Genomic DNA, 56,710 nt, shown 5'->3' on the forward strand with positions numbered 1-56,710 from the left:
GCCAAGCTGAAAGGCCTTCCCGCCCGCACGCTGGACGGCACGGACGTATCGCTGATGCTCAATGCGGGCCTCGATCTGGACCTCGACATGCTCGAGCAGGCGGGCGCTGACGGAGTCGGCCTGTTCCGCACGGAATTCCAGTTCCTCGTGTCGGAATCGCTGCCGCGCCTGGAAGACCAGATATCGCTCTACAAGCGTGTACTGGACCGTGCGGCCGGCCGGCCGGTGGTCTTTCGCACACTGGATCTGGGCGGTGACAAGGTCCTGCCGGCGCTGAGCCAGTTGCGGGAAGAAAATCCGGCGTTGGGCTGGCGGTCGATCCGCTTCGCGCTCGATCACAAGGGCCTGTTTCGCCGGCAGTTGAGGGCGCTGGTGCGGGCCTCCGGCGAGCGCCCGCTGACCGTCATGTTCCCGATGGTGACCATTCCGGAAGAGTACCGCGCGGCCAAAGCGCTGCTCATGGAAGAAATTGCCTGGAGCGCAAAAAAGACCGGCAAGCAGCCCTCGAGGCTGGAAGTCGGCGTGATGCTGGAAACCCCTGCGCTGGGCTTTGCGATGCAGGACCTCGGCCCGGAGGTCGATTTCCTCTCGGTCGGCACCAACGATCTGCTACAGTTCTTCTTCGCTGCGGACCGGATGACCCCGTCGGTCAGCGAACGCTATGACCTCGTTGACCCCGCGGCGCTGCGGTACCTGAAAATGGTCGCGGAGATCTGCAAGGCGCACAAGATCCGCTTGTCGGTCTGCGGAGAGGCCACAGCGTCGCCCCCTGTTGCGCTGTGTTTTGCGGCGCTCGGCTATACCAGCCTCTCAATGGCGGCCTCGGCGATCGGCCCGGTCAAACAGGCGCTCCGGAAAGTGGACCTCAATGCGTTCCGCAAGGGTCTTTTCGAGCGGATGGACAAACCGAACGGATCGTTCCGTAACCAAGTGTTAGCACTTGCGGCCGAGCATGGCATCGACACTGCTGACAGTTGAAGCGTGTTGCGGCAGCAGATACACGGCCCTACGTTGTATTGGACCGGATCTTGCCCCGATTTCATTTGGTGGCTGATTTGGTCAATGAGATTGGTAGACAATGGCACAAAACGTATCGCCAGAGCCGGAAAACACAGCAAAACCCGGAGAAGAAGATCGGGTGGAAGATAACGGAACGAACCGTTCTAACGTGATGCCGATATCGCCCGTGGCGGCCCGGCAGCTGGATGCGCACGAGCGCCGCCAGCGCGCAGACGAGATTTTCCGGTCCGGACAGTATGAGGGCGAAGAGCTCCGCATGGGGCAGGTGCTGCGCCGCGTCCGCGAATCGCTGGGCCTCGATCTGGCCGAAATCGCCAGGATCTCGCGCATCCGCGAGAATTTCCTGATGGCGATCGAGCGGATGGAGCTGCAGACCATCGCGAAGGGCTATCTCGTGCCCTACCTGATCGCCTATTCGAAGTACTTGGGCCTGCCCGAGCAGGATGTCGTCCAGCGTTACACGCGCGAGTGCGGCGCGGTCGACGAGGTAAAGACTTCGGCGCCAGTGCCGAAAATCGGCCAGATCAAGAAGAATTCCAGCAATGTGCCGCTGATCGCGGCGATTGGCGGCGCGTTGGTCGTGTTCCTTGCCGGCGTGGTGACCGCAGTGGTCCTGATGAACAAAGGCCCGGAAGAAGTCGTTTCGCCGACGGTTGTGGCCGTCAGCGGGGCCCGCGACAGCCTATTCGCCGATACCGATGCCGCCACGGCGGTGCCGACCGACCTGCCGCTGGAAATCGTGGCGGTCCGTCAGGGCTGGCTGGAAATTCGTGGATCGGATGGCACCATCTTCCTCAGCCGCACGATGGCAGAGGGCGAGAACTATTTCCCGCGCCTGAAAGCCGGTTGGACCGTTTCGGCCCGCAATGGCGGTGCCTTCGAGTGGCGCGTGGGAGACCTGTCGGTGGGCCCGCTTGGCCCCGAAGGCGCCCAGGTGTTCTCGGTGAGCGTGGATGATCAGTTGGTGCATGCCGCCGAAGTGGTTGCGCAGGCCGCTGCAGAAGTGCCTCCGGTTGCCGCTAACGGCAACGCGGCTCAGTAGTCGCCCCGCCCCAGACCCTTTACCTGCAGCGCGCGCAGCGCCACATGAGGGGCTGACAGGAAGCCCGAAAAGGCGCTGAATAAGCCCATGAGCCACAATCCAATCCGTCCCTGGCGCAATATCGAGCGCCGAAAGTCCCGCCAGATCCGTGTGGGCAACGTGCTGGTCGGCGGTGATGCGCCGATCGCCGTGCAGACCATGACCAATACGCCGACCGAGGATGCGGATGCGACCATCCAGCAGATCCTGCGCGCGGCCGAAGCGGGCGTCGATATCGTGCGCGTCTCTTGCCCGACCGAAGAGTCGACCGCCGCCATGCGCGCCATCTGCAAGGCCAGCCCGGTGCCGATCGTGGCGGACATCCATTTCCACTACAAGCGCGGGATCGAAGCGGCAGAAGCGGGTGCAGCGTGCCTGCGGATCAATCCCGGCAATATCGGATCGCATGCACGCGTGAAGGAAGTCGTCGCCGCCGCACGTGCCAATGGCTGTTCGATGCGCATCGGCGTCAATGGCGGCAGCCTGGAGCGGCACTTGCTGGAGAAATACGGGGAGCCGTGTCCGGACGCGATGGTGGAAAGCGCGCTGGACCATGCGCGCATTCTAGATGATCTGGGCTTCCACGATTACAAGATCTCGGTGAAAGCCTCGGACATGTTCCTCACCGTGGCAGCGTACCAGCTGCTGGCGGAGGCGACCGATGCGCCACTGCACCTCGGTATCACCGAGGCGGGCGGTCTGCGCACGGGGACGGTGAAGTCCTCTATCGGCATGGGCGCACTGCTCTGGGCCGGCATCGGCGATACGATCCGCGTGTCGCTCTCGGCCGATCCTGTCGAAGAAGTGAAAGTCGGCTACGAGATGCTGAAATCTCTCGGCCTGCGAACCCGGGGCGTCAACATCGTCGCGTGCCCGAGCTGCGCACGTCAGGGCTTTGACGTAATCTCTACTGTTGAGATTCTTGAAAAGCGGCTCGCGCATATTTCCGAACCGATCTCGTTGTCGATCATCGGCTGCGTGGTGAACGGTCCCGGTGAAGCGGCGCTGACCGATCTCGGATTCACGGGCGGCGGCAAGGAAAGCGGCAAGATGTTCGTGGCCGGACGGCCGGATCACAATGTTTCGAATGCTGATATGGTCGAACACATCGTGAAACTGGTCGAGGAGAAGGCCGCGAAGATGAAAGCCCAACGCGACGCCGAGCAGGTGCCAGCGGAGTAGGGTCAGGCGGGCCCGCAGGTGCTGATCGGAACGAGCGCGGCTGCGGCGTCATAGAGGTCCTGGCTGGGCGCGAGGCGGCGGACCAGGGCGAGCGCTTCGGGATCCTTCACGCGCACAACCGTTTCTCCTTCAGCGGCAGTAACGGTCTGGTCCGTCAAGGCGACCACGACGGTCAGCTTGCCAGGCGCGTCAGGCTGGCGTGCGTCCAGAGAACCGGCATAGATATTGTCCGTATGCGCATCAAAGATGGATAGAGAGCCATATTCGGGCCAGGTCGGAACAGACAGGGTCACCGATCCGCCGCTGAGGTCGATCAAGCAGATGGCATAGGCGAGGTCGGGTGCCGGACGCACGATAGTCTGGGTTTGCGGAGTGACGCGTGGGCTCATTTGCCAACTATGGGTCGGCAGGCCTGCGTCGAGAAAACGGCTGCGGGCCTTGCCCATGATATAGCCGGGCAGGGCATTCAGCACTGTAAAATGGACGGCCACCAAACCGGCGACAAAACCCGTTGTGCCGATCACCGGGAAACGCATCAGCCAGCCTCCCCGCAGCTGATCTTCTCGATGCCGGGCGGGCTGAGCGTGCCAATCGGGTTTTCGATCAGGGCGGCTTCCGGTTTGTAGAGGCGCAGCGTCAGGTCGAACGAACCGGCCGCGCGGCTGGAGACCCAGCCGCCCTCCGCTGGGATGGGCGACACGGTGAAGGACCAGGCGGTCGGGTCTCCGGCGGCGACCGCGTCAGTCAGGTCATAGGACAGGGCATTGTCGGTATTGTCAGGCAAATAGCTCTCGTCATTGTAAAGTGTGACCGACCACCATTGTGCGGGCAGGGCGCCGCCGACGACCTTGTAGGTGCAGGCGTCGGTGAGGCGATCGCCGTCATCGTCGGTGTTGCGGGTGAAATAGACGGCTTCGGTTTTGGTCAGCGCCAGAAGGCCGTGTCGGGCAACGCGGGCGCGGGTCCAGGGATTGGCGGCGGCGGAGCCGATGGTCCAGTCACTGACCCAGTCCTTCACATCGATATTGCCGCTGAGGTTTACGCTGGAGCCCACGATTCCGGCAGCGGCCAGCGCGCTGCCGAGGCCCACCAAGGCGCCGAGGATCAATCCAACAAGAGCACTGACTATCTTCATTCGAACACGGTATCGTGACGGGACACGGACGCAAGCCGGCTTGAAACCTGCTGGGCGCTGGCAGCGGATATTGCTAGCAAGGGCGTCGCAGAGCATCGGTCGGAGCGCACTATGATCTTACGAATATTGCGGTGGGCGGGCCTGACATTTCTGGCGGCTCTGACCCTGCTGGTCGCGTCAAGCTGTACGATGCTCGGGCTGAATTATGCCAGTCTGGAGACCGCGAACAAGGCGTCGCCGATGCCGCCTCTGGATTTTGCGCGCCTGCAGACTCCCGATGGCCGCGCCGAGGCAATGCAGATGCTGGAAGACACGCTGTACGGTCCCTGGCCGGTCGGGCTGCCCGTCAGCACGGGCGTCTGGCGGATGATCAATCCCGACTATCTGGACGGCAAGGGCACGCTGGAGGAGCTGGACATCACGATCGGCCAGGGGCCGGGTGCGCGCCTGTTTCATCTGGTGGCCGCATTTCCAAAAGCGGCCGCACACAACCCGGTGGTCATCAGCCAGACCTTCAGCTCGAACTGCGCCACTTTTCCGGGCGAGGCTGTGACCAGCCAAGACGGTGATCCGTGTACGGCGGGCGACAACGGTCCGATGGTCACCTTCCTGGTGACCCATATGTTCGGCGAATACATCTCCGAGGCGCCGGTTGATCGCTTCTTCGATGCGGGCCTCGTCTATGCCAGTTTTCATGCGGGCGACTTCATCCCTGACAGCGAGGCGCTGGCCCCGAAGGCGCTCGCCGGACTTGGCGCGGAAGTGAACCCCACGAGCGCGCTCATGGCCTGGGCGTACGCATATTCCGCGGTCATCGATGCCTTCGAGCATGATCCGCGGGTCGATATCCACCAGACGTCCGTGATGGGACATTCCCGGCATGGCAAGGCCGCGCTGCTCGCCACCATCTGGGATCCGCGTATCGAGGCCGTGGTAGCGCATCAATCAGGATTTGCAGGCTCAGCGCTGTCGCGTTCGCAGACCGGTGAAACACTGGCGCGCATGGCGAAAAGCTACCCGCACTGGCTGGCGCCGGATGCTGGCAAGTATGCGGCCAATCCGTACCTGCTGCCGTTTGACCAGCACCTGCTGCTGGCGCTCATTGCGCCGCGCCGGCTGTTCCTCGGCAATGGCCGACGGGATGTGTGGTCGGATCCGAATTCGAGTTTCAGGGCCGCGAAGGCCGCAAGTGCGATGTGGGAGGTTGATGGAACGCCCGGGCTCGAACAGGACAGCATGCGGACCTTCGATTCTGCAGACGGCATCGTCTGGTGGCTGCGCCCGGGCGGCCACAGCATCGTCGATGAGGACATCGAGGCGTTCATCGCTTTCCTGAAAGCACGCCCCACACCTTCCGCAGCGTCACCGCCAGCCGAGTTGCCAACAGTAGCGGCACCCGGATAGACCTTCCCGAAACAATCAGTTGGGAGGCTGAACCATGTCCGTCGAAATCGAATTCCTGAAGCCTGTCCTGGCGCTGGTCCTGTGGACCTGCGTGATGTGGATCTGGATGTATGCGCTGCGGTTGCCAGCCTTTTCGAAAGCCGGGATCAACCCGGATGACGCCCGCCACCCCGGGACGTATGGCGACAAGCTGCCGGCGCACGTCCGGTCGGCGGCCGACAACTACAACCATCTGCACGAGCAGCCGACGATCTTCTACGCCCTGATGTTCTTCATGGCATTGACCGGCGGGGCCGATTCGACCGCGACCCTGGTTGCCTGGATCTATGTCGCCCTGCGGGTGGTGCACTCGTTCGTGCAGATCGTGATCGGCAAGGTGCTGCTGCGTTTCCTCGTCTTTACGGCCGGCACATTCTGCCTGTTCTTCCTGGCCGGACGCGAGGCGCTGCGCGTCTTCGCCGGCTAAGGCTTCCAACCAGTGTGAAACCGGATTAAAGGGCGGCGCATGGCCTCCCTCTCCCTAACACGCCTCCAGCAGGTGATCGACCGGTACGAGGAGGTCGAGGCCCGAATGGGCGCGACCTCCGACTCCAAAGAGATCATTACCCTGTCCAAGGAACATTCCGAACTCCGCCCTGTGGTGGAGAAGGCCCGCGAGCTGTTGGCTGCGCGCCGCGGCCTGAAGGACGCCGAGGCGCTGGCCTCTGCCGGCGACCCCGAGATGGCCGAACTCGCCCGGATGGAGATCGGGGAGCTCAAGGACCAGCTGCCTGCCCTCGAACAGGCGATGCAGATCCTGCTGCTGCCCAAAGACGTCGACGATACAGCGAACGTGGTGCTCGAAGTGCGGGCAGGGACGGGCGGTGACGAAGCGGCCCTGTTCGCCGGGGACCTTTTCCGGATGTACCTGCGCTATGCTCAGCTCATGGGCTGGAAGGTCGAGATCGTCGATGCCTCGGAAGGCGAGGCGGGTGGCTACAAGGAAATCATCGCGAACGTTTCAGGCGACGGCGTATTCGGCCGCATGAAATGGGAGAGCGGCGTGCACCGGGTACAGCGGGTGCCGGCGACTGAAACGCAAGGACGGATCCACACTTCGGCTGCGACGGTCGCCGTGCTGCCGGCGCCTGAGAATATCGAGATCGACGTCCGGCCCGAAGATATCCGTATCGATACAATGCGCGCTTCGGGCGCAGGCGGGCAGCACGTCAACAAAACCGACTCGGCCGTGCGCATCACCCACTTTGCCAGCGGTATCGTGGTGACGAGTTCTGAAAAGTCCCAGCACGTCAATCGCGAGAAGGCGATGGATCAGCTGAAGATCCGCCTCTACGAGAAGATGCGTCAGGAGCGCGACTCCGCGCGCGCCGAAGCCCGCGCCACGATGGTCGGCACGGGCGACCGCAGCCAGAAGGTGCGTACTTACAACTATCCGGAGAACCGGGTGACAGATCACCGGATCGGCCTGACGCTGTATTCGCTCGACCGGATCATCGCCGGCGACAAGCTGAACGACGTGATCGAAGCTCTGATCACGGAAGACCAGGCCCGCAAGCTTGCGGCGATGGAGGCCGGCGCTTGACGGCGCCCACCTATGATGAACTGGTCCAGTCTGCTGCGGCCCGGCTCGGCGAAGCAGGCATCCCGGAGGCGCGGGCGAATGCGATGTTGCTGATGCTGGCAGCGTTCGCTGATACACGCGCAGCGCTCATTTCGGCCGGTAACCAGCCCGTTCCGCTCGCCGTGGAGGCGGCGTATGAGACCGCGTTGTCGCGCCGGCTGAAGCGGGAGCCGCTGCAGCACATTATCGGCTCGACGGGGTTCTATGGGCTTGAATTCATCACCGATGCCCGCGCCCTCGTTCCGCGCCCGGACAGCGAATTGATCGTCGAAACGGCACTCGATCTGTTACCCGCCGGCAAGCCTGCCATCGTCGCTGATCTCGGTACCGGTACGGGCTGCTTGCTCGCGGCAATTCTCTCTAGTCGGCCCCTCGCGACCGGCACGGGCGTTGATGCCAGTGCCGATGCGGTCAGCCTCGCAGAGGAGAATTTCAATCGGCTCGGGTTGGCAGGCCGGGCACAGGTGTTCGCGGGCAGCTGGGCGGATTGGCCGGGCTGGGGCGAGGCTGACCTTATTGTGTCCAACCCGCCCTACATCGCCACGGATGTCATCGCCACACTCGCGCCGGAGGTGAGGGATCATGACCCCGCACTCGCGTTGGATGGGGGAGCGGACGGCCTGGCGGCCTACCGGGACATCATTGCGCGCGCCCGGACGGGAATGAAGCGCGGCGCGCCGCTTATCCTCGAGATCGGGCACGACCAGCGCGAGGCCGTGTTGCGCCTGCTGAGGGAGGCCGGCTTTGCCGAATTGGGACACCGCGCCGATCTGGGCGGCAATGATCGCTGTGTATGGGGCCATGCAGGCTGATTTTCCGCTTGTTGGCCTGACCGTTACACAGTAGAACAAATCAGCGAGGGGCAGTCTGCCGGACAGGCAGATAATGAACGCTGCCTTCGTTCAGGTTCGGTGGAATACGGTTACGGCCAATCCCAGAACCTGCCTGCAAGCAAAATGACCATTCGAATTTGGCTTGCCGGTGACCGCTGGTTTACGAACACAGGACAAGATCTTTATGAAACGCTCACGCGGTCGCAACAGGCGCCCAGGCGGAAATCAACAAAACGCCTTCAACAATCCGAACCGCCACTTTGAAAGCGTCGGCCCGGATGTGAAGATCCGTGGATCGGCTCAGCAAGTCCTCGAGAAGTACCAACAGTATGCCCGTGACGCCCACACCAGCGGCGACCGTGTGCTGTCGGAGGCCTACTTCCAGTATGCGGAACACTATCAGCGTATCGTCGCCAAGCAGAACGAAGCGCGCAACCAGCAGCAGGGCGGTCAGCAGCAGAACCGGAATGGCAACAGCAGCGGAAATGGCCCGCGCGACGACCGGGATCCGCGTGGCGGCCAGGACCGCGACCCCCGTGGCGGAGCCAATGAAGAGACCGCGCAGTCCGACGAGGATCAGGGCGAAGCTGAAGTGGTGACCGCCGCTTCTGCGCATCGCGGCGAAGACGAAGACTCCGATGCCCTGCGCGTGATCGATGCCGATGACGAACGCGAGGAAGCCCAGTCGAGCGAAGCAGCACCTTCCGAAGGCCGCGGCGATAAGGGCCGGCGTGGGCGCAAGCCTTACCGGCCGCGTGAAGAAGGTTCGGCCCGTGAAGAACGCGCCCCGCGCGAAGACCGTCCGGCCCGCGAACCGCGCGCGCCGCGCGAACCGGTGGAAGCCGCATCGGAGACAGACGGCGTGATGAAAACGCTGGCCCGGGGCCGCCGCAAGCCGGCGCCGGAAGAGGGCACACCGGCCGAGACGACCGACTAGGTATTTCTACTGTGACCAGATGCCAGCGCCCCGTCCTCACCGGCGGGGCGTTTCATTTGCGCAATGACGCTTGCGCCGGGCGTGCCGGCTTCCCAAATCCCCTTCAACCGGGTGCGTCGCCGCTGAGCGGGGCGCGCCTTCCATTCCGAGACTCTGCCTTTTCAAAGGGGATGAACCGTCATGAATATCGAACAGTACACAGAGCGTGCGCGCAGCCTGATCCAAACCGCGCAAACCCAGGCCCTGGCGGGCGGACATCAGGTCCTGACGCCCGCCCATGTTCTCAAGGCCTTGTTTGACGACCGCGACCAGCTGGCCGTGAATCTGACCCGCGCAAGCGGCGGACGGCCGGAACTGGCCGTCCAGGCAGTTGATACGGCGCTGAACAAATTGCCGAAAGTCTCAGGCGCCGGGGCAGGCGGGCTCCGCCTCGAGCAGGCCGGTGCGAAACTTTTCCAGGACGCCGAAGCCAGTGCCAAGAAGGCTGGCGACGCGTTTGTCACGGTCGAACGACTGCTGTTGGCGATTGCAGCGCTCGCCGGTGATCCGGCGGCTGAAGCGCTGAAAACGGCGGGCGTGACCGTGAAAGGCCTCGAAGCGGCGATTGCCCAGCTTCGCCAGGGCCGGACGGCAGACAGCCAGAATGCCGAAGAAGGCTATGAGGCACTGAAAAAATATGCCCGTGACCTGACCAAGGATGCGCGCGAAGGCAAGCTTGATCCGGTGATCGGCCGGGACGAGGAAATCCGCCGCGCGATCCAGGTCCTTTCACGCCGTTCAAAGAACAACCCGGTCCTCATCGGTGAGCCGGGCGTCGGCAAGACGGCCATCGCCGAAGGCCTTGCGCTGCGCATCGTGAACGGCGACGTGCCCGAAAGCCTGAAGGGCAAACGCCTCCTTGCGCTTGACATGGGCGCGCTGATTGCCGGCGCGAAGTTCCGCGGTGAGTTCGAGGAACGCCTTAAGGCCGTGCTCACGGAAGTGACGCAGGCGGAAGGCGGCGTGATCCTGTTCATTGACGAGATGCACACACTGGTCGGCGCCGGCAAGTCGGAAGGCGCGATGGATGCATCGAACCTGCTGAAACCGGCTCTTGCGCGCGGCGAGTTGCATTGTATCGGCGCGACTACGCTCGACGAATACCGCAAGCATGTTGAGAGCGACCCCGCGCTCGCGCGCCGCTTCATGGCGGTGTTCGTGGATGAGCCGACCGTCGAAGATACGATCTCGATCCTCCGAGGCCTGAAGGGCCGGTATGAGGCGCACCACGGCGTGCGCGTTTCGGATGCGGCCATTGTGTCGGCCGCCAATCTGTCGAACCGCTACATCACGGATAGGTTCCTGCCTGACAAGGCCATCGACCTGATGGACGAAGCGGCCGCGCGGCTGCGCATGCAGGTCGACTCCAAGCCGGAAGAGCTCGACGAAATCGACCGGCGCCTGATGCAGCTGCGGATCGAGGCCGAGGCACTCAAGAAGGAGAAGGACCCTGCATCCCAGGATCGCCTGAAGACCCTCGAAGTTGAGATCGGCGAACTTGATACGCGTTCGGACGAACTGACGACGGCCTGGAGTGCAGAGAAGGAAAAGCTGAAAGGCGCGGCCTCTGCGAAAGAGCGGCTCGATCGGGCTTATTCCGACATGGCGGAAGCCCAGCGCCAGGGCGACCTCGCGAAGGCGTCCGAGCTGAAATTCTCCACGATCCCGGCGCTGGAAAAGCTGATTGCCGAAGTGGAAGGCAAAGGCGACGCCGAAGGCGGCCTCGTTTCCGAAGTCGTCAGGCCTGAGCATATCGCTGCTGTCGTTTCCAAGTGGACCGGGATCCCGGTCGACAAGATGATGGAAGGCGAGCGCGAAAAGCTGTTGCGCATGGAAGAGTCGCTGCGCGGACGCGTGGTGGGTCAGGAGGATGCGCTGCTCGCCGTCTCGAACGCCGTACGCCGGGCGCGTGCCGGCCTGCAGGATCCGAACCGCCCGATTGGCTCGTTCCTGTTCGTCGGTCCGACGGGTGTGGGCAAGACCGAGCTTACCAAAGCGCTCGCCGAATTCATGTTCGACGATGAAACGGCGGTGCTGCGTCTCGACATGTCGGAATATTCCGAGAAGCACTCGGTGGCCCGTCTGATCGGCGCGCCGCCCGGCTATGTCGGCTATGACGAAGGCGGCGCGTTGACTGAGGCGGTTCGCCGGCGCCCCTACCAGGTCGTGCTGTTCGACGAAGTCGAGAAGGCGCACCCGGACCTTTTCAACACGCTGCTCCAGGTGCTGGATGATGGCCGCCTCACGGATGGCCAGGGCCGGACTGTGGACTTCAAGAACACGATCATCATCATGACCTCGAACCTCGGCGCTGATGCGCTGGCCAGCGGGGAAGAGGGTGAAGTGTCCGGAGAAGCGCGCGATCATGTGATGTCGGCAATCCGTCGGCACTTCCGGCCGGAGTTCATCAACCGGATTGACGAGATCGTGTTCTTCAAACGGCTTGGCCGCGGCGAGATCGATCATATCGTCGATATCCAGATGGGCCGTCTTGAAGGCCTGCTCCGTGAGCGGAAGATGAAGCTGGATCTCAGCCTCGCAGCCCGCAACTGGCTGGCCGCGCGTGGCTATGATCCGGTCTATGGCGCACGTCCGTTGAAGCGGGTGATCCAGAAGGAGCTTCAGGATCCGCTTGCGCGACTGCTGTTGGAAGGCCGCATCCTCGACGGCGAGACGATCCATGTCGGCGTCGAGGGCGATGCGCTTTCGATCAATGGCGTGCCCAACAGTTTTGCCAAAGGCAAGACTGCGTTCAACTGATCTTTACGGCGCTGTGGGCCGTTTCGCATTGAGGCTGGCTGTCAGGGCAGGTGGCACAGCCTCAAGCGGATCGGCCCCGCGCGCCGCGTCGATCAGGTCGCGCTGCGCCTTGAAGGCAGCCAGCACCTTGGCGTCTTTCGAAAGATCACGTCCCGTCGGCAGGTCCAGCGTCATCGGATTGGCGTAAGCACCGTTGCGCAGCACTTCGAAATGGAGATGGGCGCCGGTGCTCGAACCGGTCGAGCCGACATATCCGATTGTGTCACCGCGCATGACGGTGCGGCCGGGCGTCAGTCCTTCTGCAAACGCGGACATGTGCGCATAGACGGTCTCAAAGCCGCGCTCGTGCTGTATGCGGACGAACCAGCCATAGCCGTCACCATAGCGCATATCCGTGATCAAGCCGGACCCGGCGGCGCGGATCGGTGTGCCGACCGGCGCGCGGAAGTCGACGCCCGTATGCAGCAGCATATCGCCGGTAATGGGGTGAATGCGGTTGCCGAAGCGGGAGCTGATCTCGGCGCCGCGTACGGGTTCCCGGCTCAGGAATTCATCGCCGGCCACACCGTTGCGATTGAAGAATTCAGGCAAGCCGGAATCGTCCGGCGTGAAGCGATACCAGCTGCCGGCCGCCTTCTCGCCATTGAAGGCTGCGAAGACGAGATCGCCCGCCTCTAGGAAATTGCCGCGCTCGTCAGCGATCATTTCGATGACCACGTCGAAGCGTTCGCCCTTGTGGCCGCCTTTGGCGAGTTCGGGTTCTTCCGGAAACAGGCTGGCAAAGGTTTCGGCTTGGGCGCGGGTGCCGCCACCGTCGTGGATGGCATCTGCGAGGTTCGTGTCGATCACGCCTGAGATGCGATGCAGGGCGATCGAGGTTTTGGCCGAAAGCACGCTGGCGAAGAAGGTGCCGTCGTCACGCCGGGTCGCGGAGAGGGTGGTTTTGGGATCAATCCGGACGCTGACGCCTGTGAGCAAGGGGGTGCCGTCTTCCCTGCTGTCGTCGAAGTAGGCCACGAACGGCGAACCAGGACGCAGGCGGGCGCCGCGGGTCGGCGCGGATTCGCGCAAGGCAGTTGCGGCGGCGGCCGCATCGGTCGCGCTTGCGCCCAGCACCTCAAGCGCATCGGCGGTCGCGACGTTGGCGGTGATCCGGCCCGTCCGGGCGGACGTTGCGGTTTCAGGTGCTTCCATACGGAAGTCGGTGGCACCGAATCCAACACCGGGAATCGGGGGAGGCTGGTCGGCGCGCACCATCAGGAACAGACCCGTCATCACGCCGATCACCGCAAAGGCCGCGATACGCTCAAGCCAACGGTAGGGCGACTCGAGTCGTCGCACGGTGGCGGGTGTCTGCGGCTTGGCGCGCGTCATGCGTTAACCTCGTGCGTCGAAGATCAGGCCTTCAAGCACGGGAAGAGCAAGAACGGGGCCACATTCCCTTTTCCGGCGACTTTACAAGGCGGTTTCGCTTAACAGGCGCGATGTCAGGGCGTCGGCGAGGGGCCTGTCTCGCTGGGCGCGGAGACGAGGGAGGCCGTCAGGAGCGAGCCGTCCGGATTGGCCCTGAGGGCATCGACCTGGGCCTTGTAGGCCATGAATTCGGCCAGCATCGCCGGCTCGAGCGTCAGTTTGCGTCCGTTGGGCAGTTTCAGTGACATCACGTTCACCGGTTCGCCTTTGACATAGACTTCATAGTGCAGGTGCGGGCCAGTCGAGGCACCGGTCGAGCCGACATAGCCGATCACGTCCCCCTGTTTCACCTTTTTGCCGGCCTTGATGCCCTTGGCATAGCGGGAGAGGTGGGCGTAGGCGGTCTGGTAGCCGCCGGAATGCTTGATCTTGATGTAGTTGCCGTAGCCGCCATAGCGGCTGGCGCGCTCGACCGTGCCGTTACCGGCCGCATAGACAGGTGTGCCGGTGGGCGCCGCAAAGTCGGTGCCCTTGTGCAGTTTTGTATAGCCCGAAATCGGATGCTTGCGCTTGCCGAAACCGGAGGAGATCCGGGCGCCGTTGATCGGCGTCTTCATCAGGAACTTCGTCGCGCTCTCGCCATTCTCGTCATAGTAATCGGCGACGTCATCATCCGACGGGGTGAAGTGGTAGAAACCGCGCTTCAGCGCCTTTCCGTTCAAGGCCGCGTAGAGCACTTCGCCATTGCGCACGGGGTTCCCGCGCTCGTCGTAGAACGTCTCGAACAGAATCTCGAACCGGTCTCCCGGATAGATTTCACGCTGGAAGTCGATGTCGTAGGCAAAGGCGCTGGCGAAATCGACGACCTGCTGGTCTTCTGCGCCGAGGGCCAGGGCGGCGGCATAGATCGAGGTTTCGATCTCGGCTTCGACGCGTTTGTAGCCCGGCGTCAGCTTGGCGTAGAGCGGTGTGGCGGACCAGCCATTCTGGGCGTTGCGCGTGATCAGGAGGCTGCGATCGGTATCGGCGCGCACCGAAACGGCAGTCAGCACGCCATTGTCAAAATAGGCTTCAGCTTCCGTCTTGCCGGGCCGGAGGCGTCGGCTGTCCAGTACATCGCTGCCGGTCAGCGTATGGAGGGCGGCGCCCGCATCGCCCGGCGCGGCGCCAAGGCGCATCAACAGGCCGGTCAGGGTTTCGTTGCGTTCCAGACGTCCTTCGACATGTTGCAACGGCACTGCATCTTCGACATCCAGGGCGTTCACGAGGCGCGCAGCGAGCGGAAGCGGCACGGCAGCATCGGCCGTCTGCTCGAAGGGTACGGTCGAACGGCCCGCCATGACCAATCCGGCAATTGCCGAAACGCTGCCCAGCACACCCAGGACAATCAGGCTTTTGATGCCCTGGGAAAGACCGGTTTTCGGGCGGTCTGGGAGTTCGGTCGGCTCAGTGGTCTCGTAGGGAGTCACAGATTGTGTATCCTGTCGTTCTGACGCCCCCCGGCCCTGAGGCTGGCACGCCAACTGCACGCTGCCCATGCTCTCGCTTCCCGCTTAAGGATTCAAGAAATCTCGGCGTGAGACTTAGATGCCAAGTTAGGACTTTATGTCGTAGGAAAAGCAAGAAGCAAGCCGGTCGATCCAGTGAATCCAGCAGAAGCCCCAGAACAGGGTTCGCCTGAGGGCCCCGCGCCGACGCCGCGCGGCGGGCGCATCTGGTATGTGCTGTCCGGGTTTGTCGTTGTTTTTCTTGGTGGTTCGCTGCTCCTCTGGTTCCTGCGCAAGCCCGTGGCAGAGCAGGCTCTCGCGGCCTGGTGCGCCGACCGCGACCTCCAGTGTGACGCAAAATTCACCGAGCTCGACACGTCCGGCATCACCGTCTCGGCGGTGAAAGTCTCGTCCGGTTCGGCGGTCCCGGCCGAAGCGAGCGAAGTGCGTGCGGACATTCGTTGGAAAGGCCTGTTCACGCCGGAAGTCACAGGCGTGACGGTTAACGGCCTGTCCCTTCGCGGCACATTGGATGCTTCGGGATTGCGCTTCGGAGGGATCGAGCGCCTCGCCCAGTCTGGCGGCGGTGGCGGGCCCACTCCGCCCATCGACATCAAGGACGCCCACATCGAACTGATGACGCCTGCAGGCGCGACCGATGCCACGCTCAACGTCTCCGGCAGCCTGCCGCGCAACGGCCTCTTGTCGATCCGGCTTGAACCGGCCGAATTGTCCAACCCTTTGGCCCGTCTGAATCTCAGCACGGCCCGGCTGGATGTCCGCGCAGTCGATGGCCAGGTTGATGCAGAACTCGGCATTGGCATCAGCCAGGCGGTGCTGGCTGACTATGCGCTCGAGTCCTTTGATCTGCTCGCCCGGGCAGATTTCAACGAAGATGACCGCAAGCCCGCTGGCATGGAATGGTCCCTGCGCGCCGCCCGGATCGCGTCGCCCGATGCAAGAGCGACCGATATCCGCACCTCGGGCCGGATCGACTTCGGCGCGATTCCCGACACGACGCCGGAAGGGCTGCTGCGGGAACTCGCCAGTGCAGCGTTCGCCGTGGATGCCATGAGCCTGAGCTGGGCCGGCTACACGGTCGACAGCGCCCATATCGAGGGCGAGCTTGCGGGGAAGGAGGGCGATGTTTCCGGCCCGCTGCTCCTGTCGACTGGTATGGTGATCGGACCAGTCGGCTCCGCGACTTCTGCGTCACTCGGCGGGGAGTTGCAGAGCCGCAGGGACGGTTCCGCAGGCTTTGATGGCGAGTTTTCCGTGAACGGAGCAGCGCTCGATGCCGCGCTGCGCATCAAAGCCGGCAAAGCCTTTACGCTGCCCGGTGTCCTGTCCGGTCATGTTGACGCCTTGCGCGGGTCGATTGATCGCGCTCTGTCCGGCTTCGATGCGGATACGGACATTTCCCTTCGTTGGCAGGACAACGCCATCAAGGTGTCCGGGACAGGGGAAGGCGTGCTCAAGGCGGCTTCGGGACTGCAACTCAGCGTCACGCCGGAGGGGTCGGCGCCTTGGCTTTCGGCCTCGAAGTCCGGTGTCTTTGCGGCGGGCGAGATCAAATTGTCCGGCGGCGGTGCGCCCAACGCCCGGTTGGATGTCGACTCGTTCACCCTCACGCCGGATGCGGCAACGCTCGCCGCCGACGCGTTCGAGCTGTCGCGGTGGACCGTCGGTGGGCGCGGCCTCTCGGCCCGTCTTGGAGATATCCATCTCGAAAAACGGACGGAAGACCTTCAATTTGCAGGCGCGGGCGAGCTGTCCTTCGCAGGCGACGCTTCCGGCGTCCGGTTCGAGCCGACAACCGTCCGGGGCGGACTCGACGGCGCGTGGGACGATAGCGGCTGGCGCGTTCAGTCCTCCGGCGCGGCCTGTCTGTCGGTCGATACCGCCGGTTTCAAGCTGGGCGCTATCGAGGCGCAACCGGCAGCGATCAATGTCTGCCCGGTCAATGGTCGCTTCATGCGTCAAGGCAAGGTCGCGGGTGGCTCTGCCGACCTCGGCGCCGTTCGATTGCCCTTCACGCTGCAATCCGGGTCCGGTGTGTTCGGTCTTGATGGCGCCGTCATCGACTGGACGGCAGGAAAGACCTTTGCGCTGACGGCGCGCGCCAAGTCAATCGACCTGCCGCTGGAGCTCGGGGAACGTACACTGACGATTGAGGGCGCCGTGCCCCGCATCGATATTGAAACAGGAAAGGGACCGGCGAGGATCGTCGCGCAGCTTGGTGAAACCGAGTTCGGCGGCACGATGATGCCGGCCAATGTGTCCGCCGGCGCGTTCACATTCAACGGTGTCAGCGCGGCGGCGGGTGTCAAAGGCGCCGTTGCCGGAACGGGCGTACGGATCACCGACACGCGCACCGACGCGCTCTACAATCCCATCATCGGCGAGTTTGCCGGCACGCTGGGCGAGGACAACCGGCTGCAGCTTGCGGGTCCGCTCAATCTGCTGGCGCGCGGCACCCCGTTGGCCGACGCAACGCTCGACCTCGATCTGATCTCGCTGGATGGAACGGCCCGGGTCACCACCAAGCCTCTGAATTTCAGGCCCGGGGGGCTGCAGCCGGACATGATCTCGGCGCGTCTGACCGGCTTGTTCACGGATGCGCGCGGCGGCGTGTCGAGCGTTGCCGATTTTGTCATCCGGGATGGCAAGGTGGACGGTACGGCAGACTTCAAGGTCAGCGATTTCGGATTCCAGACCACGCGGTTCGGGCGGGTATCAGGCGTCAACGGCACTGTCTATTTCGACGACCTTATGGGCCTGACGACAGCGCCGGTGCAGGAGCTGCGCATCGGTTCCGTCAATCCGGGACTTGCGCTGGCCAGTGGCCGCGTCGTGTTCGACCTGCGCGATGCGGGGATCTTGCACCTTGATACAGTGACCTTTCCGTTCGGCGGCGGTGAGCTCGCGCTTGCGCCCTTCGACTGGGCGCTCGAAGGCGGCTTGCAGGCCCAGTCGGTCGATGTGACCGCCGGTGCGATCCAGCTGGCGCAACTGGTCGAGATCCTCAAGCTGCCGGATACAAAAGCGACGGGAACGGTCAGCGGCACATTTCCCATCGAGTTTTCGGACAACCGTGTGCTGATCAAGGACGCCGTGTTGCGCGCCGATGCGCCCGGCGGTCGGCTTTCCTATACAGGAGGCGCCGTCGATGCGGCGGCCGGACAGGATGTGAATGCCAGCCTCGCCTTCGATGCCCTGCGCGATCTCAAATTCAGCGTCCTCGAAGTCGGCATCAACGGTGATCTGGCCGGCGACCTGCGCGCCGATCTGCTGCTTGCCGGAGAGAACATCCAGCCTCTGAAGTTGAACAAGTCCGTCACCGTACCGGCCGGCCAGCCCTTTGAGTTCGCGATCAGGTTCGACCTGCCGATCGGCCGCCTGATCGACAACAATCTCGGCCTGATCTCCCAGCAGGATGTGATCGATGCGACCATCAAGCTGCTGAACGACGAGACGGCCAAACCGCCCCCCACGGAGCAGCAACCGTCTGAATGACGCACAACAGCGCGATCGATTGACGTTAAGCCAGCCCGTGTCATTGTCCGGATCGGAAACTCAGGAGTCAGCCGTCATGGCCTATCAGCGAATTCTGCTTGTCGCGGCAAGCGCCGCCGGGCTCGCCGCCTGTACCCCGACGGTGCGGATCGAGCCGTCCGACAAGCCGATCAAGATCGATCTCAACGTCAAGATCGACCAGACTGTGCGCATCCAGCTCGACCGCGAGGTCGAAGACCTGATCGCCAGCAACCCAGACCTGTTCTAGCCCGCGAAGCCGAGGAGACATCCCATGACAGCCTTTCGCACCCTTCTGCTGAGCCTGAGTTTTGCCCTGGCCGCATTCGCCTTCGCGCCGCCGGCATCCGCGGGTGATCCTGTGATCGACGCTGCCATTGCGGCCGGAGAAGTCGGCGAGCGCATCGACGGCTATCTCGGCGTGGTCGGCACGGCCGACGCTGCCACCGTTCGCAAGGTTCAGGACATCAACAACCGCCGCCGCGCCGTCTACGAACAGACCGCGAAGGACAACAACACGACCGTGCAGATCGTCGCCCAGTTGGCCGGCGAAAAGCAGATCGCAAAGCTCGAAGCCGGTCAGTTCTATATGGACGCTTCCGGCGTATGGCAGCGCAAATAGACTTGCCACCCACCCGCCAGGCCTTAGCTTGGCGGGTGATGTCACGCACACGTATCATCTGGCTGATTGCGGCCTTTGTGGCCTTGGGCGCGCTCCTCTGGGGCGCGACTTTCTTTTGGGAAGGCATTGACGGCGACGTCAGCGGTCATGGCTGGTTCGCCTACATCCTGGGCGGCGTGTTCACCCTTGGTCTCTCGGCGGGTCTGTTTGCGCTGACCTTCTACAGCGCGCGCCACGGTCATGATGATATCGACCCGCCCGCCGGCAACGGAACGCCCTGATTCGACCTATGTCTTACCATCCTGTCACGCAGGCTTGATTGACACACCGCGCGGCGCACCCGATTCTGCAGCATGGCTGGAAACAATAACGGGCTGAAACCGATGAACCTCGATCCTGCGCGCTTTGCCGCGTACATCGCCGCACGGCTGTGCCACGATATCGTGTCGCCCGCCGCGACTATGTCCCTCTCGCTGGAGATGCTCGACAGTCCCGGAAGCCCTGAGGAAAAAGCGCACAGCGAACGCACGTTGCGCGAAGGCGTTCAGAGCGTGGCCGCCACACTGCAATTCCTGCGCTACGCCTTCGGATCCATGGGGTTGCAGCCGGGCACCGCCGACGCGCACCAGTTCCGCAAGCTGACGGATGATTATGTCCGCTTCCAGAAGCCGTCTCTGGAATGGGACCTTGCCACAACCGAGCTCGGCTACGGCCATGCGCGCCTGATCATGAACCTCGTTCTGGTAGGCCTGACCGCGACCGTGCGGGGCGGCGTGATCCACATCCGGGTGCGCGAGGAGGGCGGGGTCAAGAACGTCGTGCTGACCTGCAAGGGTGACCGCGTGATCCTAAAGGAAGACGTAGCCAAAGCGCTCGCGGGCGAAGAGCCTGAAAGCGGCTGGCGCCCGGAGAACATCCAGCCCCTGTTTGCCAAGATGACCTGCGACAATCTCGGGGGCACACTGCACGCAAAAACGACGCCGGACGGCATCGTCTTTATGGCCACCGGGCTGCGCCAGCAGTCGGCCTGAGGCAAAAGGTAAACAATCTGGTGAGGGTTTGTTAACATCTCTGAGGCACCCCTCTAGGGATACGACAGCTCAATCCAGCGGATTTTTGCCCTATGAAGACGTGCCTCATTGTGGACGACTCCCGGGTTGTCCGGAAGGTGGCATCCCGCATCGTCCGGGATCTCGGTTTTGTGGTCACTGAGGCCTCCGAAGGCGCCGAAGCGCTGCAGATGTGCCGCCAATCCATGCCGGATTGCGTCATCCTGGACTGGAACATGCCGATCATGAACGGGCTCGACTTCGTGAAAGCCCTGCGCCGCGAAGAAGGTGGGAAATCGCCCCGGGTCGTGTTCTGTTCGATCGAAAATGACGCTGAACACATCCGGGAGGCCCTGCGCTCGGGCGCAGACGAGTTCATCATGAAACCCTTCGATGCGGACATTCTGGAGAGCAAATTCGCAGAAGTCGGCCTCATCTGAAGGCTTTCTTAAGATTAGGCGGCCTAACGGTAACTTTTGAGGCCTCAACGCCTCACGTCGGAGCAGCGCATGCAGGAAGCCGTATTCAACGCCTTGGTGGACCTGGCCCTCAATGCTTCCGGCCAGACCATTCCGGCGTCGAAAGCCTACCTGATCGAGGCGCGCCTTGCCCACATTGCCCGCCGCGAGGGCTTTGGCAGTCTTGAAGATCTCGTTCACTGCCTTGAATCCCGGCAGAATCCTGTCTTCCGGTCCGAAATCGCCGCCGCGCTCCTGTCGCGCGACACTTGGTTCTTCCGTGAACCCGGCTCGCTGGAGGCGTTGGTTCGCACCAGACTGCCTGAACGCGTCGCTGCCTCGCCAGCGGGCCGTATCCGCGTCTGGTGTGCCGGCGGCAGCACGGGGCAGGAGGCATACTCACTCGCTATGTTGCTCGAAGACGAGCCGCCGCCAGGGCTCGCTGGTGCCAAGGTTGAAATCCTTTCCACCGATATCTGCAAAGTCGCGACCGAAAAGGCGCGTCAAGGCGTGTTCGGCCATTATGAGGTACAGCGTGGCCTTTCGATCCAGAGGCTGCTGAAACACTTCACGCGTCTCGATTCCGGCGACTGGCAGGCCTCCGAAGCCCTTCGGACCCGCGTCAGCTTCCGGCTGCACAATCTCCTCGAACCGGCCGCCGGGCTGGGCAAGTTCGATATCATCCTCTGTCGCAATGTGCTGACCGAGATGGCCCGCTCCGCGCGCGTCCGCGTCGCAGAAAGCCTCGCCAAACAACTCGCGCCGGGCGGCCTGATCCTGCTGGCCCAGGGCGAGACCCTGCATGGCCTGTGCGATGGTCTTGAACCAGCCAGCGACATCCGCTGCGGCTGGGTCGCCGCCGGCACTGCAAACGCCAAGGCCAGTGCGGCCTGATCCGCACCGGAACCGTCCGGCTACATCGACAAGGCCAGATCGAGCGCATCAGCATGATCGGCCGGCACGTCCGGGGTGACACCGCGCCCTTCAATTCGGCCATTTGCCATTGAGTAATAGTCCGCAATCGGCAGCGAGAGCTGGAATCCGCCGGGCAGGTCGAACATCTTCTGCGACAGCATCTCGCCGCTCGTGGTCTCCCCGATCAGGGTCGCCCGCCCGGAGGCCTTTAGCGCGTCGGCCGCCAGCTCGGCGGCGCTGGCAGTCTGGCCACTGATCAGCACCATGACTGGGCCGGTATAGGGATCTGGACGCGGCGTCATGCGGATCCGCGTGATCGCTTCGCTGGTGGCATTTGACCAGAAGTCGCGGATCGACCAGCCGGTCCAGGGTTCGACCATTTCGATGTCGGCGAGCGCCGGCGGATTCTCATGGTTTGTATGCCAGCGCTGAGCCACAAAGGCACCGGCGTCCAGCGGCTCTGCCAGGACGTGCTCGACCAGCGGCACCATCGCGAACGCGCCGCCACCATTGTTCCGCAGGTCTATGATCAGGCGTGAAGCGCCATGCGCCGCGATTTCGGCATAGGCGGCATCGATCTGTTCGATCGTGTCGAGCCCCATCATCGTGTTGACCGCCAGGATCGCCGCGTCGCCCTGCCAGGCCAGGCTGGCGCCGTTTCCGACACGCAATGTGTCGAGATAGGCAGCGGTTTCGGCGGCCGTGTACTTGGTCTTGTTCAGAGCAACATGCGAAAACGGGCCATCGGCCCAGAGCGTCCTGAATCCGGCGATGAAAGCCTCGTCGGTGTCGCTGGACTTCGCCAGCTCCGTCAGGCCTGCTTCGATTTGCCGGTAGGCGTCGGAGTCGAGCTCGCGGGGATTGTAGTGGTAGGCGCGCATGGCGGCGTTGATGGCGTTGGCGGTCTCCAGATACGGCGAGGGAGCAACCGGGCTGGCCGGGTCGGGGACCGCAGCGGCGACAGTCTCTGTGTTCGCACCTTTGTGGGCGCAGCCGGAAACGGCGGCTGAGAGCGAGAGGACCGCGAGTGCTAAAGTCAAAGACCGCATGGAAAGGCTTTCGTGTTTCGACATCAATTTATCGATAAACAATATATTGATGATTTGATCGGTCAATCGCCCCGCGACGAAGTCCGGAAAAATCACGACAGAACACGATTGCCCGGTCGTCAGAGCACAAAGGCTCGTAAATGCGGACCTTCCGCGCTATATGCGCGGCTTAACCAGCTGCTCCGGGCCTTGAACCCGGTGGGAGTAAGATATGACGACGCCAGATACTTCGTGGCCCGAAGGCCGCGTGAACTCGCTTGGTTTTGCCAAGCCTCCCCATCAGACACGTGTGGTCGCGGCCATGTCGGGCGGCGTGGATTCGTCTGTGGTTGCGGCGATGCTGAAGGCCGAAGGCTTTGACGTAATCGGCATCACGCTTCAGCTCTACGACCATGGCGCCGCCATCGAGAAGAAGGGGGCGTGTTGCGCGGGGCAGGACATCCACGATGCCCGCAACGTGGCTGACCAGATCGGCATCCCGCACTACGTGCTGGATTACGAGTCGCGCTTCCGCGAGCAGGTGATGCACGACTTCGCCGACACCTACCTGGCCGGCTCGACGCCGATCCCGTGCATCCGGTGCAACCAGACGGTCAAGTTCTCGGACCTTTTGCGCACCGCCAAGGACCTGGGCGCGGATTGCCTCGCCACGGGACACTACATCCGGCGCACAGAAGGCCCGGCCGGCCCGGAACTCCACCGTGCGGCGGATGCCTCCCGCGACCAGTCCTATTTCCTGTTCGCCACCACGCGCGAGCAGCTGGACTATGTCCGCTTCCCGCTCGGCGGCTTGCCGAAATCGGAAGTGCGCGAATTGGCAGACCGGTTCAACCTGCCGGTTGCCGCGAAACCGGACAGCCAGGATATCTGCTTCGTGCCGGAAGGCTCGTACGCGAAAGTCGTCGAGAAACTGCGCCCGGGCTCCGGACGCGCTGGCGAGATCGTGCACCTGGATGGCCGCGTGCTGGGCCAGCATGACGGGGTGATCAACTACACGATCGGCCAGCGCCGCGGCCTTGGCGTTGCGGTGGGTGATCCCCTGTTTGTTGTGAAGATCGACGCGCCCAAGCGCCGGGTCCTTGTTGGCCCGCGTGAAGCGCTGCTGACACGCGGGTTGCTGCTGGAAGAGCTGAACTGGCTCGGCAACGGCACACTCGAATACGCCGCACGGGCGGGTGCGCGCGTGTTGGTGCGCGTTCGCTCGACCCGGCCGCCCGTGCCGGGCCATCTCGGCTTCGAAGATGGTCAGCCGGCTGTCTTCTTCGACACGCGGGAAGAGGGCGTTGCGCGCGGCCAGGCGGCGGTGCTCTACGATCCGGACGGCGAAACCCGTATCCTCGGCGGCGGCTTCATTGCCCGCGCCCTGCCAGCCGACGAACGGGTGGCGATGGCCTAGGCGCCGGGCTTGTCGCCGGGCCCCTGATCCGGGAAAATGGTTGACCATTTGCTGGCCGGGACTAGCGTTCTGCGCTTGATGGGGGATGATCATGGGCCTGAGTACTAGACTGTCGGAATTCCTGCTCAAGAAGGAGGAAAGCCAGCCTGCGCCGGCGTTGGACGTCCGCTTTGTGCCGGAACTGCCCGACCGGATCCTGGATGCAGATGAGCCGCACGAACTCGGCGAGCCGCTGCTCGAGAGCCTGGATGCCGAAGGCCAGTGTTTCGTGATCTGCTACATCAATTCCAAAGGCGTCCACAGCACCCGCCGGATTACCATGCGCGCACTGAAGCGCACGTCGGAGATGCATATCCTGCTGGTCGCGCGCTGTGCGGAAACGCGTGAGCTGATGGGCTTTCAGGCGAACCGGATTCGCTATTGCATGGACATCAATGGCGAAAAGTACGAACCGCCCTACATTTTCCTTGCCGAGATCTTCGGTCTCGCTCCGGCAGATGCGCAGCTGCTGGTCTCGGAACGTCCGCAGCGCATCGACACCTGGCCGCCTCCCGATGAGGCTTACAGCCAGCTTCGCCACCAGCTTCGCAATGAGCTCGCTCTGCTGGTCGCCATGTCGGAGTGTGACGGCCACGTCTCGCAAACAGAATCCGATGCCATCATCCAGCACATCCGCCAGCGTGCCGATGCGCTCGGCCTGCCACTGGGGTCGGTCCGGATGCAGCGGCTGAAGGCCTACATCCGGCGTCTGCGTCCGACGGCGGACCAGATCCGCGCGTCAATCGACGAAGTCTCTGCGCTGCCGCTTTCGGCGCAGCGGGAATTCCTCCAAGCCTGCCACAATGTCGTGGAAGCCGACGGCGCATTGCATGAGCAGGAGCTCGCGCTGCTGGAGCAGATCCGGAGCGATCTCGCGGAAGGCTGACGGGTCAGCTCATCCAGTCGGGGACAACCGCGCCGCCGCCGCTCTTGAACTCGGGAGCGGGGTAGCGCTCCAGCAACCGGGCGACGATCAGGTCTGCCACACGTTCCGCCTCCCGGAGCGGTTCGTAGACCCATTGATCCAGCGATCCGGTGAAGCGCCGCGCCGCGCCGCGCGCGATGAGGCTGGCGTGTAGCTTGTCGAACTTCTCGGCCTTGCCCTCCAGCGCTGCAATGTGCACCGGCAATCCGTGCCACGCGGCTTCCGAGAGCATGTTCGAGCTGTCTTCGGTGACGATGGCAGCTTTCGAGAACATCAGCCAGGCGAGGTATGGATTCTGCCCGTCCTGCGCCCCGGCCCAGAACTGGCCGCCGGTTTCGTCGGCCATCTTGCGGAACTGTGCCACGACGCTGATCGGGGTACGACGCGAGGTGGTGATGCGCAGGCGCCAGCCGTCGGCCGCGAGCTTGCGCAATTGGGCTTCGAGGCGCGCGGCCGCCGCCGGCGAGAACGTGTGGACCTTGGAATTGCCGCCGAGGATGACCACAACGCTGCGGTTCGTATCGTCTGCCAACGGCGCAAAAACCTGCCCGGTCTCCTCCAGCTGGTCCGGTCCGAAATAGGACGGCGAACCCACCGTTGTGACGACATTCGGCCCGGTGATCCCGTCATGTTCGGGCACGACCAGAAGGTCGAAGTGCGAAGGATCGATGTACGGATCCAGAATCTGGACCGTGAAGGTATTACCGCCGGACCGTTCACGGACGAGTTTGGTGAAGGCGGCCGAACGGCGCCCGGCGGCAATCCACAGTGTTGGCCAGGGCGGCGCGATCTGCGCGCGCTGGCTGGCGGGAAGGGCTTGCAACAGCATCGGCCATTTGTCCGCGGGCAGCCAGGTCCACGGCGCGCGCGGGGTCAGCAGCAGCGGAGCCTGGCGGTGCGCCGCGCCGGCGATATGCGCGATGCGCATCCAGCGGCCGGGTTCGCCCAGCGCCTGCACCAGCGCACGTACCTGCGATGCGTTGCCGGCGCGGCCGTCAGAGGCCGCCCAGACGGAAGGCCCCAACGTACTCATGGGCGACCCCATGGAGCAGCTCCTTATTTGTAAACGACTTTCGCGATTTCGTAGGCGCGGGCACCTGACGGAGCAGCGACTTCGGCTTCGTCGCCCTCTTCCTTGCCGATCATGGCGCGGGAGAGGGGGGACGTGATCGAGATCTTGCCCTCTTTGACGTCCGCTTCGTCTTCACCGACGATCTTGTAGGTGAACTTTTCTTCGGAATCGACGTCGATGATGGTCACGGTTGCGCCGAAGCGGATCTTCTTGCCGCCGAGCTTGCTGACATCAATGATGTCCGCCCGGGCCAGCTTGTCATCCAGCTCGCTGATGCGGCCTTCGATAAAGCTCTGCTTCTCCTTGGCGGCATGATATTCCGCGTTCTCCGACAAGTCCCCGTGCGACCGGGCTTCGGAGATGGCCGCAATGATGTTGGGCCGCTCGACGGATTTCAGCACTTTCAGTTCAGCCTGAAGGGCAGCGTGGCCTTCGGCGGTCATCGGAATGCGTTCCATCGTGAGTTTCCCTCATCTTGCGCGGCTAAAAAGCGTGGTTTTAAAAAGTAATCGCGTCAAGTGGGGCCAGCTCAGGTGCTTTGCAAGGCTCGCACCGAGATTTCCTGTGTTTTCAGGCTGGCGATGGCCTGAACGGCGGCGATCGAGGCGGCGAGCGTCGTGAAATACGGGATCTTGCGCGCTACGGCGGTGCGCCGGATCGACGCCGAATCGGACAGGGAGGCCGCCCCTTCGGTCGTGTTGAACATCAACTGGACATCGCCGTTGATCATAGCGTCCACGATGTGCGGCTGGCCCTCCAGAACCTTGTTCACCCGTTTGACCGGAATGCCGCTGGCTTCCAGATGGCTGGCCGTGCCGCTGGTCGCCAGGATGGTGAATCCCATCCGCGCCAAGTTACGGGCCGCTTCCACGGCGCCGGCCTTGTCATTGTCGCGGACCGAAATGAACACAGTGCCTTCCGAGGGCAGGCGGATGCCGCCGCCCAGCTGGCTTTTCAGGAAGGCCATGCCGAAATCGTCGTCCCAGCCCATGACTTCGCCTGTGGAGCGCATTTCCGGGCCGAGTTGCGGATCGACGCCCGGGAAGCGGGCGAACGGGAACACGGCTTCTTTGATGGCGATGCGGCGCGGATTGGCATGGCGCAGGTCAAACTCCGCCAACGGACGGCCAGCCATAACCTTGGCCGCAATCGCTGCGATCGGCGCGCCCACGGCCTTGGAGACGAAAGGAACGGTCCGGCTGGCGCGCGGGTTGGCTTCGAGGACGTAGATTTCCTCGCCCTTGACGGCAAACTGGATGTTGATCAGTCCGCGGACATGCAGCGCGCGTGCGAGTGCAATGGTCTGTTCGGCGAGCCGGCCCTGCAGGCTTGGGCTCAGTGTGAAAGGCGGCAATGCACAAGCAGAATCGCCCGAGTGAACGCCGGCTTCCTCGATATGCTCCATGATCCCTGCAACGTGGACATCCTGCCCGTCGCAAATGGCATCCACGTCGACCTCGATGGCGTCCGAGAGATAGCGGTCGATGAACAGCGAGGCGTCACCAGAGACGGCGAGCGCCTCGGCCGCAAACTTGCGCAGGTCTTCGTCATTGCGCGCGATCTCCATCGCGCGGCCGCCCAGCACAAACGAGGGCCGCAGCATGACCGGATAGCCGATCTCGTGCGCCTTCACTTCGGCTTCCTCCAAGCTGCGCGCGGTGCGCGACGGTGCCTGCTGGATTCCCAGATCGTCGAGAAGGCACGCGAATTGTTCGCGGTCTTCGGCCAGGTCAATCGACTCCGGCGTCGTGCCGAGGATCGGAACCTTCTCCTTGTTGAGTGCGGCGGCTAGTTTCAGCGGCGTCTGCCCGCCGAATTGCACAATCAACCCCATCAATTCGCCGGCCGATTGTTCCTTGTGCACGATTTCCAGAACATGCTCGATCGTCAGCGGCTCGAAATACAGGCGGTCCGACGTGTCATAGTCCGTGGACACCGTTTCCGGGTTGCAGTTGACCATGATCGATTCGATGCCGAGATCGTCCATCGCAAAGGCGGCGTGGCAGCAGCAATAGTCGAATTCGATACCCTGGCCGATACGGTTCGGGCCGCCGCCGAGGATCATCGCCTTCTTGCGGGTCGAGGGCAGGGCTTCGCAGTCCGGCTTGCTCTGACCAAACGCGGCGTGCTCGTAGGTCGAGTAGAGATAAGGAGTCTTGGCGGCGAACTCCGCCGCACACGTATCAATCCGCTTGTAGACAGGGCGCACGCCCAGCGAATGGCGCAGGCCCCGCACCCAGCCCTCGGCCTGTCCGATCAATTCGCCGAGACGCTTGTCGGAGAAGCCCTTGGCCTTGAGTTCGGTCATCGCCGCGGCGTCGTCCGGTAGACCGTTGGCCTTGATCGTGGCTTCGGTTTTGACGATGTCCTCGATCTGGCGCAGGAACCAGGGGTCGAACGAAGTAACCGCGTTCACGTCTTCGACGCTGAGACCCATGCGGAACGCTTCGGCGATCACGCGCAGACGGTCCGGGGACTGGATACCCAACGCCTGGCGGAGGGCGGATTCGTTTTCGAAGCTGATCTCGTTAAGACCCGACAGGCCCGTTTCCAACGAGCAGAGCGCCTTCTGCAGGCTCTCCTGGAAGCTGCGGCCGATGGCCATCGCTTCGCCGACTGATTTCATCGCCGTCGTCAGGACGGGCTCTGCGCCCTTATATTTTTCGAAGGCAAAGCGCGGAATCTTGGTGACGACATAATCAATCGTCGGCTCGAACGAGGCGGGCGTGACGCCGGTGATGTCGTTGGTCAATTCGTCGAGCGTGTAGCCCACGGCGAGTTTCGCAGCGACCTTGGCAATCGGGAAGCCAGTGGCTTTCGACGCGAGCGCCGAGGAGCGTGACACGCGCGGGTTCATTTCGATCACCACGAGGCGGCCATCGGCAGGGTTCACGGCGAACTGTACGTTCGAGCCGCCGGTCTCAACGCCGATCTCGCGCAGCACCGCAATCGAGGCGTTGCGCATCACCTGGTATTCCTTGTCGGTGAGCGTCAGCGCCGGCGCAACCGTGATCGAATCGCCCGTGTGCACACCCATCGGATCAATGTTCTCGATGGAGCAGATGATGATGCAGTTGTCCGCCTTGTCGCGGACGACCTCCATCTCGTACTCCTTCCAGCCGAGCAGGCTTTCGTCGATCAGGATCTGCGCGTTGGGCGAGGCCGCAAGGCCCGTCCGGCAGATCTCTTCGTATTCTTCGATGTTGTAGGCGATGCCGCCGCCGGTTCCGCCAAGAGTGAAGGCGGGGCGGATGATCGCGGGCAGGCCGACAATGTCGAGCGCATCCATCGCCGCTTTGAGGCCGGTGATTCGGTCATAGCCTTTGATCTTGCCATCGGGGCCGCGCACATCCGGCGAGGCGATGATGGTCGCACGCGGGTTCTCCAGTCCGATCCGGTCCATAGCTTCGCGGAACAGCTTGCGGTCTTCCGCCATCTCGATGGCTTCAGCCTTCGCGCCGATCAGTTCGACTCCGTATTTCGCCAGAGTGCCGGCATGATGCAGGTCCAGCGCGCAGTTCAGTGCCGTCTGGCCGCCCATCGTCGGGAGCAGCGCGTCCGGTTTTTCGATAGCGATAATCTTTTCGACGATCTCAGGAAGGATCGGTTCGATATAGGTTGCGTCCGCTAGGTCCGGATCGGTCATGATCGTGGCGGGGTTCGAGTTGACCAGGATGACCCGGTAGCCCTCGGCTTTCAGTGCCTTCACGGCCTGCACGCCGGAATAGTCGAACTCGCAGGCCTGGCCGATGATGATGGGACCTGCGCCAATCACGAGGATCGAGGAGATATCTGTGCGCTTGGGCATGGGGGACTCTCCTGAGGCGGCGGGCAAACGGCTGCCCTATAGCGGGGAGTCGGGGCGGGGGGCAAGGACAGCCTGCTGCGAAATCCTTGGATTGCGCCTGCGAATCCTGCTGCGGATTGCGCCGTAACGTCTTCCAGCACAAGGATTCCTTACATGCGTCACCATTTCATTGCCGGCCTGGTTTCCTTGTCGGTGTTCGTGCTCACGGGGTGCATCTCAATCACGGATGCACCGGCATCGCCTGCGCCGGTGCCTGCCGAGGTCACCACAATCGAAATCGTCAAGGAAGTCCGCGTCGAAACGACGCCGAACCTGTTCATCATGTACACGCTCAAAGAAGGCGTCACACCCGAACAGTTCGAAGATTGGGTCCGCACGACCGACCAGCCGTCAATGCGGGCGCTGGCTCGGGTGCAATCGTTCCGCACTTACCGCGCCGAGCGCCTTCTGATGGGCGAGGGTGAGCCGGGGGTGGCCTATATCGAAGCGTTTGCGATCCCGGATCTTGAGGGGTTCGTCGCCGAAGACATGGGCGGCGAGACCGTGCAGACCGTCATGGGTGGATTCATGGGCCTCGTCGACGCACCTCAGTTCATCGTGGTGTCAGAAGTCGAATAGGCCTCAGTGGATCAGGCGCGCTTCGCGGGCGGGCAGGATCGTCATCGGCACATCCGTGCGGCCGGGATCGAACCGGATCTTCAAGGCGCCCTTATGGGTCATTTCGATATTGCTGGCGACGAGTTGCAAAAGCGGCGAGGCCTGGTCGGCCGAGCCCTCGCCGGTGATCGAGAATTTCTGGCGCGGCAGATAGATCGTGCCGATCAGTTCCACGCCGCCCGAACCGGTGAGGCGTGAACGCTCGACATTCTTGCCGGAGAGTTTTGCGCGGCGGTTCTCGGCGATCGTGAAGCCTGCGGTTTCGCCGTCAGATGGCGCCGTAAGGGTCGCACGGGCCTGGTCGAGCACCGAGAAGGTCGCTTTGTCGCCATGAAGGACGATTGTCACGCCATCGCCCGACAGCGTCGCCCGGCGGCGTACCAGCAGCGGCGCGCCAACGATATGATAGATGCCCGGTTTCATCCGGACATGACCTTCGCTGATGTCCAGACCGGCATAAGTGCCGGGAGACAGGGTCAATGTCGGCGACATTGAATAGGTATCGCCCTTCAAAACCGAGCTGGGCAGGTTATCCACGAGGCCGAGGATTTGGGCGACCTCAAGGACGTGCAAGCCCTTTGCCGCGCCCTTCGTGAACACCCCCTTCTTGTCAATCATCAAAGCGGAATTTCGGCCACCCCCCGCCAGCGCAATCGAGTTGATTGTCGAAAGCAGGCTCTGGGTTTCGGCGTCCGAGAGCTGCTCGCCGGTTGCGACAGACCTGATGAGAGAGCGGGTAAGGCTTTTAAGGCTCGGCTGATCGAGCAAGTGCGACAGTTGCGCAGCCAAAGCGGCAGGGTTCGGGCTTTTGTTCTTGCTGCCGGTTGGGAAAGGGTTGATGTCGATCTTCCCTGGCAGCGGCGCGGTCCAGGACGCAAGCGGGTCCGGGATAGGGTCACAATTCTCATTAGGGCGCGGCGTCACGCTGGCTGAAGCGACATGGGCATTGCCCGTTGCGCAGAAATACTTCGTGGAAGCGGTGCCGCCGGTAAATTCCATCGACCGGGATCCGGTTGTGTTGGACCAGACAATGCAATTCTCTGCAGACAGGCTGGCCGCACCCGATGTTCTGAGGCCAGAGGCGTTCGGGTTAAGGCCGAGGATGCAGAGCGGGAAGCCCCAGGTCGCGGAGGCTGCTGCGGTGCGTTCGATGTCGATCGAGGCCGTCCGCCCCGCAATCTGCGCAGCCGGGTTCACGGGCGTGAACCTGAGGGCGACTTCAATGACGGTCTTCTGGCCATAGGCGTCTTCCGTCACCGCGCCGACATCGAGTTTGGCGATCGCGTAGGTCGAGTTCGCCCGCGCGGAGGCTTCCGCTGCGATCTTCGCGGCTTCCAACCGGTCCTCGGCCCTTGGCGATGCGGCGTTCAGGAACGCCGTCGCGCCTGAAAGCGCCGACTCGTCGGCCGAGATTTGCAGGTTCGTTGCCGCCCTGCTGTCGAAGCTCAGCGCGATGGTTGCGCCGGCCAGGGAGAGGATCACTAGCAGGCCAATCGCGAAGATCGGCATCACCGATCCGCGGTCGTCTCCCAGCCTGGGGACCGGAAGCAGTTTGCTGGCAAAGCGGTCCGACATGGTGCCAGACATATCGTATCTGGCGGAAGAAACGGTAAATTCGAGGCCTGCAGTTTCTCTCAACAGACTGAAATCTGCTGCAATAGGTGAGGTTTGCTGTCCGATTTGTGCTTAACGGATCAGGTCCAGCGCTTCGCGGTCCGCTGGCTTATGACATCGATGTCTTCCCGCTCGGTGTCTGCGTAACCGGTCACAACATCGGCCACGAATGGATTGTCCTTGCGCTCCTGTCCGAACGTGGACATCGGCCCGTGGCCCGGAACGAACCGCATCTGATCACCCAGGGGCCAAAGTTTGCCGGTGATGGAGTCGATGAGCTGCTGGTGGTTTCCCTTAGGGAAGTCTGTACGCCCGACCGAACCGCGGAACAGTACGTCCCCGACAAAGGCCATCGCACCTTCCTGACTGTAGATCACGACATGGCCCGGCGTATGTCCGGGGCAGTGGGCCACGCCGAACCTGTTTCCGGCCAGCTCCAGCACATCACCGTCTTCCAGATAGCGGTCCGGTTTGACGTTCTTGCCATCCATGATCCCGTAACGGGCGCCTTGCGCTTCGATCTCGTCGAGCAGCCACTGGTCATCCTTGTGTGGTCCGATGACGGGACAACCCGTCCGCTCGGCGACCTGTGTGGCAGCGCCGGCGTGATCGAGGTGGCCGTGCGTCAACCAGACCGCGACGATCTTGACGCCAAAATGCTCCGCCGCGCCCATCAACCTGTCAATGTCGCCGCCCGGATCCACGAAGACGCCTTCCATGGTCTCGGTGGACCAGATCATCGATGTGTTCTGCTGCAGCGGGGTCACCGGAATGATCCGGATCTCGAGTTTCGGGGGGGCTTGGGTCTGGCTCATGACAGAAGGCATAGCGCCGGCTGGGCCGGATCGCAAACCCGACGAAGCGGCGCTTTCCCTCGCAGCGGGCCTCGGTTAACTATCAGACTGATCTGGCGAGCAAGGAGCACTGCCCATGACCCGCGAACCTCTCCGAGTGCGCGCCAATGGTCTGGGCGATCTGTTCCAGGGCCGTTTCGGGATCCTGCTCGTCGCCCTGATCGGCCTGTGCATCTACTGGCAGTCCAACCAGAAAGACGTGCCGTTCGCGCCGGGCAAGAAGCAGCTGAACACCCTCTCCGTCGCCAAGGAGATCCAGCTCGGCCAGGAATCCTATCTCCAGATCCTCCAGCAGGAGCAGAGCCAGGGCAACACGGTGCTGTGCGCCGATCAGGCGTCTTGCACCGGTGACGCGCGCCAGCTGACAGAGACCGTTCGCGATATCGGGGCGCGTCTGCAGGCGGCGGCGCGGGAACTCGAGAACGAGTACCGTGCGGAGGGCTATGAGATTCCGGGGGTCGTCGACCAGTTCGACTGGACCTACTATGTGGTCGATTCCGAAACGCCGAATGCGTTCTGCCTGCCCGGTGGCTATGTCGCCGTCTATACCGGCATCCTCGACATCACCGGCAACTATGATGGCCGCGTCTCGCTCGATGACCTGGCCGACACGGACAAGCTCGCGGTCGTAATGGGGCACGAGATCGGGCACGCGCTGGCCCACCACGGAGCAGCCCGCATGAGCACGCAGCAGGTGTTGCAGATCGGTCAGATGGCGGTGGCGGTCGGTCTCGGCGACATGAGCGCCAGCCAGCAGCGAATGGTGATGCAGGCCTTTGGTGTAGCTGCGCAGGGCGGTTTCCTAGCCTTCTCGCGTGAGCATGAAATGCAAGCCGACAAGATCGGTCTCGATCTGTTGGTCCGCGCCTGTTACGACCCGCGCGAGGCGCCAGAGCTCTGGGAACGGATGGGTGAGATCGGGGGTGGCCAGCGCCCGCCCGAATGGATGAGCACCCACCCGGCTTCAGAGACCCGCGCCGAGAATTTCCGCAAATGGATGCCGGACGCTATCGCCGAGTATGAGTCGCGCTGCGGCCCCTTGCGTTGAGGCTGGAACGGAAACGGCCCCCGCTTTTGAAAGCGAGGGCCGCCAAAGGGCCATTCCCCAGAATCGGAAGAAGCTCACTTCTTCCACCCTTCAGATTGGCGTTTAGCGCCGGTAACCTGAATGCGCCGCAACAGGCATTTCCGCCGAGCGCTTCACGCTTGTGTGAGGCGGCTGGACGACGTCGGGGCGCCGCCTTAGCCTGCAGTTTCGGCACCGGGCCAGGAGTTTCCATGCAATCGATCTACTGGGTGCTGACCTGGGCCTGCCATCGCAAATGCGTCCATTGCTACGATGATCGTTTCCGTCCCTACCTTCGCGGCGCTTTGACCGATGTGGTGGCGGAGGGCCAGCAGGCCTACGACGCTGTGCTCGCAAACCTGCCGGATGATATGACCTGGACCGACGCATCCGGCGTGCGGCAGCCGACGTTGCTGATCCTTGCTGGCGGCGAGCTGCTGATCGATGGTGTGCGGGAGGAATTGTTCTATCCCGTGCTGGACGCCATCCGGCGCCGCTGGCCGGATGCACCGCCGCGTCTGTCCGTACAGACCACCGGCGATGTGCTTGAGCCTGAATATCTCGATGCCATGCTTGCGCGCGGCGTGACCACGATCGCCATCGCCTCGATCGACGACTATCACGTGGGCATGAAAGGGGAGCGCAAGTTCCGCTTCATGGAGAAGATCCGCGCCATGATGACGGAGCGGGGTGTGTCTGAAGTCTCGATCGGCGGCGCAAAGAGCGACAAGCTCAAATCGCCCGATCCAGCTTCGCGCCCTCAGGACGGACAGCCAACGTTCCTTTTCTTCGGCGCGCAAGAGGATCTCTGGATCGGAGAGCTGTGGCCGCGTGGCCGGGCCTGGGCCAATGGTCTGACGAAGGCCGGCTATGAAACCAATTTCTGTGCCCGATGGTCCGGTGCCCGGAATTTCCTGAAAATGCACGAAGCCGGCAGCGAGATTGCCATCGAGCCGGATGGTTCGATCTATCCGTGCTGCCTGAAAACCAAGGCGCCGCTCGGTTCGCTCGCCGAAGAGCGCCTGGAGGACATCTTCACCAGCGTCGGTGCGCTTCCATCGATCCAGGCCCTCAACGCCGGAGACCCGGAGGGGATGGGGCTAGCCGGCGGCTGGAGCCGCGAAGTGTTCCGGAGCCGTTCGATCGCCACCGATGGCAAAGGACGCGAAATCACAAATGCCTGCCTCGGCTGTGACCGCTATTTCGAGGAACATCTGAGCGCTGAATTGAAGGCGTTGCGGATGGCGCGACTGGCCACAAAAAAAGCCGCGCTGGCAGCCGGGTAACGGCCTGCCGCGCGGCTTAGGATTTGCAGTCCGGCCCCGAAGAACGGGTTCCACCCAGCCTGCGAAGAAATCGAGAGAGCGAAAAAAAGTCCTGCAAAGTCTGCAGTTACGTATTATACATACCATCGGTATCAAAGTGCCTCAAGAGGCAATTACATGGCAAAACGCACCTCTGAGCAGGCCGCTGAAACGCGCGACGACATCATCGCCGCCGCGCGGACATTGTTTACGGCCGAGGGGTATGCCGCCACCAGCGTGGCGGAGATCGTCAAGAAGGCGGGCCACTCCAAAGGCGCGTTGTTCCATCACTTTGAGAAGAAGGAAGACCTGTTCCTCGAGGTCTGGAAGCAGTTGCAGATCGAAATGGATTCCGAGGCCCGCGAAGCGGCGATCGCCAGCCGCTCCAAGACCGATCCTTACGCTTCATTCCTCGCCGGTTGCCGGATCTATCTCGAATGGTCGCGCCGCCTGGACTACCAGCGGATCGTGCTGGTGGACGGACCAGCAGTGCTGGGTATGGCGCGCTGGCACAAGCTCGACTTCGAACTGGGCAGTGAAAACATGACGCGCGGCACCGAGTTTCTTGCACGCGCGGGGCGCTTTCCGCTGCACCTGTCGAAGTCAGCCGCCGTCATGCTGCAGTCGGCGCTCAATGGAGCAGGGTTCGTGCTTGCGTCCGGTAGTCCGGACATCACCGAGGACGAAGTCTTCGATACGTTCGAGCGGCTGCTGCGCGGACTGGCTTAAACCTCGTCCAGCAGTTCGGGGAAATTGTTCCGGACATTTCCGACCGCCGGCCCGATCGGCCAGGCCATCATGTCTTCGTTCGGGTAGGGTTCGAACAGCGGCGCCGGATCGCCCTTTGCCGCATCGAGCCACAGCCCATAATTTTCCGGTGACAGGATCACGGGCATCCGGTCATGGATGCCGGCGGTGAAATCGTTGGGCTTCGTGGTGAGGATCGTGAAAGTCTGAAGTTCCGAACCGTCGATCAGGGCGGCGTCCCACAGGCCCGCTACGCAGAACCACCGACGGTTCTTCAGTTTGAAGGCAAACGGCGTCTTGGTCTTTCCGCTCACGGACCATTCGTAATAGCCCGAGATCGGCACCAGACAGCGCTTGTGCCGGAAGGCGCCGCGAAACACGGGCTTTTCCGCAGCCGTCTCGGATTGCGCATTGATGGTGGTGAACTTCTTTTCCGAAAGCGGCTTCGTCCACCAGGAGGGCACCAATCCCCACTGAGCTGGCACCATCTCGCGCGCCCGGGTCACTTCGTTGAGGCGCACAATCGGATGGATCTGCGTGGGCGCCGCATTGTAAGTTGCCGGCGGCGGCTCAATACCTTCCGGCGGCTCGCCCATGATGTTCAGTGCCGCGAAGTATTCGGCCCAGGTGACGCCTTCACGGAAGAAGCGGCCACACATGTCCGCCGCCGCCTATTTGCCCCGGTGCTGGCGCATCAGGCCGGCGAAGCGTTCAAACAGGTAGAAGCTGTCCTGCGGACCGGGAGAGGCTTCCGGGTGATGCTGTACCGAGATGATCGGTTTGCCTTCGACCGCGAGACCCGAGTTCGTGCCATCGAACAGTGAGCGGTGGCTTTCGGCAACGCCTGGAGGCAGAGTGGCGACATCCACGGTGAAGCCGTGGTTCATCGACACGATCTCGACCTTGCCGGTTGCAAGATCCTTCACCGGGTGGTTCGCGCCGTGGTGGCCCTGTGCCATCTTCATCGTCTTTGCGCCGAGAGCGAGCGCAAGCATCTGGTGGCCGAGGCAAATGCCGAGGATCGGTATGCCCGATGCAATCAGCTCACGGATCATTGCGCCGGAACGCACATAGGTTGCGGCCGGGTCGCCGGGCCCGTTGGAGAACACCACGCCGTCCGGCTTGAGTGCCAGCACGTCAGCCGCCGTGGCGTCGCCGTTCAAGACCGTCGCGCGGCCGCCGACATTAGCGAGGTTGCGCAGGATGTTCTTCTTCAGGCCGAAATCGACGACCACGACATGGAATTCGGCATTGCCCATCTGCACATGGCCCGCGCCCGGCTTCCACAGACCCTCAGTATGCTCAAAAGGCTCTTCCTGCACGACATCCGCGGCGAGGTCTGCATTGTCGAGGCCGGGCCAGGCCTTGGCCGCGGCGATCAGGGCGTTGAAGTCGATGCTGCCCTCCGGCTGGTGGCAGATGGCAGCCTTCGGCATGCCGAGCTCGCGTATGCGCCGGGTTAGGGCGCGGGTGTCGACGCCTGAGAGGCCGATGATGCCCTTGCGGGTCAGCCAGACGCCAAAATCCTCAGCCGCGCGCCAGTTTGACGGCGCCGTGATCTGCTCGCGGAAGATCGCGCCCCGCGCTGCGTCCCCGGCGGGCGGCGTGGACTCCTCGTGGTCTTCGGGGTTGGCGCCAACATTGCCGATATGGGGGAAGGTGAACAGCACCAGCTGCTGGGCATAGGAGGGATCTGTCAGGATCTCCTGATAGCCCGTCATCGCCGTATTGAAGCACAATTCGCCGGTTTTTATGCCGGTTGCCCCGGCGCCATGGCCCGCAAATACGGTGCCGTCCGCAAGGGCAAGGGCCCCGGTGGCTGAGTCCATATCTTGATTCTTGCTCACAGAACGATTACCTCAGCGCGCTTGACTGGTTGACTCGGTGTTAACCAGTCTGGCTAAAACTTGGCCGCTTATTGGGGCTGAGTCTCCGCACCGTCAAGCAGCGTGCTTAAAGTGCGGGCGTAGAAAGGCATTGGACGGCATGGGCCGCGAAGACGTGTCAGCGTGTATGGGACTCAGAGCCCGCATCCTACAGGCACTCAAGGACGAATCGGATTCCATCGGCGATGAGACAAAGCGGGCCACGCTGCGTCTGATCGAGTGTGCGATCCGTGACAGGGATGTCTGTGCGCGCGGACGTGGCCAAGGGGCCGGCTGTCCGGACGAGGATGTCCGCCGCGTGCTCGAAACACTGGTCCAGCAGCGCGAAGCGTCCGCTCGTGAGCACGATGATGAAGGTCGCATCGAAGACGCCATCCGCGAGCGCGAAGAAATCGCCATCATCAAGCAATTCCTGCCCAAGCCGCTTTCCGGCAAGGCGCTCGACATCGCGGTGAAGCAGGTGGTTGAAGACCTCGGTGCCTCGAAACTGACCGATCTCGGCCGCTGTGTGACGGCGCTCAAGGAGCGTTATCCGGGCCTGATCGAGGCTGCCAGCGCGGGCCAGGCGGTTCGTGCCAAGCTCACCAAAGCATCGCTCTGATACAAAGTCCAATTGCGCGCCTGCGACGCCGTCCGAATGGGCGGCGCCTTGTTCTTTCCTTGAAATCGCAGCGCAATTGCCCTGAGTCTGGACCCGACTTTACTCGCGACCCGCGCCTCTCGTGGTAGGCTTTGCCCACACTACCAACGAAGGGAATCTCCCATGAAACCCCTTCTCATGACGGCTGGTGTAATTGCCCTGACGATGTCCGCAGCATCCTGCGGCGCCAGCAAGACCGAAACAACCTACACGCCCCAGCAGGTTGCTGAAGTGCCGGCGCCGTTTGAAGCGGATGTCACGGCCGGTCCGGCCGAGCGCCAGACTTTCCAGCTGGCGTCGGGCGAATTTGCAGGGTCCGACTTGATCGGCGCCTCCGTCCACATTGCGGCGGGCGAGGAAATCGCCAACGTCGCCGATATCCGCCTCGCTGAGGTTGGTTTGGAGCCGATGATCATCCTGCGCGATGGCGGCGTCGCCGGCGAACTGCACACGATCGGCTTCCAGGATGCCACGATCGTTCCCGATCCGGACACGTCCGGCGACGCGCCGAACCTGATGGTGCAGTTCTCCGGTCAAACCCTGAAAACGCTGCCGGTGTTCGAACAGCCCAAGGCGGATGATTACACCTTCGCCTCGGAAATGATGGGCACCAACGCCACAATCACGTCCAGCGGTGAAACCGCCCGGATCCACGACATCGTCCTGACGAATACCGGCGAAGCCCGCTTTGCCGTGATTTCGCCGGTCGTGCTTAATCCTGAGCAGATCGTGGTCAATGCCAATTCGATCCTCGTCTCCCAGGGGGGGCGGATGGCGAGATGACGCTGGACCTGATGGCGCAGGATCTTGCGGTCGCCCCCGAGTACCCCCGGGAATAACCGGCCCACAGCCTGCGTTTGGGGCCCCCGGACGGCGGGGCTCCATTTCGTTTCGCCAGTATGAATTGCTGCGTTTCCCTCACCGCGCGAAAGCAGTAGACTGGCAAGAATGTCCCAGCCCGTCCGCATTCCTGACGGCTTCGTAGAGGAGCTGAAAGCGCGCATCCGTCCCTCGGACGTGATCGGGCGCAAGGTGAAGCTCACCAAGAAGGGCAAGGAATGGGTTGGCCTGTCCCCCTTCACCAACGAGAAAACGCCGAGCTTCTACGTCAACGACCAGAAGCGGATTTTCAAATGCTTCTCCTCCGGAACCGGCGGCGACGTCATCAACTTCGTGATGGAGACCGAGCGGCTGTCCTTCTTGGAGGCGGTCGAGAAGCTTGCCGAAGAAGCCGGCATGCAACTGCCGAAGGCAAGCCCGCAAGCCGTTGAGGAGTATGACCATCGCAAGCGGCTCATCGCGGCCTGCGAAGCGGCGGCGAACTGGTTCGAAGACCGGTTACATTCATCCGAAGGCAGCGCGGCGCGCACCTATCTCGAAGGCCGGGGCCTGGAGCCTGCCGCGTGGAAACGCCACCGTCTCGGCTATGCGCCGGATGACTGGCGCCGTACCCGCGCGCATCTCCACGAGAAGGGCTTTACCGACAAGGAGCTGATCGAGACCGGACTGATCCGCGAAAGCGACAAGGGCGGCGAGCCGTTCGACTTTTTCCGCGGCCGCCTGATGTTCCCGATCACCGATGTGCGCGGCGCCGTCATTGCATTCGGGGGCAGGGGGCTGACGCCCGATGCCAAGCCAAAATACCTGAACTCGGGGGATACCGAGCTCTTCCACAAATCCACGGTGCTCTACCGTTACCGCGCCGCCCGGGAAGCGCTGGGCGCTGGCGAGGGCGGCGGACTGATCGTGTGTGAGGGCTATATGGACGCCATTGCGCTCGCGGAGGCCGGTTTTGGCCAGGCCGTGGCCCCGCTTGGCACCGCGCTGACCGAAGAACAGCTGCAATTGATCTGGAAAGCGGGCCCAGAGCCCGTGATGTGTTTCGATGGTGACAGGGCCGGCCTCGGCGCCGCCTACCGGGCGCTGGACCGTGCGTTGCCCTTCGTCGAACCTGGAAGATCCGTGTTTTTCGTCCTGTTGCCGGACGGGATGGACCCGGATGACCTGATCCGGGCCCGGGGTGTGCTGGCCATGCGCGAGCAGCTGGACCAACGCCTTCCGCTTTCGGAACTGCTCTGGCGGCGCGAGCGTGATGCCGAACCTCTCGATACGCCCGAGCGCCAGGCCGGTCTCGAAGCACGCCTGATGGCAGCGTGCAGCCAGATCCGCCATGGCGGGGTGAAAGCGGCCTATGAGCGCGATCTGAAGTCCCGGCTGCGCGATCACATGTGGGCCCTGCGCGACGCCAAGCGTAGTGCCAGCTACAGGAAGGGCCGGCCCGGATCGGGACAGATTCCCGCCGATGGCGAACCCGCCCAGGCCGAGCTGAAACAGGGCCCCCCCGCCAAGCTGCGCGGCCTTGGCACGATTGTCATGGCGGTTGACAGCCCCTTCCTGCTTGCGAAGGGGGCCGAGACGCTCGCGGCCTGTGCATTGGCCGATCCCGATGTGACGAAAATCCGTGATACGCTGCTGGACCTGGCAAATGCGGGAAAGCCTATTGACCGGGCCCTGTTGACCGCCCATTTAACCCAAACTGGGTACATGCGTGCTGCCAGTTTGCTCAAAGAATATCCCGCAACGCCTCAGATAGCGGCCGATGGGCCCGAGGCTCGGGAGTGGCTGATCGCCCTCGAGCAATATGTGGCAGCCGGGCGACCCGGCCAGGAAATACCCGGCTCTGGCATGGAAGATGCGAGCGGGGTAGCCTCGACGTCGCCTTCGGGTTGGCGGCGCAGGCATCAAATGGTCGCGGAGCGACGGGCCCTCAAAGCCCGCATGAACGAAGCAGCAGGCAAGCGCAGCGACAGCTGATCGGCAGGGCGATTCACAGAAGGCGATGGCGGGCAAGAGGCGGCCACCTTCGCTAGGGAGAGACTTGAATATGGCGACAGCCACCAAGAAGAAAAAGAACACGGCCGGTGATGGCGAAGGTGAAGACGACAAGGAAACCGAAGGCGGTCTTGTCGATTTCAATGCGACAGACGTCAAAAAGGTCCTGAAGCGCGCCCAGAAGCGCGGCTTCATCACCCATGACGAAATCAACCAGCTGCTTCCGGATTCGGACATGAGCTCGGACCAGATCGAGGACGTCATGTCCCAGATCTCCGAGATGGGCATTGCCGTCGTTGAAACGGAAGAAGAGGCTGAGGAGCAGGGCAAGGCCCTGACCAAGCTTGAGGACAAGAAAGTCCTCGCGAAGAAAGGCAACGCCCGCGGTTCCGACCGGACCGACGACCCCGTGCGCATGTACCTTCGTGAAATGGGCGCCGTGGAACTGCTCTCGCGCGAAGGCGAGATAGCGATTGCAAAGCGGATCGAAGCCGGCCGCGATGCGATGATCCGCGGCCTGTGCGAAAGCCCGCTGACCTTCGAAGCCATGATGGTGTGGCGCGACGAGTTGATGAACGAGCGCATCCTGCTGCGCGATCTCATCGATCTTGAAGCGACCTATGGCGCGGAGAATCCACCGCCGGAGCCCAAGCCCGTCGAGGAGAAGGCGCCTGAGCCGCCGCCGGTCAAAGGCAAGAAGCGCAGCCAGGAAGAGGTCGACGAGGTCGAAGCCGAGCGCCTGCGCCAGCAGCAGCAGGAAGAGGAAGAGGAAGACGACGCGGCCGCGATGTCGATGTCGGCGATGGAAGGCGAACTGCGCGAAGGCGTACTCGCCAAGCTCGATGAGATCGCCGAGAGCTTCGGCCGCTTCCGCAAGCTGCAGGACCGCCTGGTCGGCCGCCGGCTGGAAGGTAAGGACCTGACGCCGAAAGCGCAGCACGAGTATGACGAGCTGTCGCTTCTGATCGTCGAGAACCTCAAGACGATCCACATCAACAACGCCCGTATCGAGGCGCTGGTCGAACAGCTCTACGCCATCAACAAGAAGCTGATGGGCCTCGAAGGCAAGCTGATGCGTCTGGCCGACGCGCACGGCGTCCCGCGCAAGGAATTCCTCGAGAACTATATCGGTTGCGAACTCGAGCCGAACTGGGCCGAGCGCGTGCGCGTTATTTCCGCCAAGTGGAAACGCCTGCTCGATGGCAAGGGTGCCGAGATCGAAGAAGTCCGTGCCGAGATCACCGAGATCGCGACCGAGATCGGTATCCCGATCGACGACTTCCGCCGGATAGTCCAGACCGTGCAGAAGGGCGAGCGCGAAGCGCGCATTGCGAAGAAGGAGATGGTGGAAGCCAACCTCCGTCTCGTGATCTCGATCGCGAAGAAATACACGAACCGCGGCCTGCAATTCCTGGATCTCATCCAGGAGGGCAATATCGGCCTGATGAAAGCGGTCGACAAGTTCGAGTATCGCCGCGGCTACAAGTTCTCGACCTATGCCACCTGGTGGATCCGTCAGGCGATCACCCGGTCCATCGCGGACCAGGCCCGCACGATCCGTATCCCGGTGCATATGATCGAGACGATCAACAAGATAATCCGTACACAGCGCCAGATGCTGCACGAGATCGGCCGCGAGCCGACCCCGGAAGAGCTGGCTGAGAAGCTCGGCCTGCCGCTTGAGAAGATCCGCAAGGTTCTGAAGATCGCGAAAGAGCCGATCTCTCTGGAAACCCCGATCGGCGACGACGAGGATTCAAACCTCGGTGACTTCATCGAGGACAAGATGGCGCTGCTTCCGGTGGACGCCGCGATCCAGTCGAACCTGCGTGAGACGACGACCCGCGTTCTGGCCTCGCTTACGCCGCGCGAAGAGCGTGTTCTTCGTATGCGCTTCGGCATCGGCATGAATACGGACCACACGCTGGAAGAAGTCGGCCAGCAGTTCTCGGTCACCCGCGAACGTATCCGCCAGATCGAAGCCAAGGCGCTGAGGAAACTCAAGCACCCGAGCCGGTCGCGGAAGCTGCGGAGCTTCCTGGATACCTGATCCAGACACAAAGGGCGGCCTCCGGGCCGCCCTTTTTTTGCATTGTCCGCGGCGCTGCGCCGCCTTTTCAAATTGTCCTGCAATTATCATCCTGCCGCCATGACCCTGCTGCCGTCATACGTTTACGATGGCGAATGCGTGCTCTTCTCACGCGCTGTCCGGTATGTGCTGCGGCGCGACCGGTGCGATCCGCCGATCCGGTTTGTGGCCATCAAGTCCGCAGAAGGCCGTCGGATTGCGGTCCCCAACTCCGTCGATCCGGATAATCCGCACACCTTCATTTTTGTTGAGAACGAAAGTTCATACGTGCTCTCCGATGCGGTCTTCGCGATGTCCGCAAGAGCAGGCGGCCCGGGCCGCTGGATTCGGGTCTTCCGATTTGTGCCCAGACCGATCCGCGACTGGGTCTATGCCCGTCTCGCAAGCAACCGCTACAATCTCTTTGGCAAATTAGATAAATGCTACCTGCCGTCTGTGGAAACGCGTCACAGGTTCGTCCTGGAGAACAATTGATGTGCTCTGAAAGCGATTGAATGTTGCCGACGCCTCTTGTCAGGCGAGTGCATCCGTGGTCCTGTCCTATCTCGATAAACGATAAGATGGGGCCGATGCCATGATCCGTGATCTTTCCAGTTTCCTCAAAGCGTCCGCCGCTGCGGGCGTGCTTATTGCCCTCGGCGCCTGCGCCACGGCGCCGGCCGAGGCACCGCCGGTCGCCGAAGTGCCGGTCGCGGCCGAACCGGTGGTCGAAGCGCCGGTCGAGGTGGCGCGTGAGCCGGTCGTCTGGGACCTGACGGACCTCTACGAAACGCCGGAGGCCTGGGACGCTGCCTATGTTGAACTGCAGGGCCGCATCGCGGAAATTCCCGCGTTCAAGGGCACGCTCGGAAAGAGCGCGAAGCAGATGGCCACAGTCTACCAAACCACCTCGGACGTCGCGAAGGACGCCGTGCGCCTCTATACTTACGCCTCGCTGAAGAATGACGAGGATCAGCGCGATGCGACCGCGCAGGAGCGCTTCGGCAAGGCGCAGAACCTGTTCCAGTCGCTGGGGGAGGCGACGAGCTGGATAGACCCCGAAGTGCTCAGCCTCGGCGAGAAGAAGGTGAACGCCTATCTCAAGGCCGAGCCTGGCCTTGCCGATTTCAAGTTCGGCCTCGAAGACACCCTGCGCAACGCGCCGCACACGCTGGACGACCAGGGCGAAGCCCTGCTTGCGAAAGCCGGCCTCGCCCTCTCGCAGCCGAACCAGATCTACAGCCTCTTCGCCAATGCTTCGATCCCGTGGCCGACGCTGACGCTGGCCGATGGCACCGAGGTGAAACTTAACCAGGCCGGCTATTCGCGCTATCGCGGCGCCGCAGACCGTGACGACCGCAAGGCCGTGTTCGACACGTTCTGGGCGGCGTGGAAGCAGTACGAGAACGGCATGGGCGCCACGCTCAATGCGCAGGTCCAGTCGGCGATCTTCCGCGCCAAAGCCCGCAATTTCGACAGCGTGCTGGAACGCAACATGTTCGATGATGCGCTGCCGCCGGAAATTTACACCCAGCTCGTCACGCAGGTGAACGATTCGTTGCCGGTTTTCCATCGCTACCTGAAGCTCCGTGGGCGGATGCTCGGCGTCGAGGACCTGCGGTATTACGACATCTACCCGCCGATCATCGAAGCCGACACGGGCACGTTCGACATCGACCGATCGAAGGAGATCACGTTCGAAGCGCTCAAGCCGTTCGGCGAGGAGTATCTTGGCCTTTTGCGTGAAGGCCTGAGCGAGCAATGGATGCATGCCTATCCGCAGGAGGGCAAGGAGACCGGCGCCTACATGTCCGGCTCGGCCTATGATGTGCACCCCTACGTGCTCCTGAACCACAACGACGACTACGACTCGCTGTCGACCTTCGCGCATGAGTGGGGCCATGCGGTGCACACGATGCTCGCCAAATCCGAGCAGCCATTCACCACCGCGGGCTATTCGACGTTCATTGCGGAGATGGCGTCCACCATCAACGAGATCCTGCTCGAAGAGTACATGATCGCGAATGCCGAAACGAAGGAGGAGAAGCTCTATTACCTCGGCTATGCCCTCGAAAGCCTGCGCGGTACGTTCTACCGTCAGACCATGTTCGGTGAATTCGAACTTGCTATCCATCAAGCCGCTGAACGGGGCGAGCCGTTGACCGGCGCGAAGCTGACAGAAATCTATGGCTCACTGCTGCGCAAATATCATGGCGAGCCGGAAGGCGTGATGACGATCGACGATGCGTATACGGTCGAATGGGCCTTCATTCCGCACTTCTATTACGAGTTCTATGTCTATCAATATGCCACGTCGGTCTCCGGTGCGGCCTGGTTCTCCGAACAGTTCCTGGCCGGCGACGACAAGGTCCGCGACAACTTCATTAATGTGCTGAAGGCCGGCGGTTCGGACCATCCGCACGACATCCTGATGCATGAAGCTGGACTCGACATGACGAAACCGGATGCCTATCAGGCCGTGGTGCGCCGGATGAACAACATCATGGACCGGATGGAAGCTCTTCTCGACGAGGAATAGGGGCTCGGTTCCCTTGTAGAAGGAAACACCCGCGGACGATCACCGCGGGTGTTTTTTCACACACGAAGATCAGCTCGCCGCATTCAGGGCCTGATCAAGATCGGCCTTGAGATCATCAACGCCTTCAATGCCGATGGACAGGCGCACCACATCCGGCCCGGCGCCTGCAGCGATCTTCTGTTCATCCGTCAGCTGACGGTGTGTGGTCGATGCGGAATGGATCACCAGGCTGCGGGCGTCGCCGAGATTGGCAACGTGGCTGAACAGTTTCAGCGTGGCCACGAACTTCATGCAGGCTTCATAGCCGCCCTTCAGTTGCACGGTGAACAGGGCACCTGGGCCTTTCGGCGTAATGCGCGCCGCGCGGTCCTTGTAAGGTGAAGATTTCAGGCCGGGATAGGTAACCGATTTCACCGCGGGGTGTTTCTCCAGCCATTCGGCAATCGCTTGGGCATTGGCGAGGTGCTTTTCCATTCGCAGGGAGAGGGTTTCGATGCCCATCAGCGTATAGTGCGCGCCTTGCGGGTTCATCGTCATGCCAAGGTCGCGCAGGCCGATGGCGATGCCGTGGAATGTGAAAGCCGCGGGTCCGAAGGCCTCGTGGAACTTCAGGCCGTGATAGGCCGGCTCCGGCGCCGAGAGGGACGGGAACTTGTCCGATGCCGACCAGTCGAACGTTCCGGAATCCACGACGGCGCCGCCGGTGACGGTGCCGTTGCCGGTCATGTATTTCGTCAGCGAATGGACCACCAGGGTCGCGCCGTGTTCGATCGGGCGGCATAAATAAGGTGTGGCCGTTGTGTTGTCGACAATCAGCGGAATGCCAGCTCTGTTCGCGATCTTCGCAATCGCGTCGAGATCGGTGATGTAGCCGCCGGGATTGGCGATCGTCTCACAGAAGATCGCGCGCGTGTCACGGTCGATGGCGGTTTCGACTGCCTTGAGATCATCGAAGTCGACAAACTTAGCCGACCAGCCGAACCGTTTGAACGTTTGTGTGAACTGGGTGATCGTGCCGCCATACAGGCGTGTCGAGGCGACGATGTTGCGCCCCGGCGCCATCAGCGGAAACAGTGCCATGATCTGCGCCGCATGCCCCGATGAGCAGCAGACAGCGCCTGCACCGCCTTCCAGGGCAGCGATCCGGTTCTGCAGCGCGCCGACGGTCGGGTTGGTCAGGCGCGAATAGATGTAGCCGACTTCCTGCAGGCCGAAGAGGGCGGCGGCATGGTCGGCATCGCGGAACACATAAGCCGTGGTCTGATAGATCGGCACCTGGCGCGCGCCCGTGGCGGGGTCCGGCTCGGTGCCGGCGTGAACCTGCAAAGTGTCGAAGTCAAAATCCCTGGTGTCGCTCATGGCGAGTCTCTCCCTTTTCCTGTTTGCGCCCGGAGGTCCGGATACGGATTACTTGAACGTGTCACACTGGTTCGGGTCACCGGAATTGTAGCCCCGGCCCAGCCATTCCATCCGCTGAGCGGCGGTGCCATGGGTGAAGGCTTCCGGCGTCACGCGCCCCTGCATGCGTTTCTGAATCATGTCGTCGCCGATCGCCTGCGCGGTCTTGAGGCCTTCTTCCATGTCGCCCCGCTCCAGCGCGACCGATCCGTCCGATACGTCTGCGGCCCGGGCGGCCCAGACGCCCGCATAGCAGTCCGCCTGCAATTCCAGGGCGATAGAATACTGGTTCGCCTCTTCCCGGCTACGCGCGGACTTCTGTGCATTCTGGACTTGCTGCGAGGCGCCGGTCAGCGTCTGCAAATGGTGGCCGAACTCGTGCGCGATGACATAGGCGCGGGCAAAGTCGGCGCCCGAGGCGCCGAGCTTGGTTTCCATTTCCTGCCAGAAAGAAAGATCCAGATACACGGTCTGGTCGGCGGGACAGTAGAACGGGCCCATCGCGGCCTGGCCATAGCCGCAGCCAGTATTCGTGCCCTGTTTGTACAGCACCACCGTCGGCTCGGTGTAGCCGGGCAAGGCCCCGCTCCAGACGTCGTTGATATTGGCGCCGATCACGTCGACGAACAGCCCGGCCTCGTCTGCTGGCGTGCCTTCGACACCCGCCTGCTGCTCGCCGGTGATCTGCGAGCTGCCGCCCAGAACGGCCTGGGTCTGTGACGGGTCGATGCCGAAGACGAAATAGCCGATCAGCGCGATGACAATGACGCCCAGCCCGCCGCCAGCTGCTGCGCCAGGCCCGAGCCCGCGCCGGTCTTCCACATTTCCGCCCCGTCGTCCGCCTTGCCATTTCATGTCAGGTTCTCCTTGGGGCAGGTGTGCCTGCCTGCCTTCCCTCTCCTTGTACAGCCAAGCTGCCTGGGAGGGCCAGCCCTTCGCGCCGTTTGCCTGAAAGGCGAGAGGCTGGCATCCTGACGGAATTCGAAGCTTCCGGAGCCCCGCCCATGCGCCTCAACCAAGTCACCCTGCCGTGTACGGATTACGCCGCCAGCGTCGCCTGGTGGCAGCGTTTCGGCCTGAAGCTGATTGTCGATTCGCCGCCCCGCTATGCCCGGTTCGAATGTCCGGCCGAAGAGGGAGAGGAGCCCGCTACGCTGTCGATCCATCAGGTCGATGCGCCGCTGACCGTAGATTGGCCGGCGGTGTATTTTGAGGTGAACGACGTTTTCATCGAGGTCGGCGGGCGCTGCATGGCAGGGATCCATCCGCTGGGTGAGCCGGAACGCAAGGATTGGCTGTGGACTGAGGCCTGGTTCAAGGATCCGGCCGGCAACCGCGTCTGCCTGTACCGTGCGGGCAAGAACCGCCGTTTCCCGCCTTGGCGGGTGGGCGCGTCGGAGGCGCCTTAAGGCGTTGCCAAGGCTGTGACTGCAACCGTCAATGCGGGGCCAGCATTCAGCCGCCTGCGAAACGGATGTCCTCTGCGGCGGCGGCACGCTTGGCCGTTTCGCGGGCGGTGTGGGCGCATTTGGCGCCTTGGCGCTTGTGCGGCTTGCACAGAAGGCAGCCGGACCGGGTCGATTTCGGACCCTTGCGTTTGAAATTGGCCATGACACTGCCTCCGGGATCGGGGGGCGGAATTATCAGAGCGCGCTGAACCGCCCCTGAACGGGCCTAGCGCTCTTTGGGGTCCAGTGCATCGCGCAGGCCATCGCCGATGAAGTTCAGGCACAGCAGCGTCACCGACATCGTGACGGCCGGAGCGATCAGCATCCACGGCTTGTCGTCCATCATGTTGGCACCGTCTGCGATGAGCACGCCGAGCGATGTCAGCGGTTCGTTCACACCAAGTCCAAGGAAGGACAGGAAGCTCTCTGCGAGGATGACGACTGGGATAGTGAGCGTCACGTAGACCGCCACCGGGCCGATCACGTTCGGCAGGATGTGGCGAACGATGATACCGGTCTGCGACACGCCGGCCGCGCGGGCGGCCTCGATGAACTCCTTGCCTTTGATGGACAGGGTCTGGCCGCGCACGATCCGGCTCATCGTCAGCCATTCAATGGCACCGATAGCAGCAAAGATCAGCACGATATTGCGCTCGAACACGGTGAGCAGCAGGATCACGAAGAAAATGAAGGGCAGGGCGTAGAGCACGTCCACGATGCGCATCATGAAGTTGTCGATTCGGCCTCCGAGATAGCCGGCGACAGCGCCCCAAGTGACACCGATGACAAGGCTGACGATGGTGGCCACCACACCGACCAACAGCGAGATGCGCAAGCCGATCAGCAGGCGGGCGAGCAGGTCGCGGCCCTGCAGGTCTGTGCCCAGCGGGTGCATGCCTTCCCAGGTCGGCGGGATGGTGCGCAGATCAGAAATCGTGCGGTAGTCGTGTACCCAAACCATTGGCCCGAAAGCCGCGATCAGCACGATGATGCCGAACAGGATCATCGAGAAAACGGCCGCCTTGTTCCGCAGGAGGCGCATCCGCGCGTCGTCCCAAAGCGAGCGGCCTCCCTGGATGGCCTGGGTGACCGCTTCGACGCGGCCGGTCGGATCAAGAATAGGATCGAGCGAGGCCATCAGTCGTATTTCACTTTGGGGTCAAGCATGGCGTACAGGATGTCTGCCACGAGGTTCAGGAGGATGATCAGTCCGGCGTAGACGATGATCGCGCCCATCACGAGCGTGTAGTCGCGGTTCAGTGCGCCGTTGACGAAATAGCTGCCGAGGCCGGGCAGGCCGAACAGCTTCTCGATGACGACCGAACCGGTCATCACGCGGGCCATGGCGGGACCGGCATAGGACACCAGCGGCAGCATGGCCGAGGGCAGGGCGTGGCGGGTGATCACTTGCCATTCCGACAGACCCTTGGCGCGGGCGGTACGGATATGGTTGGCGTGCATGGTCTCGATGATCGAGGCGCGCATCAGGCGCGAGATGATGGCCACCTGCGCCAGCGACAGGGTCGCAATCGGCAGGGTCATATTGTACCAGTTCATCCCGATATTGGGATAGGTGCCGAGCCCGCCGACGGCGAAGAGGCCGGTGCCGATGGCGAAGACAAGGATCAGGATGGGCCCGATCACGAAGCTCGGCACAGAGATGCCGACCATCGCGATGCCCATGACCCCGTAATCCGTCGCGGAGTTCTGCCTGAGCCCCGCAAATACCCCCAGCGCCGTGCCGAGGATCAGCGAGATGAACATGGTGAGCGCGCCGATGGTCAGCGAGACGGGCAGGCCGTCCGCGATCAGGTCATTCACGCTCTTGCCGAGGGTCTTGTAGGAGGGGCCGAAATCGCCCTGGATCACGCCGCCCACATAGTTGAGGTATTGCTCGTGCAGAGGCTTGTCGAGGCCGAACTTGGCTGCAATGGCGCGTTCCGTCTCGGGCGGCAGCTTGCGCTCGCCGTCGAACGGGCCGCCGGGCGCGGCGCGCATCATCAGGAAAGCCATCGTGATGATGGCCAGCATGGTCGGGATCGCGATCAACAGACGCCGGAACGTGTAGCCCCAGGGAATCCTTCGGAAAGCGCGTTGCAGCATCGTCACGGAACGGAAATGCCTCTGGTCACAACAGGTTGAACGGTTCGAGCGTTTACGCCCGCTTGGCAGGGGCCCATACATTCCTTAGCTTGTGAAGCGCAGCGATCAAGCGATGTCCTGCACTCAAGGAGAATGTACCCATGGCCGATATCCGCCAGGTCACGCCGGATTTTGCGGTTGCACCGCAACTTTCCGAGGCTGATCTCGAGGCCGTTGCGAAAGCCGGCTTCAAGACTTTGATCGCCAATCGCCCGGATGGGGAAGGCGGCGTCGACCAGCCGCGCATGGGCGCGATTCGCGCAAAAGCCGAATCCCTGGGCCTGACATTCGCCGCTCTGCCGTTTTCCGGTGCCCCCACGCCGGAAATTGTAGAGCGAATGGGACACATTCTCAATGAGGCGCCGCAACCGATTCTGGCCTATTGCCGGACCGGCACCCGCTCGATTACCGCCTGGGCTCTGGTGCACGCTGGACAAGGCGCCGGGGACGACATTATCGAGGCAGCCGCAGGCGCGGGATACGACCTCTCGAGTCTGCGCGAACTGCTGTGAGAACGCGCAACTGACACAGTCGCGCCGTATTGCAGGTATTGATGCCGAAGCCGAGCCGTGCGAGGCGTCGGGCCTTGAAAGCAATCCGGCCAGCGCAAGCGGCAAACCGGGAGTAGAACTCATGTCAGGCCGCATGTGGACCGACGATTTCAAGATCGATCAAGGCGTGATCCTGGTGAAGAAGACCGGCGCCCGCATTGTTCCGGACCTTGCGCTGCTGCACAGCATCTTCACCTGGTTCTGCTTTTACTTTTTCGTCCAGAACTGGCGCACCTGGCGCCTTATTACAGGGCACAAGCGCCCGACCATCGCCTTCTTCCCCGACAAGCCACGCCCCTGGTACTTCATCTGGTCGGTTATGCACGTCTCGGGTGCCAAATTGGTCGAGGATCCGACCACCGCCGACATCGTGATGCAGTTCGACGATTCGACCGAGACGGTGAACGGTACGCCGGCCGTCAAGCCCGGCGCCCATGTCCTCAACTTCAACTGCAACGACATCTCAAAATCGCGCGTGGCGCAGGCGTTCGAAGCGGCCGCTGGCTATTCGCTGAGTGTTGATCCTCTGACCTTCGAAGGCCGCATGGTCGAGAAATCCGAGGCCAATGCCGCCCATGACGGACGAATCATCGAAGGTCCCCAGGACGAAGCGATTCCCGGCAAGGCCTACCAGCGCCTCATCGACAACGAGATTCCGGGCGGCCTCGTCGAAGACCTGCGCTGCTGCCTTGTTGGCGGAACGCCCATCGTTGTGTTCCGCAAGCGCCGCCCGCTGGAGCGGCGCTTTCTAAATGAGAACGTCCAAGTTTTGCTCGACGAGCCCAAGAATTGCTATTCCGCCGATGAAATCCGCGTGATCGAGGCCTTTGCAGCAGATATCGGGCTCGACTGGGGTGGGGTGGATGTCCTACGCGATCGCACGTCGGGACGAATCTTCATCGTCGACGCGAACAAGACGGACATGGGTCCGCCGGTGGCGCTGAAACTGGGCAGCAAGCTGCGGGCGACGCGGCGGATGGCCAAGGCTTTTGCGGAGACCTTCGCGCCGAAGAAGCGTTGATCCGTTCCGGTCGTCCGTCATCTGAAGGTTTCTGAACGCATGGCCATTCCTTTCGTCCGCGGTATTGAATTCGAGTATGGCCGTGTTGATCAGGTCTCTCCGCTCATCCGCCGCGTCATCGCCAACAATCCGGGGCCTTTCACCTATGTCGGTACCGGCGTGTACATCATCGGCACGGGCGAGGTTGCGGTCATTGATCCTGGACCGATGAGCGCGGCGCATTTCGACGCGCTGAAAGCCGCACTGAAGGGCGAGCGCGTCACGCATGTCCTGGTCACGCACGGCCACTCGGACCACTCGCCGCTTGCACAGCCGCTCGCCGAATGGGCCGGCTGCAAGACCTATGCGAAGGATTGTGGAGTCCATACGGCCAAGGATGAGCTCGGCAGCCCGGACGATCTCGGCTTCACGCCGGATGTCCGCGTCGGCGACGGCGATGTCCTGTCGGGACCGGGCTGGACCATCGACGTGATCGAAACGCCAGGTCACACGATCAATCATCTCTGTTTCGGACTGCGCGAAGAGAATGCCTGTTTCTCGGGCGACCACATCATGGGCTGGTCGACGACGGTTGTGGCGCCGCCGGACGGCAACATGGGGGCCTATATGCGCAGCCTCGAAAAAGTCCGCCGGATGGGATTTGAAACCCTTTGGCCGACCCATGGCGACCCGGTTCGCGGCAAGGCGTTCGTCGAGACGTTCATCACCGAATACGCCAATCACCGTAAAGCGCGCGAAGCGGCCATTGTGGCCGAGCTGCGCGGCGGGGAAACCTCGATTCCGGCGATGGTGGCTCGAATGTACGTGGATGTAGACCAACGTCTGCATCCGGCGGCGGCCATGAGCGTTCTGGGCCATATGCTGGACCTGATCGAGCGCGGTTTGGTGGCAACGCCGGACAGCGCCCCGACTGTACGTTCGCGGTTCGAACTGGTCGCCGCGCGGGCCTGATTTCTGCTCATGAGCCGTTCATGACAGCGCCTTAAGGCTATGCAACCTGCTGTGCCTCTGGCAGCTAAGGGGCAACGCTAAACCCTTTGAACGCGGGATGACGCCTTGGGCGCGCCGGCGTTCCAGATCAGGAGATGCCATTCGATGACCACTCGCCGCTCGATTCTGTCCGCTTCCATTCTGGCCCTTGCCGCTATGGGGCTCGCCGCTTGCGGTGGGGGAGGCGCGAAAGAGAAGCCCGGCGATGTGCCAACTCTGCGGCGCGGCATCTCTGCCCAGGTCGACACGCTCGACCCCCACAAGTCTTCGGCGCAGTGGGAAAACATCATCATCGGCGACATGATGATCGGCCTGATGACAGATGGCGCGGACGGCAAGCCCGAACTCGGCATGGCGACGAGCTACGAAGTTGATGACACTGGAACGGTCTGGACCTTCCATCTCGGCGACTTTGTCTGGTCTGACGGCACGCCGGTTACGGCCAACGACTTCGTCTACGCCTTCCGCCGCCTTCAGGACCCGACCGTCGCGTCGCAATACGCCTCGCTGCTCTGGCTGGTGAAGAATGCCGAAAAGGTGAACTCACGCGAGCTGGCGCCCGAAGAGCTCGGCATTCGTGCAATCGATGACAAGACGGTCGAGATCACGCTTGAAAATCCGGCGCCGTATCTCCTTGGCCTGCTGACCCATTACACGACCTTCCCGGTGCCCCAGCACGTGGTCGAGAAGTATGGTGACGCCTGGATCCAGCCGCAGAACATCGTTGTCAACGGCCCGTACAAACTCGTCTACTGGCGCACCGGCGACCAGCTGGTCGCGGACAAGAACCCCACCGGATTCGGCGCCGCTGAGGCCTGCTTTGACCGGGTCGCCTATTTCGAGATCGCCGACGAGAACGCCTATGAGAACAAGATCGCGGCCGGCGAACTTGATATCAACAACGCCTTCTCAGGCCCGCGCCAGACGGAAATCGAAGCGAAGTTTCCGGGCTGGGTGCGCACCTCGCCGGGCCTGCTGACCACCTATTGGAGCTTTAACCAGACCAAACCGCCGTTCAACGACATGCGCGTGCGCAAGGCTCTTTCGATCTCGCTCGACCGCGATTTCATGGTGCGCAATGTCATGACGCCGGGCTTCATGCCGGCCTATGCGTTGGTGCCACCTACAATCGCGAACTATGACGTGCCGCGCCCTGAGCTGGATTGGAAAGACCAGCCGCGTGCCGAACGCCTCGCCGAAGCGAAGAGCCTGCTGGAAGAAGCCGGCTACGGCCCGAACAATCCGCTGAAATTCGAGTTCATCCACCGCAACACCGGCGACAACCCGAAAGTGGCCCCGGTGGCGCAGTCGAACTGGGCCGAGATCGCGCCCTGGGTGCAGCCCGAGATCGTGCGCCAGGAAACCAAGGTGCTCTATTCGCGTCTGCGTCTGACCGACTTCCAGATTTCGGATGGCGCCTGGCTCGCCGATTTCGACGACCCGATCAACTTCCTCTATTTGCTGGACTCCAAAACGGGCCAGCAGAACTACGGCAAGTATTCGAACCCCGAATATGACGCGCTGCTTGCCGATGCGAAAAGCCAGCTGGACCTGAAGAAGCGTGCCGAGCTGTTCGCAGAAGCCGAAAAGCTTATGCTGAATGAGTACCCGATCACGCCGATGTGGGTTCAGGTGACACAAAACCTGGTCGATCCGACCCTCACGGGCTGGGTAGACAATGCGAAGGACAACCACCGCTCGCGCTTCCTCTGCCGGGACGGTATGAAGTAGCCCTGATTTCCGGGGCTGGGGGAGGGTTCCTATGGAAAGTGAAGCCGAAGCTGCCGGGTTGGCCGCGGTGGGCGGGCTGGACAGTGGAACCCACCATCCGGTCCAGAGCGGCACGGCCTGTCGCAATTGTGGCGCGGTAATTCCCATGCGCTATTGCTCTAACTGCGGGCAGCTGGGCGCGGACTTCCACCGGCCGGTTTGGGACCTGGTTGCGTCCAGCGTTGGCGATATGTTCTCGTTAGATGGCCGGCTGTGGCGGACCCTTCCGAAGCTGATGCTGCGGCCCGGGCGGATGACAAGGGAGTATATCGACGGCAAGCGGTCGCGCTATGTCCCGCCTTTCCGACTGTTTCTGCTGACCTCGGTGATCTTTTTCGTGACCATGTTCTGGGTGCTGGAGCACCAGCCTTGGATGAAGGAGCTGAAGTTCACGCCGGACAGCCTGCCGTCTGGCACCTTAGTGCTCGCGGGCGACACCAGGGTGAACCTGAACGGGCCGGCCGACCTTGAAACGCTGAAGGCGCAGCTGGACGATCCGGATTTGCCGCCTGAACGGCGGGCCGAGCTGGAAGAGGCGGTCAGTCAGGCCGAGGCGCTAGCGACGCCGACTTCGCTTGTGTTCAAGCCGGACGGCTCGATCGACCGCGACGCCCTCGAACAGTCCGTCATCGAGTCCAACCCCGACATGACGCCGGCTGAACTCGCCACGGCGCAGGCTGCGGCCGGACGATTTGCGAATCTCTACGAGAACCAGGAACGGTTCGCCGCGCGAATGAAAGAGTGGGCGCCGCGCTTCACGCTGCTCTTCCTGCCCATTTTTTCGTTCCTGCTGGCCCTGTCTTATGCTTGGCATCGTAAGCGCTACTTCTATGACCACCTGATCACAGGTCTGCACTTCCAGACATATGTCTACGTGCTGATCACGCTGATGCTGGCTTTGTCGGCCTTGGTGCCTTCGGCCGCGCCATTTGCCGCCGGCGGCACATTTCTGATCCTGTTCGCCTATCTGATGCGCATGTTGCGGGTGACATATGACACCGGCCACATCATGTCGTTCCTGCGGACAGGATTCCTGCTGATCGCAGCGGTGATGGTCCTGTCGCTGCTCGCCGTCGGGCTGGTGATTCTAAGCTTTTTCCTGACCTGAACCGGGCAGGGGCTAGTTGACCCGCCTGACGCGGATACCGCTACCGCTGCCAATCGTCATCAGGAAACTTCCGAACGCGGCTTTCTGGATGGTCGCTTCCTTGGCCTTGCGGATCTTCGAACGGGAGATTTCCTCGGAGTCGATCTGTTCCCAGATCTGACCGTTCTCCAATGTTATCTGTGCCTTGCGCGTGACACGGTTGACCGAAATTGAGGCGATCGGCAGCGTGACCTCCTCGACTTCCTGAGTAAGAGGCTTGCCGGCGTCTTCGCTGCGTCCAAATACCTGGCTCAACG

At 62.6% G+C, this 56,710-nt stretch carries 52 protein-coding genes (2 of these 52 cut by a window edge); 34 read left to right on the top strand and 18 right to left on the bottom strand.

The annotated features are described in order from the left end of the window. The 3 genes from ptsP to ispG form a co-directional block, all read left to right on the top strand. Nucleotides 1-978 carry the final stretch of a phosphoenolpyruvate--protein phosphotransferase gene (gene ptsP, locus GC148_RS13920; protein ID WP_291071621.1) on the top strand. 1,293 nt of this gene lie to the left of the window's left edge, so only the last 978 of its 2,271 coding nucleotides appear in the window; its start codon lies off the left edge, out of view; it ends in the stop codon at nt 976-978. Nucleotides 979-1,171: 193 nt separating this feature from the next. Continuing rightward, nucleotides 1,172-2,062: a helix-turn-helix domain-containing protein gene (locus GC148_RS13925; RefSeq protein ID WP_291071623.1), complete on the top strand. Its 891-nt coding sequence runs from the start codon at nt 1,172-1,174 to the stop codon at nt 2,060-2,062. 87 nt (nt 2,063-2,149) lie between these two features. Further along, nucleotides 2,150-3,283 (top strand): flavodoxin-dependent (E)-4-hydroxy-3-methylbut-2-enyl-diphosphate synthase, encoded by a 1,134-nt coding sequence (gene ispG / locus GC148_RS13930; RefSeq protein WP_291071625.1) that lies wholly within the window; start codon nt 2,150-2,152, stop codon nt 3,281-3,283. Between the two features lie 2 nt (nt 3,284-3,285). On the opposite strand, the gene GC148_RS13935 is transcribed toward ispG, so the two are convergent. Together GC148_RS13935 and GC148_RS13940 are read right to left on the bottom strand one after the other, a co-directional pair. Next, nucleotides 3,286-3,819 (bottom strand): DUF1254 domain-containing protein, encoded by a 534-nt coding sequence (locus GC148_RS13935; protein WP_291071627.1) that lies wholly within the window; start codon nt 3,817-3,819, stop codon nt 3,286-3,288. Continuing rightward, a complete protein-coding gene (locus tag GC148_RS13940) occupies nt 3,819-4,418 on the bottom strand; it encodes a DUF1214 domain-containing protein (protein WP_291071629.1) in 600 nt (199 codons plus the stop codon). The genes GC148_RS13935 and GC148_RS13940 overlap by 1 nt, the downstream gene beginning before the upstream one ends. 111 nt (nt 4,419-4,529) lie before the next feature. Here GC148_RS13940 and GC148_RS13945 point away from each other — a divergent pair, with 111 nt between their 5' ends. From GC148_RS13945 to clpB, 6 genes are all read left to right on the top strand, one after another. Beyond that, nucleotides 4,530-5,822, top strand: a complete 1,293-nt coding sequence (locus tag GC148_RS13945; RefSeq protein WP_291071631.1) for a hypothetical protein — start codon at nt 4,530-4,532, stop codon at nt 5,820-5,822. 34 nt (nt 5,823-5,856) lie between these two features. Further along, on the top strand, nt 5,857-6,288 hold the full coding sequence (locus GC148_RS13950) for an MAPEG family protein (RefSeq protein ID WP_291071633.1): 432 nt from the start codon (nt 5,857-5,859) through the stop codon (nt 6,286-6,288). A 39-nt stretch (nt 6,289-6,327) separates the two neighbouring features. Next, the gene (gene prfA, locus GC148_RS13955) at nt 6,328-7,404 is read left to right on the top strand and encodes a peptide chain release factor 1 (protein ID WP_291071635.1); all 1,077 of its coding nucleotides are present in this window, start codon (nt 6,328-6,330) and stop codon (nt 7,402-7,404) included. Beyond that, the gene (gene prmC, locus GC148_RS13960) at nt 7,401-8,255 is read left to right on the top strand and encodes a peptide chain release factor N(5)-glutamine methyltransferase (RefSeq protein ID WP_291071637.1); all 855 of its coding nucleotides are present in this window, start codon (nt 7,401-7,403) and stop codon (nt 8,253-8,255) included. Before prfA ends, prmC begins: the two co-directional genes overlap by 4 nt. Nucleotides 8,256-8,460: 205 nt before the next feature. Continuing rightward, nucleotides 8,461-9,213: a DUF4167 domain-containing protein gene (locus tag GC148_RS13965; RefSeq protein WP_291071639.1), complete on the top strand. Its 753-nt coding sequence runs from the start codon at nt 8,461-8,463 to the stop codon at nt 9,211-9,213. A 180-nt stretch (nt 9,214-9,393) separates the two neighbouring features. Continuing rightward, nucleotides 9,394-12,012: an ATP-dependent chaperone ClpB gene (clpB, locus tag GC148_RS13970; protein ID WP_291071641.1), complete on the top strand. Its 2,619-nt coding sequence runs from the start codon at nt 9,394-9,396 to the stop codon at nt 12,010-12,012. A gap of 3 nt (nt 12,013-12,015) precedes the next feature. On the opposite strand, the gene GC148_RS13975 is transcribed toward clpB, so the two are convergent. Continuing rightward, nucleotides 12,016-13,386: a M23 family metallopeptidase gene (locus GC148_RS13975; RefSeq protein ID WP_291071643.1), complete on the bottom strand. Its 1,371-nt coding sequence runs from the start codon at nt 13,384-13,386 to the stop codon at nt 12,016-12,018. A gap of 113 nt (nt 13,387-13,499) precedes the next feature. After that, nucleotides 13,500-14,894 carry a M23 family metallopeptidase gene (locus GC148_RS13980; protein ID WP_291071645.1) on the bottom strand — a complete coding sequence of 465 codons (1,395 nt, stop codon included), beginning with the start codon at nt 14,892-14,894 and terminating at the stop codon, nt 13,500-13,502. 174 nt (nt 14,895-15,068) lie between these two features. Here GC148_RS13980 and GC148_RS13985 point away from each other — a divergent pair, with 174 nt between their 5' ends. The 7 genes from GC148_RS13985 (at nt 15,069) to GC148_RS14015 (ending at nt 21,469) form a co-directional block, all read left to right on the top strand. Continuing rightward, nucleotides 15,069-18,428 carry a YdbH domain-containing protein gene (locus GC148_RS13985; RefSeq protein WP_291071647.1) on the top strand — a complete coding sequence of 1,120 codons (3,360 nt, stop codon included), beginning with the start codon at nt 15,069-15,071 and terminating at the stop codon, nt 18,426-18,428. A 76-nt stretch (nt 18,429-18,504) separates the two neighbouring features. After that, nucleotides 18,505-18,696, top strand: coding sequence for a YnbE family lipoprotein (locus GC148_RS13990; protein ID WP_291071649.1), 192 nt, complete (start codon nt 18,505-18,507; stop codon nt 18,694-18,696). A 24-nt stretch (nt 18,697-18,720) separates the two neighbouring features. Next, nucleotides 18,721-19,068 carry a YdbL family protein gene (locus tag GC148_RS13995; protein WP_291071651.1) on the top strand — a complete coding sequence of 116 codons (348 nt, stop codon included), beginning with the start codon at nt 18,721-18,723 and terminating at the stop codon, nt 19,066-19,068. A 38-nt stretch (nt 19,069-19,106) separates the two neighbouring features. Continuing rightward, complete coding sequence (locus tag GC148_RS14000) at nt 19,107-19,349, top strand: hypothetical protein (RefSeq protein ID WP_291071653.1); 243 nt, start codon at nt 19,107-19,109, stop codon at nt 19,347-19,349. A gap of 72 nt (nt 19,350-19,421) precedes the next feature. After that, nucleotides 19,422-20,099, top strand: coding sequence for a histidine phosphotransferase family protein (locus tag GC148_RS14005; protein ID WP_291071655.1), 678 nt, complete (start codon nt 19,422-19,424; stop codon nt 20,097-20,099). A gap of 92 nt (nt 20,100-20,191) precedes the next feature. Next, nucleotides 20,192-20,557 carry a response regulator gene (locus tag GC148_RS14010; RefSeq protein ID WP_291071657.1) on the top strand — a complete coding sequence of 122 codons (366 nt, stop codon included), beginning with the start codon at nt 20,192-20,194 and terminating at the stop codon, nt 20,555-20,557. A 69-nt stretch (nt 20,558-20,626) separates the two neighbouring features. After that, nucleotides 20,627-21,469: a protein-glutamate O-methyltransferase CheR gene (locus GC148_RS14015; protein WP_291071659.1), complete on the top strand. Its 843-nt coding sequence runs from the start codon at nt 20,627-20,629 to the stop codon at nt 21,467-21,469. A 20-nt stretch (nt 21,470-21,489) separates the two neighbouring features. On the opposite strand, the gene GC148_RS14020 is transcribed toward GC148_RS14015, so the two are convergent. Further along, complete coding sequence (locus GC148_RS14020; protein WP_291071661.1) at nt 21,490-22,563, bottom strand: S41 family peptidase; 1,074 nt, start codon at nt 22,561-22,563, stop codon at nt 21,490-21,492. A 187-nt stretch (nt 22,564-22,750) separates the two neighbouring features. On the opposite strand from GC148_RS14020, the gene mnmA reads away from it, so the two are divergent. Next, nucleotides 22,751-23,935, top strand: a complete 1,185-nt coding sequence (gene mnmA, locus GC148_RS14025; protein WP_291071663.1) for a tRNA 2-thiouridine(34) synthase MnmA — start codon at nt 22,751-22,753, stop codon at nt 23,933-23,935. Nucleotides 23,936-24,026: 91 nt separating this feature from the next. Further along, nucleotides 24,027-24,860, top strand: coding sequence for a TerB family tellurite resistance protein (locus tag GC148_RS14030; protein WP_291071665.1), 834 nt, complete (start codon nt 24,027-24,029; stop codon nt 24,858-24,860). A 4-nt stretch (nt 24,861-24,864) separates the two neighbouring features. On the opposite strand, the gene GC148_RS14035 is transcribed toward GC148_RS14030, so the two are convergent. The 3 genes from GC148_RS14035 to carB all read right to left on the bottom strand — a co-directional run bounded on the left by GC148_RS14035 (nt 24,865) and on the right by carB (nt 29,779). Next, a complete protein-coding gene (locus GC148_RS14035; protein ID WP_291071666.1) occupies nt 24,865-25,944 on the bottom strand; it encodes a mitochondrial fission ELM1 family protein in 1,080 nt (359 codons plus the stop codon). Nucleotides 25,945-25,955: 11 nt separating this feature from the next. Next, nucleotides 25,956-26,429: a transcription elongation factor GreA gene (gene greA, locus GC148_RS14040; RefSeq protein ID WP_291071668.1), complete on the bottom strand. Its 474-nt coding sequence runs from the start codon at nt 26,427-26,429 to the stop codon at nt 25,956-25,958. A 71-nt stretch (nt 26,430-26,500) separates the two neighbouring features. After that, nucleotides 26,501-29,779 (bottom strand): carbamoyl-phosphate synthase large subunit, encoded by a 3,279-nt coding sequence (carB, locus tag GC148_RS14045; protein WP_291071670.1) that lies wholly within the window; start codon nt 29,777-29,779, stop codon nt 26,501-26,503. 153 nt (nt 29,780-29,932) lie between these two features. Between carB and GC148_RS14050 the strand changes: the two genes are divergently transcribed. After that, nucleotides 29,933-30,397: a hypothetical protein gene (locus GC148_RS14050; protein ID WP_291071672.1), complete on the top strand. Its 465-nt coding sequence runs from the start codon at nt 29,933-29,935 to the stop codon at nt 30,395-30,397. A 3-nt stretch (nt 30,398-30,400) separates the two neighbouring features. Here GC148_RS14050 and GC148_RS14055 read toward each other — a convergent pair whose 3' ends face one another. Both GC148_RS14055 and GC148_RS14060 read right to left on the bottom strand, forming a co-directional pair. Next, nucleotides 30,401-32,011: a Tad domain-containing protein gene (locus GC148_RS14055; RefSeq protein ID WP_291071674.1), complete on the bottom strand. Its 1,611-nt coding sequence runs from the start codon at nt 32,009-32,011 to the stop codon at nt 30,401-30,403. A 119-nt stretch (nt 32,012-32,130) separates the two neighbouring features. Further along, the gene (locus tag GC148_RS14060; RefSeq protein ID WP_291071676.1) at nt 32,131-32,865 is read right to left on the bottom strand and encodes an MBL fold metallo-hydrolase; all 735 of its coding nucleotides are present in this window, start codon (nt 32,863-32,865) and stop codon (nt 32,131-32,133) included. Nucleotides 32,866-32,980: 115 nt separating this feature from the next. On the opposite strand from GC148_RS14060, the gene GC148_RS14065 reads away from it, so the two are divergent. The 3 genes from GC148_RS14065 (at nt 32,981) to GC148_RS14075 (ending at nt 36,003) form a co-directional block, all read left to right on the top strand. Next, a complete protein-coding gene (locus tag GC148_RS14065; RefSeq protein WP_291071678.1) occupies nt 32,981-33,952 on the top strand; it encodes a M48 family metallopeptidase in 972 nt (323 codons plus the stop codon). Nucleotides 33,953-34,182: 230 nt separating this feature from the next. Further along, nucleotides 34,183-35,256 carry a radical SAM/SPASM domain-containing protein gene (locus GC148_RS14070; RefSeq protein ID WP_291071680.1) on the top strand — a complete coding sequence of 358 codons (1,074 nt, stop codon included), beginning with the start codon at nt 34,183-34,185 and terminating at the stop codon, nt 35,254-35,256. A gap of 156 nt (nt 35,257-35,412) precedes the next feature. Further along, nucleotides 35,413-36,003, top strand: a complete 591-nt coding sequence (locus GC148_RS14075) for a TetR family transcriptional regulator (protein ID WP_291071682.1) — start codon at nt 35,413-35,415, stop codon at nt 36,001-36,003. Here the strand turns inward: GC148_RS14075 and GC148_RS14080 are convergent. Together GC148_RS14080 and carA are read right to left on the bottom strand one after the other, a co-directional pair. Further along, complete coding sequence (locus GC148_RS14080; protein WP_291071683.1) at nt 36,000-36,680, bottom strand: SOS response-associated peptidase; 681 nt, start codon at nt 36,678-36,680, stop codon at nt 36,000-36,002. The genes GC148_RS14075 and GC148_RS14080 overlap by 4 nt on opposite strands. 12 nt (nt 36,681-36,692) lie before the next feature. Further along, a complete protein-coding gene (carA, locus tag GC148_RS14085) occupies nt 36,693-37,850 on the bottom strand; it encodes a glutamine-hydrolyzing carbamoyl-phosphate synthase small subunit (RefSeq protein WP_291071685.1) in 1,158 nt (385 codons plus the stop codon). 184 nt (nt 37,851-38,034) lie between these two features. Here carA and GC148_RS14090 point away from each other — a divergent pair, with 184 nt between their 5' ends. The 6 genes from GC148_RS14090 to pepF all read left to right on the top strand — a co-directional run bounded on the left by GC148_RS14090 (nt 38,035) and on the right by pepF (nt 45,986). Next, a complete protein-coding gene (locus tag GC148_RS14090) occupies nt 38,035-38,508 on the top strand; it encodes a GatB/YqeY domain-containing protein (protein ID WP_291071687.1) in 474 nt (157 codons plus the stop codon). Nucleotides 38,509-38,670: 162 nt separating this feature from the next. Continuing rightward, the gene (locus GC148_RS14095; protein ID WP_291071689.1) at nt 38,671-39,330 is read left to right on the top strand and encodes a hypothetical protein; all 660 of its coding nucleotides are present in this window, start codon (nt 38,671-38,673) and stop codon (nt 39,328-39,330) included. Nucleotides 39,331-39,495: 165 nt separating this feature from the next. Beyond that, nucleotides 39,496-41,361: a DNA primase gene (gene dnaG / locus GC148_RS14100; RefSeq protein ID WP_291071690.1), complete on the top strand. Its 1,866-nt coding sequence runs from the start codon at nt 39,496-39,498 to the stop codon at nt 41,359-41,361. A 70-nt stretch (nt 41,362-41,431) separates the two neighbouring features. Next, complete coding sequence (gene rpoD, locus GC148_RS14105; RefSeq protein WP_291071692.1) at nt 41,432-43,429, top strand: RNA polymerase sigma factor RpoD; 1,998 nt, start codon at nt 41,432-41,434, stop codon at nt 43,427-43,429. 99 nt (nt 43,430-43,528) lie between these two features. Beyond that, nucleotides 43,529-43,942, top strand: coding sequence for a DCC1-like thiol-disulfide oxidoreductase family protein (locus GC148_RS14110; protein WP_291071693.1), 414 nt, complete (start codon nt 43,529-43,531; stop codon nt 43,940-43,942). 100 nt (nt 43,943-44,042) lie between these two features. Further along, nucleotides 44,043-45,986, top strand: coding sequence for an oligoendopeptidase F (gene pepF, locus GC148_RS14115; protein ID WP_291071694.1), 1,944 nt, complete (start codon nt 44,043-44,045; stop codon nt 45,984-45,986). A gap of 69 nt (nt 45,987-46,055) precedes the next feature. On the opposite strand, the gene GC148_RS14120 is transcribed toward pepF, so the two are convergent. Continuing rightward, the gene (locus GC148_RS14120) at nt 46,056-47,345 is read right to left on the bottom strand and encodes an O-acetylhomoserine aminocarboxypropyltransferase/cysteine synthase family protein (RefSeq protein ID WP_291071695.1); all 1,290 of its coding nucleotides are present in this window, start codon (nt 47,343-47,345) and stop codon (nt 46,056-46,058) included. A 48-nt stretch (nt 47,346-47,393) separates the two neighbouring features. Continuing rightward, on the bottom strand, nt 47,394-48,239 hold the full coding sequence (locus GC148_RS14125) for a neutral zinc metallopeptidase (protein ID WP_291071697.1): 846 nt from the start codon (nt 48,237-48,239) through the stop codon (nt 47,394-47,396). A gap of 149 nt (nt 48,240-48,388) precedes the next feature. On the opposite strand from GC148_RS14125, the gene GC148_RS14130 reads away from it, so the two are divergent. Continuing rightward, complete coding sequence (locus GC148_RS14130) at nt 48,389-48,793, top strand: VOC family protein (protein WP_291071698.1); 405 nt, start codon at nt 48,389-48,391, stop codon at nt 48,791-48,793. 46 nt (nt 48,794-48,839) lie between these two features. Here the strand turns inward: GC148_RS14130 and GC148_RS14135 are convergent, their stop codons facing one another. From GC148_RS14135 to GC148_RS14145, 3 genes are all read right to left on the bottom strand, one after another. Beyond that, a complete protein-coding gene (locus tag GC148_RS14135; protein ID WP_291071700.1) occupies nt 48,840-48,995 on the bottom strand; it encodes a hypothetical protein in 156 nt (51 codons plus the stop codon). Between the two features lie 63 nt (nt 48,996-49,058). Beyond that, entirely contained in the window at nt 49,059-49,970 is a 912-nt protein-coding gene (locus GC148_RS14140; protein ID WP_291071701.1) for an ABC transporter permease subunit, read from the bottom strand. After that, nucleotides 49,970-50,935 carry an ABC transporter permease subunit gene (locus GC148_RS14145; RefSeq protein ID WP_291071751.1) on the bottom strand — a complete coding sequence of 322 codons (966 nt, stop codon included), beginning with the start codon at nt 50,933-50,935 and terminating at the stop codon, nt 49,970-49,972. The genes GC148_RS14140 and GC148_RS14145 overlap by 1 nt, the downstream gene beginning before the upstream one ends. Nucleotides 50,936-51,075: 140 nt before the next feature. Here GC148_RS14145 and GC148_RS14150 point away from each other — a divergent pair, with 140 nt between their 5' ends. The 5 genes from GC148_RS14150 (at nt 51,076) to GC148_RS14170 (ending at nt 56,414) form a co-directional block, all read left to right on the top strand. Beyond that, the gene (locus tag GC148_RS14150; RefSeq protein WP_291071703.1) at nt 51,076-51,486 is read left to right on the top strand and encodes a TIGR01244 family sulfur transferase; all 411 of its coding nucleotides are present in this window, start codon (nt 51,076-51,078) and stop codon (nt 51,484-51,486) included. Between the two features lie 121 nt (nt 51,487-51,607). Next, complete coding sequence (locus GC148_RS14155) at nt 51,608-52,546, top strand: hypothetical protein (protein ID WP_291071705.1); 939 nt, start codon at nt 51,608-51,610, stop codon at nt 52,544-52,546. Nucleotides 52,547-52,585: 39 nt separating this feature from the next. Then, a complete protein-coding gene (locus tag GC148_RS14160) occupies nt 52,586-53,497 on the top strand; it encodes an MBL fold metallo-hydrolase (RefSeq protein WP_291071707.1) in 912 nt (303 codons plus the stop codon). Between the two features lie 144 nt (nt 53,498-53,641). Further along, nucleotides 53,642-55,267 carry a peptide ABC transporter substrate-binding protein gene (locus tag GC148_RS14165; RefSeq protein ID WP_291071709.1) on the top strand — a complete coding sequence of 542 codons (1,626 nt, stop codon included), beginning with the start codon at nt 53,642-53,644 and terminating at the stop codon, nt 55,265-55,267. Between the two features lie 229 nt (nt 55,268-55,496). After that, nucleotides 55,497-56,414 carry a DUF3667 domain-containing protein gene (locus GC148_RS14170; RefSeq protein ID WP_291071711.1) on the top strand — a complete coding sequence of 306 codons (918 nt, stop codon included), beginning with the start codon at nt 55,497-55,499 and terminating at the stop codon, nt 56,412-56,414. 12 nt (nt 56,415-56,426) lie between these two features. Here GC148_RS14170 and GC148_RS14175 read toward each other — a convergent pair whose 3' ends face one another. Then, a protein-coding gene (locus GC148_RS14175; RefSeq protein ID WP_291071713.1) for a hypothetical protein crosses the window boundary here: on the bottom strand, nt 56,427-56,710 show its 3' portion. 265 nt of this gene lie beyond the right edge of the window; 284 of the gene's 549 nt are visible here — the last part of the coding sequence; its start codon lies off the right edge, out of view; it ends in the stop codon at nt 56,427-56,429.

The organism is Hyphomonas sp. (genome assembly GCF_016125515.1).
GTDB lineage: Bacteria > Pseudomonadota > Alphaproteobacteria > Caulobacterales > Hyphomonadaceae > Hyphomonas.

Excerpts from the sequence above, each read along its gene's own strand:
- prfA (WP_291071635.1), top strand. The coding sequence starts at position 6,328 with ATGGCCTCCCTCTCCCTAACACGCCTCCAGCAGGTGATCGACCGGTAC.
- GC148_RS14170 (WP_291071711.1), top strand. The coding sequence starts at position 55,497 with ATGTTCTCGTTAGATGGCCGGCTGTGGCGGACCCTTCCGAAGCTGATG.
- GC148_RS14120 (WP_291071695.1), bottom strand. The coding sequence starts at position 47,345 with ATGAGCGACACCAGGGATTTTGACTTCGACACTTTGCAGGTTCACGCC.
- GC148_RS13975 (WP_291071643.1), bottom strand. The coding sequence starts at position 13,386 with ATGACGCGCGCCAAGCCGCAGACACCCGCCACCGTGCGACGACTCGAG.
- GC148_RS14150 (WP_291071703.1), top strand. The coding sequence starts at position 51,076 with ATGGCCGATATCCGCCAGGTCACGCCGGATTTTGCGGTTGCACCGCAA.
- GC148_RS14070 (WP_291071680.1), top strand. The coding sequence starts at position 34,183 with ATGCAATCGATCTACTGGGTGCTGACCTGGGCCTGCCATCGCAAATGC.
- GC148_RS14135 (WP_291071700.1), bottom strand. The coding sequence starts at position 48,995 with ATGGCCAATTTCAAACGCAAGGGTCCGAAATCGACCCGGTCCGGCTGC.
- GC148_RS14125 (WP_291071697.1), bottom strand. The coding sequence starts at position 48,239 with ATGAAATGGCAAGGCGGACGACGGGGCGGAAATGTGGAAGACCGGCGC.
- GC148_RS14080 (WP_291071683.1), bottom strand. The coding sequence starts at position 36,680 with ATGTGTGGCCGCTTCTTCCGTGAAGGCGTCACCTGGGCCGAATACTTC.
- GC148_RS14000 (WP_291071653.1), top strand. The coding sequence starts at position 19,107 with ATGTCACGCACACGTATCATCTGGCTGATTGCGGCCTTTGTGGCCTTG.
- GC148_RS14065 (WP_291071678.1), top strand. The coding sequence starts at position 32,981 with ATGACCCGCGAACCTCTCCGAGTGCGCGCCAATGGTCTGGGCGATCTG.
- carA (WP_291071685.1), bottom strand. The coding sequence starts at position 37,850 with ATGGACTCAGCCACCGGGGCCCTTGCCCTTGCGGACGGCACCGTATTT.
- GC148_RS14050 (WP_291071672.1), top strand. The coding sequence starts at position 29,933 with ATGCGTCACCATTTCATTGCCGGCCTGGTTTCCTTGTCGGTGTTCGTG.
- GC148_RS13995 (WP_291071651.1), top strand. The coding sequence starts at position 18,721 with ATGACAGCCTTTCGCACCCTTCTGCTGAGCCTGAGTTTTGCCCTGGCC.
- carB (WP_291071670.1), bottom strand. The coding sequence starts at position 29,779 with ATGCCCAAGCGCACAGATATCTCCTCGATCCTCGTGATTGGCGCAGGT.
- GC148_RS13940 (WP_291071629.1), bottom strand. The coding sequence starts at position 4,418 with ATGAAGATAGTCAGTGCTCTTGTTGGATTGATCCTCGGCGCCTTGGTG.
- clpB (WP_291071641.1), top strand. The coding sequence starts at position 9,394 with ATGAATATCGAACAGTACACAGAGCGTGCGCGCAGCCTGATCCAAACC.
- greA (WP_291071668.1), bottom strand. The coding sequence starts at position 26,429 with ATGGAACGCATTCCGATGACCGCCGAAGGCCACGCTGCCCTTCAGGCT.
- GC148_RS14090 (WP_291071687.1), top strand. The coding sequence starts at position 38,035 with ATGGGACTCAGAGCCCGCATCCTACAGGCACTCAAGGACGAATCGGAT.
- GC148_RS14055 (WP_291071674.1), bottom strand. The coding sequence starts at position 32,011 with ATGTCGGACCGCTTTGCCAGCAAACTGCTTCCGGTCCCCAGGCTGGGA.
- GC148_RS14060 (WP_291071676.1), bottom strand. The coding sequence starts at position 32,865 with ATGAGCCAGACCCAAGCCCCCCCGAAACTCGAGATCCGGATCATTCCG.
- GC148_RS14145 (WP_291071751.1), bottom strand. The coding sequence starts at position 50,935 with ATGCTGCAACGCGCTTTCCGAAGGATTCCCTGGGGCTACACGTTCCGG.
- GC148_RS14075 (WP_291071682.1), top strand. The coding sequence starts at position 35,413 with ATGGCAAAACGCACCTCTGAGCAGGCCGCTGAAACGCGCGACGACATC.
- GC148_RS14110 (WP_291071693.1), top strand. The coding sequence starts at position 43,529 with ATGACCCTGCTGCCGTCATACGTTTACGATGGCGAATGCGTGCTCTTC.
- GC148_RS14035 (WP_291071666.1), bottom strand. The coding sequence starts at position 25,944 with ATGGGGTCGCCCATGAGTACGTTGGGGCCTTCCGTCTGGGCGGCCTCT.
- GC148_RS14155 (WP_291071705.1), top strand. The coding sequence starts at position 51,608 with ATGTCAGGCCGCATGTGGACCGACGATTTCAAGATCGATCAAGGCGTG.
- GC148_RS13950 (WP_291071633.1), top strand. The coding sequence starts at position 5,857 with ATGTCCGTCGAAATCGAATTCCTGAAGCCTGTCCTGGCGCTGGTCCTG.
- GC148_RS14160 (WP_291071707.1), top strand. The coding sequence starts at position 52,586 with ATGGCCATTCCTTTCGTCCGCGGTATTGAATTCGAGTATGGCCGTGTT.
- GC148_RS14095 (WP_291071689.1), top strand. The coding sequence starts at position 38,671 with ATGAAACCCCTTCTCATGACGGCTGGTGTAATTGCCCTGACGATGTCC.
- GC148_RS14140 (WP_291071701.1), bottom strand. The coding sequence starts at position 49,970 with ATGGCCTCGCTCGATCCTATTCTTGATCCGACCGGCCGCGTCGAAGCG.
- pepF (WP_291071694.1), top strand. The coding sequence starts at position 44,043 with ATGATCCGTGATCTTTCCAGTTTCCTCAAAGCGTCCGCCGCTGCGGGC.
- dnaG (WP_291071690.1), top strand. The coding sequence starts at position 39,496 with ATGTCCCAGCCCGTCCGCATTCCTGACGGCTTCGTAGAGGAGCTGAAA.
- GC148_RS14165 (WP_291071709.1), top strand. The coding sequence starts at position 53,642 with ATGACCACTCGCCGCTCGATTCTGTCCGCTTCCATTCTGGCCCTTGCC.
- GC148_RS14130 (WP_291071698.1), top strand. The coding sequence starts at position 48,389 with ATGCGCCTCAACCAAGTCACCCTGCCGTGTACGGATTACGCCGCCAGC.
- GC148_RS13935 (WP_291071627.1), bottom strand. The coding sequence starts at position 3,819 with ATGCGTTTCCCGGTGATCGGCACAACGGGTTTTGTCGCCGGTTTGGTG.
- GC148_RS13990 (WP_291071649.1), top strand. The coding sequence starts at position 18,505 with ATGGCCTATCAGCGAATTCTGCTTGTCGCGGCAAGCGCCGCCGGGCTC.
- GC148_RS14020 (WP_291071661.1), bottom strand. The coding sequence starts at position 22,563 with ATGTCGAAACACGAAAGCCTTTCCATGCGGTCTTTGACTTTAGCACTC.
- GC148_RS14010 (WP_291071657.1), top strand. The coding sequence starts at position 20,192 with ATGAAGACGTGCCTCATTGTGGACGACTCCCGGGTTGTCCGGAAGGTG.
- GC148_RS14030 (WP_291071665.1), top strand. The coding sequence starts at position 24,027 with ATGGGCCTGAGTACTAGACTGTCGGAATTCCTGCTCAAGAAGGAGGAA.
- GC148_RS14005 (WP_291071655.1), top strand. The coding sequence starts at position 19,422 with ATGGCTGGAAACAATAACGGGCTGAAACCGATGAACCTCGATCCTGCG.
- rpoD (WP_291071692.1), top strand. The coding sequence starts at position 41,432 with ATGGCGACAGCCACCAAGAAGAAAAAGAACACGGCCGGTGATGGCGAA.
- ispG (WP_291071625.1), top strand. The coding sequence starts at position 2,150 with ATGAGCCACAATCCAATCCGTCCCTGGCGCAATATCGAGCGCCGAAAG.
- GC148_RS14015 (WP_291071659.1), top strand. The coding sequence starts at position 20,627 with ATGCAGGAAGCCGTATTCAACGCCTTGGTGGACCTGGCCCTCAATGCT.
- mnmA (WP_291071663.1), top strand. The coding sequence starts at position 22,751 with ATGACGACGCCAGATACTTCGTGGCCCGAAGGCCGCGTGAACTCGCTT.
- GC148_RS13945 (WP_291071631.1), top strand. The coding sequence starts at position 4,530 with ATGATCTTACGAATATTGCGGTGGGCGGGCCTGACATTTCTGGCGGCT.
- GC148_RS13965 (WP_291071639.1), top strand. The coding sequence starts at position 8,461 with ATGAAACGCTCACGCGGTCGCAACAGGCGCCCAGGCGGAAATCAACAA.
- GC148_RS13925 (WP_291071623.1), top strand. The coding sequence starts at position 1,172 with ATGCCGATATCGCCCGTGGCGGCCCGGCAGCTGGATGCGCACGAGCGC.